The sequence below is a fragment of the Micromonospora sp. CNZ280 genome, from assembly GCF_011759515.1.
The window spans coordinates 57,408-115,078 of sequence record NZ_JAAOYP010000003.1; the positions used below are offsets into that span (position 1 = coordinate 57,408).

The 57,671-nt window shown below is 73.6% G+C and carries 45 protein-coding genes and 1 pseudogene (2 of these 46 cut by a window edge); 20 read left to right on the forward strand and 26 right to left on the reverse strand.

What is annotated here, in order from left to right; genetic code table 11:
- From FHX32_RS21985 to helR, 6 genes are all read left to right on the forward strand, one after another.
- Positions 1–1,850: the 3' portion of a nitrate reductase subunit alpha gene (locus FHX32_RS21985; RefSeq protein WP_167186543.1), read on the forward strand. Its footprint begins 1,816 nt before the window's first position; the window shows 1,850 of its 3,666 coding nt (coding positions 1,817–3,666); its start codon lies off the left edge, out of view; its stop codon occupies positions 1,848–1,850.
- Positions 1,850–3,574, forward strand: a complete 1,725-nt coding sequence (narH, locus tag FHX32_RS21990) for a nitrate reductase subunit beta (protein ID WP_167186546.1) — start codon at positions 1,850–1,852, stop codon at positions 3,572–3,574. The genes FHX32_RS21985 and narH overlap by 1 nt, the downstream gene beginning before the upstream one ends.
- A complete protein-coding gene (gene narJ, locus FHX32_RS21995) occupies positions 3,571–4,191 on the forward strand; it encodes a nitrate reductase molybdenum cofactor assembly chaperone (RefSeq protein ID WP_167186549.1) in 621 nt (206 codons plus the stop codon). The genes narH and narJ overlap by 4 nt, the downstream gene beginning before the upstream one ends.
- A gap of 114 nt (positions 4,192–4,305) precedes the next feature.
- Positions 4,306–5,067, forward strand: a complete 762-nt coding sequence (gene narI / locus FHX32_RS22000; protein ID WP_167186552.1) for a respiratory nitrate reductase subunit gamma — start codon at positions 4,306–4,308, stop codon at positions 5,065–5,067.
- 193 nt (positions 5,068–5,260) lie between these two features.
- Complete coding sequence (locus FHX32_RS22005; RefSeq protein WP_486481257.1) at positions 5,261–6,538, forward strand: MFS transporter; 1,278 nt, start codon at positions 5,261–5,263, stop codon at positions 6,536–6,538.
- A gap of 158 nt (positions 6,539–6,696) precedes the next feature.
- Positions 6,697–8,919 (forward strand): RNA polymerase recycling motor ATPase HelR, encoded by a 2,223-nt coding sequence (gene helR, locus FHX32_RS22010; protein WP_486481258.1) that lies wholly within the window; start codon positions 6,697–6,699, stop codon positions 8,917–8,919.
- Positions 8,920–8,981: 62 nt separating this feature from the next.
- On the opposite strand, the gene FHX32_RS22015 is transcribed toward helR, so the two are convergent.
- The 5 genes from FHX32_RS22015 to FHX32_RS22030 form a co-directional block, all read right to left on the reverse strand.
- Positions 8,982–9,635, reverse strand: a complete 654-nt coding sequence (locus FHX32_RS22015) for a M23 family metallopeptidase (RefSeq protein ID WP_486481259.1) — start codon at positions 9,633–9,635, stop codon at positions 8,982–8,984.
- A gap of 55 nt (positions 9,636–9,690) precedes the next feature.
- Positions 9,691–9,813: a hypothetical protein gene (locus tag FHX32_RS22020; RefSeq protein WP_486481260.1), complete on the reverse strand. Its 123-nt coding sequence runs from the start codon at positions 9,811–9,813 to the stop codon at positions 9,691–9,693.
- 193 nt (positions 9,814–10,006) lie between these two features.
- A complete protein-coding gene (locus FHX32_RS22025) occupies positions 10,007–10,399 on the reverse strand; it encodes a hypothetical protein (protein WP_167186555.1) in 393 nt (130 codons plus the stop codon).
- A gap of 5 nt (positions 10,400–10,404) precedes the next feature.
- On the reverse strand, positions 10,405–10,536 hold the full coding sequence (locus FHX32_RS35325; protein WP_486481261.1) for a hypothetical protein: 132 nt from the start codon (positions 10,534–10,536) through the stop codon (positions 10,405–10,407).
- A gap of 237 nt (positions 10,537–10,773) precedes the next feature.
- Positions 10,774–11,457 (reverse strand): TetR/AcrR family transcriptional regulator C-terminal domain-containing protein, encoded by a 684-nt coding sequence (locus FHX32_RS22030; protein WP_167186558.1) that lies wholly within the window; start codon positions 11,455–11,457, stop codon positions 10,774–10,776.
- A gap of 72 nt (positions 11,458–11,529) precedes the next feature.
- On the opposite strand from FHX32_RS22030, the gene FHX32_RS22035 reads away from it, so the two are divergent.
- Positions 11,530–12,342 carry an alpha/beta fold hydrolase gene (locus FHX32_RS22035; RefSeq protein WP_167186561.1) on the forward strand — a complete coding sequence of 271 codons (813 nt, stop codon included), beginning with the start codon at positions 11,530–11,532 and terminating at the stop codon, positions 12,340–12,342.
- A 246-nt stretch (positions 12,343–12,588) separates the two neighbouring features.
- On the opposite strand, the gene FHX32_RS22040 is transcribed toward FHX32_RS22035, so the two are convergent.
- Both FHX32_RS22040 and FHX32_RS22045 read right to left on the reverse strand, forming a co-directional pair.
- Positions 12,589–14,466, reverse strand: coding sequence for a Xaa-Pro dipeptidyl-peptidase (locus FHX32_RS22040; protein ID WP_486481262.1), 1,878 nt, complete (start codon positions 14,464–14,466; stop codon positions 12,589–12,591).
- Positions 14,467–14,611: 145 nt separating this feature from the next.
- The gene (locus FHX32_RS22045; protein ID WP_167186564.1) at positions 14,612–15,538 is read right to left on the reverse strand and encodes a hypothetical protein; all 927 of its coding nucleotides are present in this window, start codon (positions 15,536–15,538) and stop codon (positions 14,612–14,614) included.
- Between the two features lie 559 nt (positions 15,539–16,097).
- Between FHX32_RS22045 and FHX32_RS22050 the strand changes: the two genes are divergently transcribed.
- The 3 genes from FHX32_RS22050 (at position 16,098) to FHX32_RS22060 (ending at position 22,525) form a co-directional block, all read left to right on the forward strand.
- Positions 16,098–17,204, forward strand: a complete 1,107-nt coding sequence (locus tag FHX32_RS22050; RefSeq protein ID WP_167186567.1) for a PqqD family peptide modification chaperone — start codon at positions 16,098–16,100, stop codon at positions 17,202–17,204.
- A 16-nt stretch (positions 17,205–17,220) separates the two neighbouring features.
- On the forward strand, positions 17,221–18,519 hold the full coding sequence (locus tag FHX32_RS22055) for a hypothetical protein (protein WP_167186570.1): 1,299 nt from the start codon (positions 17,221–17,223) through the stop codon (positions 18,517–18,519).
- A gap of 157 nt (positions 18,520–18,676) precedes the next feature.
- The gene (locus tag FHX32_RS22060; protein ID WP_167186573.1) at positions 18,677–22,525 is read left to right on the forward strand and encodes an AfsR/SARP family transcriptional regulator; all 3,849 of its coding nucleotides are present in this window, start codon (positions 18,677–18,679) and stop codon (positions 22,523–22,525) included.
- Here FHX32_RS22060 and FHX32_RS22065 read toward each other — a convergent pair.
- The 6 genes from FHX32_RS22065 to FHX32_RS22090 all read right to left on the reverse strand — a co-directional run bounded on the left by FHX32_RS22065 (position 22,512) and on the right by FHX32_RS22090 (position 31,164).
- Positions 22,512–23,906, reverse strand: a complete 1,395-nt coding sequence (locus FHX32_RS22065; RefSeq protein ID WP_167186576.1) for an FAD-dependent monooxygenase family protein — start codon at positions 23,904–23,906, stop codon at positions 22,512–22,514. The genes FHX32_RS22060 and FHX32_RS22065 overlap by 14 nt on opposite strands.
- Positions 23,907–24,173: 267 nt before the next feature.
- On the reverse strand, positions 24,174–26,405 hold the full coding sequence (gene katG / locus FHX32_RS22070; protein WP_167189070.1) for a catalase/peroxidase HPI: 2,232 nt from the start codon (positions 26,403–26,405) through the stop codon (positions 24,174–24,176).
- A gap of 48 nt (positions 26,406–26,453) precedes the next feature.
- Positions 26,454–26,858: a Fur family transcriptional regulator gene (locus FHX32_RS22075; protein WP_208419223.1), complete on the reverse strand. Its 405-nt coding sequence runs from the start codon at positions 26,856–26,858 to the stop codon at positions 26,454–26,456.
- 185 nt (positions 26,859–27,043) lie between these two features.
- Positions 27,044–28,327 carry a multidrug effflux MFS transporter gene (locus tag FHX32_RS22080; RefSeq protein WP_486481263.1) on the reverse strand — a complete coding sequence of 428 codons (1,284 nt, stop codon included), beginning with the start codon at positions 28,325–28,327 and terminating at the stop codon, positions 27,044–27,046.
- Positions 28,328–28,503: 176 nt separating this feature from the next.
- Positions 28,504–30,165: a family 10 glycosylhydrolase gene (locus tag FHX32_RS22085; protein ID WP_167186583.1), complete on the reverse strand. Its 1,662-nt coding sequence runs from the start codon at positions 30,163–30,165 to the stop codon at positions 28,504–28,506.
- Between the two features lie 102 nt (positions 30,166–30,267).
- Positions 30,268–31,164 (reverse strand): bile acid:sodium symporter family protein, encoded by an 897-nt coding sequence (locus FHX32_RS22090; RefSeq protein WP_167186587.1) that lies wholly within the window; start codon positions 31,162–31,164, stop codon positions 30,268–30,270.
- Positions 31,165–31,320: 156 nt separating this feature from the next.
- Here FHX32_RS22090 and FHX32_RS22095 point away from each other — a divergent pair, with 156 nt between their 5' ends.
- Positions 31,321–32,661 carry a glycoside hydrolase family 18 protein gene (locus FHX32_RS22095; RefSeq protein ID WP_167186590.1) on the forward strand — a complete coding sequence of 447 codons (1,341 nt, stop codon included), beginning with the start codon at positions 31,321–31,323 and terminating at the stop codon, positions 32,659–32,661.
- A 22-nt stretch (positions 32,662–32,683) separates the two neighbouring features.
- Here the strand turns inward: FHX32_RS22095 and FHX32_RS22100 are convergent, their stop codons facing one another.
- The 3 genes from FHX32_RS22100 to FHX32_RS22110 form a co-directional block, all read right to left on the reverse strand.
- Positions 32,684–33,079, reverse strand: a complete 396-nt coding sequence (locus FHX32_RS22100; RefSeq protein WP_167186593.1) for an MmcQ/YjbR family DNA-binding protein — start codon at positions 33,077–33,079, stop codon at positions 32,684–32,686.
- Positions 33,080–33,163: 84 nt separating this feature from the next.
- Positions 33,164–33,598: a class I SAM-dependent methyltransferase gene (locus FHX32_RS22105; RefSeq protein ID WP_167186596.1), complete on the reverse strand. Its 435-nt coding sequence runs from the start codon at positions 33,596–33,598 to the stop codon at positions 33,164–33,166.
- A 101-nt stretch (positions 33,599–33,699) separates the two neighbouring features.
- On the reverse strand, positions 33,700–34,533 hold the full coding sequence (locus FHX32_RS22110; protein ID WP_167186600.1) for an NmrA family NAD(P)-binding protein: 834 nt from the start codon (positions 34,531–34,533) through the stop codon (positions 33,700–33,702).
- 81 nt (positions 34,534–34,614) lie between these two features.
- Here FHX32_RS22110 and FHX32_RS22115 point away from each other — a divergent pair, with 81 nt between their 5' ends.
- Together FHX32_RS22115 and FHX32_RS35330 are read left to right on the forward strand one after the other, a co-directional pair.
- Entirely contained in the window at positions 34,615–35,595 is a 981-nt protein-coding gene (locus FHX32_RS22115) for an AraC family transcriptional regulator (RefSeq protein WP_167186604.1), read from the forward strand.
- A gap of 223 nt (positions 35,596–35,818) precedes the next feature.
- Positions 35,819–35,953: a hypothetical protein gene (locus FHX32_RS35330; RefSeq protein ID WP_486481353.1), complete on the forward strand. Its 135-nt coding sequence runs from the start codon at positions 35,819–35,821 to the stop codon at positions 35,951–35,953.
- 5 nt (positions 35,954–35,958) lie between these two features.
- Here the strand turns inward: FHX32_RS35330 and FHX32_RS35335 are convergent.
- A pseudogene (locus FHX32_RS35335) lies at positions 35,959–36,108 on the reverse strand (hypothetical protein); the annotation flags it as partial.
- A gap of 30 nt (positions 36,109–36,138) precedes the next feature.
- Between FHX32_RS35335 and FHX32_RS22125 the strand changes: the two are divergent.
- Entirely contained in the window at positions 36,139–37,179 is a 1,041-nt protein-coding gene (locus FHX32_RS22125; RefSeq protein ID WP_167186607.1) for a cation transporter, read from the forward strand.
- Between the two features lie 87 nt (positions 37,180–37,266).
- Here the strand turns inward: FHX32_RS22125 and FHX32_RS22130 are convergent, their stop codons facing one another.
- Positions 37,267–38,511 carry an FAD-binding oxidoreductase gene (locus FHX32_RS22130; RefSeq protein WP_167186610.1) on the reverse strand — a complete coding sequence of 415 codons (1,245 nt, stop codon included), beginning with the start codon at positions 38,509–38,511 and terminating at the stop codon, positions 37,267–37,269.
- A 79-nt stretch (positions 38,512–38,590) separates the two neighbouring features.
- Between FHX32_RS22130 and FHX32_RS22135 the strand changes: the two genes are divergently transcribed.
- On the forward strand, positions 38,591–38,950 hold the full coding sequence (locus FHX32_RS22135; RefSeq protein WP_167186613.1) for an STAS domain-containing protein: 360 nt from the start codon (positions 38,591–38,593) through the stop codon (positions 38,948–38,950).
- Here FHX32_RS22135 and FHX32_RS22140 read toward each other — a convergent pair.
- Positions 38,864–39,841: a sigma-70 family RNA polymerase sigma factor gene (locus FHX32_RS22140; protein ID WP_167186616.1), complete on the reverse strand. Its 978-nt coding sequence runs from the start codon at positions 39,839–39,841 to the stop codon at positions 38,864–38,866. The genes FHX32_RS22135 and FHX32_RS22140 overlap by 87 nt on opposite strands.
- A 115-nt stretch (positions 39,842–39,956) precedes the next feature.
- On the opposite strand from FHX32_RS22140, the gene FHX32_RS22145 reads away from it, so the two are divergent.
- Positions 39,957–40,787 carry an alpha/beta fold hydrolase gene (locus FHX32_RS22145; RefSeq protein ID WP_167186619.1) on the forward strand — a complete coding sequence of 277 codons (831 nt, stop codon included), beginning with the start codon at positions 39,957–39,959 and terminating at the stop codon, positions 40,785–40,787.
- Between the two features lie 70 nt (positions 40,788–40,857).
- On the opposite strand, the gene FHX32_RS22150 is transcribed toward FHX32_RS22145, so the two are convergent.
- From FHX32_RS22150 to FHX32_RS22160, 3 genes are read right to left on the reverse strand one after another with little or no spacing between them, the layout of a single operon-like run.
- The gene (locus FHX32_RS22150; protein ID WP_167186622.1) at positions 40,858–41,967 is read right to left on the reverse strand and encodes an NAD(P)/FAD-dependent oxidoreductase; all 1,110 of its coding nucleotides are present in this window, start codon (positions 41,965–41,967) and stop codon (positions 40,858–40,860) included.
- A complete protein-coding gene (locus FHX32_RS22155; protein WP_167186624.1) occupies positions 41,964–42,773 on the reverse strand; it encodes a hypothetical protein in 810 nt (269 codons plus the stop codon). Before FHX32_RS22155 ends, FHX32_RS22150 begins: the two co-directional genes overlap by 4 nt.
- Positions 42,770–43,702, reverse strand: a complete 933-nt coding sequence (locus FHX32_RS22160; protein WP_167186627.1) for an ABC transporter ATP-binding protein — start codon at positions 43,700–43,702, stop codon at positions 42,770–42,772. The genes FHX32_RS22155 and FHX32_RS22160 overlap by 4 nt, the downstream gene beginning before the upstream one ends.
- Before the next feature lie 410 nt (positions 43,703–44,112).
- Here FHX32_RS22160 and FHX32_RS22165 point away from each other — a divergent pair, with 410 nt between their 5' ends.
- Both FHX32_RS22165 and FHX32_RS22170 read left to right on the forward strand, forming a co-directional pair.
- On the forward strand, positions 44,113–49,578 hold the full coding sequence (locus FHX32_RS22165) for an ATP-binding protein (protein ID WP_167186630.1): 5,466 nt from the start codon (positions 44,113–44,115) through the stop codon (positions 49,576–49,578).
- A gap of 174 nt (positions 49,579–49,752) precedes the next feature.
- Complete coding sequence (locus FHX32_RS22170; RefSeq protein ID WP_167186634.1) at positions 49,753–52,002, forward strand: hypothetical protein; 2,250 nt, start codon at positions 49,753–49,755, stop codon at positions 52,000–52,002.
- Between the two features lie 74 nt (positions 52,003–52,076).
- Here FHX32_RS22170 and FHX32_RS22175 read toward each other — a convergent pair whose 3' ends face one another.
- Positions 52,077–53,255 carry a low temperature requirement protein A gene (locus FHX32_RS22175; protein WP_167186637.1) on the reverse strand — a complete coding sequence of 393 codons (1,179 nt, stop codon included), beginning with the start codon at positions 53,253–53,255 and terminating at the stop codon, positions 52,077–52,079.
- Positions 53,256–53,372: 117 nt separating this feature from the next.
- Here FHX32_RS22175 and FHX32_RS22180 point away from each other — a divergent pair, with 117 nt between their 5' ends.
- Together FHX32_RS22180 and FHX32_RS22185 are read left to right on the forward strand one after the other, a co-directional pair.
- Positions 53,373–54,353, forward strand: coding sequence for a DUF2804 domain-containing protein (locus tag FHX32_RS22180; RefSeq protein ID WP_167186640.1), 981 nt, complete (start codon positions 53,373–53,375; stop codon positions 54,351–54,353).
- Between the two features lie 42 nt (positions 54,354–54,395).
- Positions 54,396–55,628 carry a MalY/PatB family protein gene (locus tag FHX32_RS22185; protein ID WP_167186644.1) on the forward strand — a complete coding sequence of 411 codons (1,233 nt, stop codon included), beginning with the start codon at positions 54,396–54,398 and terminating at the stop codon, positions 55,626–55,628.
- A 105-nt stretch (positions 55,629–55,733) separates the two neighbouring features.
- On the opposite strand, the gene FHX32_RS22190 is transcribed toward FHX32_RS22185, so the two are convergent.
- From FHX32_RS22190 to FHX32_RS22200, 3 genes are all read right to left on the reverse strand, one after another.
- A complete protein-coding gene (locus FHX32_RS22190; protein WP_167186647.1) occupies positions 55,734–56,564 on the reverse strand; it encodes a hypothetical protein in 831 nt (276 codons plus the stop codon).
- Between the two features lie 32 nt (positions 56,565–56,596).
- On the reverse strand, positions 56,597–57,259 hold the full coding sequence (locus FHX32_RS22195) for a response regulator transcription factor (RefSeq protein ID WP_167186650.1): 663 nt from the start codon (positions 57,257–57,259) through the stop codon (positions 56,597–56,599).
- 156 nt (positions 57,260–57,415) lie between these two features.
- A protein-coding gene (locus FHX32_RS22200; protein WP_167186653.1) for a sensor histidine kinase crosses the window boundary here: on the reverse strand, positions 57,416–57,671 show its final stretch. It continues 875 nt past the right edge of the window; the window shows 256 of its 1,131 coding nt (coding positions 876–1,131); the start codon falls outside the window, past its right edge; its stop codon occupies positions 57,416–57,418.

Here is a 57,671-nt window from a genome sequence, read left to right on the forward strand (position 1 = left end):
GGCGCTACGACACCTACTCCGCCGACGTGGTGGCCTCCCCCACCGGCACGGGCGCCTTCGCCGGGAAGCACACCATGGACCTGCTGGCCCAGTCGGCGCGCTCGGGCTGGATGCCGTCGATGCCGACCTTCGACCGCAGCCCGCTGGACCTGGCCGACGAGGCCCGGGCCGCCCGCCCCGACGACCCGGGCGGCTGGGTGGCCGAGCAGCTCGGCCAGGGTCACCTGAAGTTCGCCTGCACCGACCCGGACGCACCGGAGAACTGGCCGCGGGTGCTGACCGTGTGGCGGGCCAACCTGCTCGGCTCGTCCGCCAAGGGCAACGAGTACTTCCTGCGGCACCTGCTCGGCACCGACGCCAACCTGCGCGCCGACGAGGCCCCGCCGGAGCTACGGCCGAAGGACGTGACCTGGCGGGACGAGGCGCCGGAGGGCAAGCTCGATCTCCTGTTGAGTCTCGACTTCCGGATGACCTCGACGACGCTCTTCTCCGACATCGTGCTGCCGGCCGCCACCTGGTACGAGAAGCACGACCTGAGCAGCACCGACATGCACCCCTTCGTGCACGCGTTCACCCCGGCGATCAACCCGCCTTGGCAGACCCGCACCGACTTCGCCGCCTTCCACGGCATCGCCCGCGCGTTCTCCACGCTGGCGGCGGAGCACCTCGGCGTACGCAGGGACCTGGTCGCGGCGCCGCTGCTGCACGACACCCCGGACGCGATGGCCACGCCGCACGGCCGGGTGCGGGACTGGGCGGCCGAGGGCGAGCCGCCGGTGCCGGGCCGGACCATGCCGAAGCTGGTGGTGGTGGAGCGCGACTACGGCGCGGTCGCCGACCAGCTGGCCGCCCTCGGCCCGCTGATGGACACCCTCGGCACCACCGGCAAGGGCGTGAGCGTCGACGTCCGGCCCGAGGTGGCGTACCTGCGCCGCCGCAACGGTGAGATCCGCGGCGGTGTCGCGGACGGGCGGCCGTCGCTGGCGACGGACGTGCACGCCTGCGAGGCGATCCTGGCGCTGTCCGGCACCACCAACGGCCGGGTCGCCACGGCCGGCTTCCAGGACGTGGAGAAGCGCACCGGCGTACGCCTGGCCGACCTGGCCGCCGAGCACGAGGGCAAGCAGATCACCTTCGCCGACACCCAGTCCCGCCCGGTGCCGGTGATCACCAGTCCGGAGTGGTCCGGCAGCGAGCACGGCGGGCGGCGCTACTCGCCGTTCACCATCAACACCGAGCGGCTCAAGCCCTGGCACACCCTCACCGGCCGGCAGCACTTCTTTCTCGACCACGACTGGATGCACGAGGCCGGCGAGGCGCTGCCGATCTTCCGGCCGCCGCTGGACATGCACAAGCTGTTCGGCGAGCCGAGACTGGGCCGCAACGGCGAACTGGAGATCACCGTCCGGTACCTGACGCCGCACTCGAAGTGGTCGATCCACTCCGAGTACCAGGACAACCTGCTGATGCTGACGCTGTCCCGGGGCGGGCCGACGATGTGGATGAGCGAGGCCGACGCCGCGAAGATCGGCGTACGGGACAACGACTGGATCGAGGCGGTCAACCGCAACGGCGTGGTGGTCTGCCGGGCCGTGGTCAGCCACAAGATGCCCGAGGGCACCGTGTACATGTACCACGCCCAGGAGCGGGTCATCGACGTGCCGAAGGCCGAGGTGAACGGCCGACGAGGCGGCATCCACAACTCGCTGACCCGGCTGCTGGTCAAGCCCACCCACCTGATCGGCGGGTACGCGCAACTCTCGTTCGCCTTCAACTACCTCGGCCCCACCGGCAACCAGCGTGACGAGGTCACCGTGATCCGTCGCCGCTCGCAGGAGGTGCAGTACTGATGCGCGTGATGGCCCAGATGGCGATGGTGATGAACCTCGACAAGTGCATCGGTTGCCACACCTGTTCGGTGACCTGCAAGCAGGCGTGGACCAACCGGTCCGGGGTCGAGTACGTCTGGTTCAACAACGTGGAGACCCGGCCCGGCCAGGGCTACCCGCGCACCTACGAGGACCAGGAGCGCTGGCAGGGCGGCTGGGTCCGCACCCGCGCCGGCCGGCTCAAGCCCCGCTCCGGCGGCCGGGTGAAACGGCTGTTCAGCATCTTCGCCAACCCGAAGCTGCCGGCCATGCGGGACTACTACGAGCCCTGGACGTACGACTACGAGCACCTGCTCACCGCGCCGGCCGGCGAGGACACCCCGGTCGCCCGGCCGAAGTCGCTGCTCACCGGCGCGGACACGAAGATCACCTGGAGCGCCAACTGGGACGACTCGCTGGCCGGCGGCAACGAGATCGCCGCCGCCGACCCGGTGCTGGCGAAGGTCTCCGACCAGGTGAAGCAGGAGTTCGAGAAGACCTTCATGTTCTTCCTGCCGCGCATCTGCGAGCACTGCCTCAACCCGTCCTGTGCCGCGTCCTGCCCGTCCGGGGCGATCTACAAGCGGGCCGAGGACGGCATCGTGCTGGTCGACCAGGACCGCTGCCGGGGCTGGCGGATGTGCGTGACCGGCTGCCCGTACAAGAAGGTCTACTTCAACCACCGCACCGGCAAGGCGGAGAAGTGCACATTCTGCTTCCCGCGCATCGAGATCGGCCAGCCCACCATCTGCTCCGAGACCTGCGTCGGCCGGCTGCGCTACCTCGGGTTGATGCTCTACGACGCCGACCGGGTCGCCGAGGCCGCCGCGCTGGAGGACGAGCACGACCTGTACGACGCGCAACGCTCGGTCTTCCTCGACCCGCACGACCCGGGCGTGGTCGCCGCCGCCCGCGCGGCCGGCATCCCCGACGACTGGATCGAGGCCGCGCGGCGCTCCCCGGTCTGGGACCTGATCATGAAGTACGAGGTGGCGCTGCCGCTGCACCCGGAGTACCGGACCATGCCGATGGTCTGGTACATCCCGCCGCTGTCACCGGTGGTGGACGCGCTGCGGGAGACCGGCCACGACGGCGAGGCGGCGGGCAACCTGTTCGGCGCCATCGACGCCCTGCGCATCCCGGTGGAGTACCTCGCCGAACTCTTCACCGCCGGCGATCCCGGTCCGGTGCGCGGGGTGCTCGACCGGCTCGCCGCGATGCGCGCCTACCAGCGCCGGATCAACCTGGGCGAGGCGCCGGACGAGTCGATCGCCGCTGCCGTCGGCATGACCGGTGATCAGATGGACGAGATGTACCGGCTGCTGGCCATCGCCAAGTACGAGCAGCGCTACGTCATCCCGGCGGCGCACGCCGAGGACGCGCACCGGCTGGAGACGATCGCCACCGAGTGCAGCCTCGACTACGAGGGCGGCCCGGGCATGGGCGGCGGCGGTCCGTACGGGCAGGGACCGTTCGGCGAGTCTTCCGGGACGCCGGTGCCGGTGCAGGTGGAGACCTTCCACATGCTGCGCGACCGGCAGACCGCGGAGCGCTTCACCGACCCGGGCGACGAGCCGCGCCGGATCAACCTGCTCAACTGGGACGGCAAGGGCACTCCGAAGGGGCTCTTCCCGCCTCGGTCCCGGGAACCCGAGCCGGACCATGACGCCACGGCGCCCGGCACCGAGCAGGGCGGTGGACGATGAGCGGGCCGACCTGGCGGGCGGTGGCGGCCCGGGCCGCCTCGCTGCTGCTGCGCTACCCGGACGACGAGGTGCTGGCGGCGCTGCCGGTGCTGCGGTCCGCCCTGGACGAGCTGCCGGCCGCGCTGGCCGGGCCGCTGGGCGAGGTGGTTGAGCACCGCGAGCGCGCCCCGGCCGGTCAGCTCCGGGCAGCGTACGTGGAGTTGTTCGACTTCCGCCGTCGCTGCTGCCTGCACCTGACGTACTACACCTGCGGGGACACCCGGAAGCGGGGCGAGGCGCTGGTCGGCTTCTCCGCCGCGTACCGCCGGGCGGGCCTGGCGGTGGTCGGCGGCGAGCTGCCGGACTTCCTGCCCGCGGTGCTCGACCTGGCCGCCGTCGACGACGGCGGGTGGCGGCTGCTGCGCGACCACCGGGTCGGGCTCGACCTGCTGGTCGAGGCGCTCGGCCGGGAGCGGTCGGTCTACCGGCACGCGGTGGCCGCCGTCCGGGAGATGCTGCCGCCCGCCGGCCCGGCCGAGCTCGCCGCGGCGGCCCGGTTGGCCCGCACCGGCCCCCCGGTCGAGCAGGTCGGCCTGGAACCGTTCGGACTCGTCGACACCACGGGAGGTCGCCGGTGAGCGCGAGGAACGCAGCGCAGCGGAGTACCGCAGTCGCGAACGAAAGAGGGCACCGGTGAGCGCGAGGAACGCAGCGCAGCGGAGTACCGCAGTCGCGAACGAAGGAAGGCACCGATGACCACGCTGCTGTGGGTGGTGTACCCGTACCTGTCGCTGGCGGTCCTGGTCGGCGGCCTGATCTGGCGCTACCGGTACGACAAGTTCGGCTGGACCACCCGCTCCTCCCAGCTCTACGAGAGCAGCATCCTGCGCTGGGGCAGCCCGCTGTTCCACTTCGGGGTGCTGATGGTCCTCATCGGACACGTCGGCGGCCTGCTGGTGCCGAAGGCGTGGACCGAGGCGGTGGGCGTCACCGAGCACACCTACCACCTGATGGCCGTGTTCATCGGCACGGTGGCCGGCTTCTGCACCCTGATCGGGCTGGGCATCCTGATCGCCCGCCGGCGGCTCACCGGCCCGGTCTTCGCCGCCACCACCCGCAACGACAAGGCGATGTACGTGGTGCTCGCCGGGGTGATCGTGCTCGGCCTCTGGGCCACCGTCCGGGCCAACGTCTCCGGCCCCGGCTACGACTACCGGGAGACGATCTCCCCGTGGTTCCGGTCGCTGTTCTACCTCAGCCCGGACCCGGCGGTGATGGCCGGCGTCCCGGTGGCCTTCCAGATCCACATCCTGGCGGCGTTCGCGCTGTTCGCGTTCTGGCCGTTCACCCGCCTGGTGCACGCGTTCAGCGCCCCGGTCGGCTACGTCACCCGCCCGTACGTGGTGTACCGCAGCCGGGATGCGCGGCCCGGGCTGCGGCCGAGCCGGCGCGGCTGGGAGGGCCCGCCCCGGCTGCCCACTCCGCGCGGCGGCCGCAGCCGCTCGGCCCGGTGAACGCGGTGCGGGTCCGGCGCGGCCGCGCCGGCCGGACGACCGCCCGCGCGCCGGGGCGACGTCCCCGCCGAGGGGTGACCTCCGGCCCTGCCCGGAGCCGATCGGCGCGGCGAGGCTCGTAGCGGCAGGGAGCCGCACCGTCGCATCAGGACGGCGCCAGCCGGCAGTTACGACGACCCGACCGGGAGCAGCGATGACCACCGCCCGCAACGGACAGCCGACGGACACCGCCACGACGCCGGGCACCGCCCGCGTCGACCCACCCGGCACGCCGACGCCGGTTCCGTCCGGGCCGGCGGGCAGGTCCGGCGCCACGCTCCAACTCGCCCTGGCCACCCTCGGCTTCCTGGTCAACTTCTGGGCGTGGGCGCTGCTCGGGCCGCTCGGCCCCGGCATCAAGGAGCGCCTCGACCTCAGCTTCGCCGCGCAGTCCCTGCTGGTGGCCGTACCGGTGGTGGTGGGTTCGTTGGGACGGGTCCCGGTCGGCGCCCTCACCGACCGGTACGGGGCTCGGGTGGTCTTCCCGCTGGTCACGCTCGCCACCATCGTGCCGGTGCTGACCCTGAGCGTGGTCTCCTCCTACCCGGCGCTGATCGTGACCGGATTCTTCCTCGGCATCGGCGGTACCGCCTTCGCGGTCGGGGTGCCGCTGGTGTCCGGCTGGTACCCGCCCGCCCGGCGCGGCTTCGCCATCGGGGTGTTCGGCGTCGGCATGGGCGGCACCGCGATCGCGAACTTCACCACCGTCCGGCTCGCCGCCGCCTACGGTGACCGGGCGCCGTTCCTGCTCGTCGCCGCGATCCTGGCCGGTTACGCGGTGCTGTCGTTCCTGCTGCTGCGGGACGCGCCGGGCCGGGCGCGACCGGCCGGGTCGGCCTGGCGGCGGCTCGCCGTGGTCGGCCGGCTGACCGTCACCTGGCAGCTGTGCTTCCTGTACGCGGTGGGCTTCGGCGGGTTCGTCGCGTTCAGCGTCTACCTGCCCGCGTACCTGCGCACCGCGTACGGGCTGAGCCCCGGGGACGGCGCGTTGCGGACCGCCGGGTTCGTGGTGCTCGCCGTGCTCGCCCGCCCACTGGGCGGCTGGCTCTCCGACCGGCTGCACCCGGTGCCGGTGCTGGTCTGGTGCTTCGGCGGGGTGTCGGTCTTCGCCGTGGTGCAGGCCTTCCAGCCCCGGCTGATGCCGGTGGCGACCGTCGCGCTGCTCGGCATGGCGCTGCTGCTCGGCGCGGCCAGCGGCGCCGTGTTCGCCCTGGTCGGCAAGGTCGCCCCCGCCGACCAGGTCGGCGCGGTCACCGGCCTGGTCGGCGCCGCCGGTGGCCTCGGCGGGTTCGTCCCGCCGCTGGTGATGGGCTGGGTGTACGGCGTGCAGGGCTCGTACGCCATCGGCCTGATGCTGCTCTCCGACGTCGCTCTGGCCGCCGCGGTGTTCACCGCGGTGAAGATGGGCGGCCTGGCCCGGCGCGACACCTGACGGCACCGGATCCCCGAAGAGCGGGCAAGAAAAAAGGGGGAATTGCTCCCCTCCATTTTCAAGGTATAGCGGACCCGGGGGCTTGTGGCAAGACCCGGGTCGTGCCGCAGAATCGCTGGCCGAGGCCAGGATCTGGCGGAAATGGGGGGAGTTGCAACATGCGTACGTTCTTGTCAACGTATGGGGCGGGTGAGAACGGCGAGCCGGCGGCCGGTGCCGCCGCCGGCCGGGCACCCCTGAGCAGCACCAGCGTGTTCGATCTGCCCGACCGGCTCGCCGCCAAGGCCGACCCGGCGCTGATCGCCAGCGACGAGCAGCACTTCGCGGCCATGGCGGAGAGCCTGGAGCAACTGTCCGCCGACCTGTCCGACCGCCTCGACGCCGCCCGCAAGGCGCCCGGCGGCAAGGGCCGGCAGGCGGTGGACCGGGACCAGGAGGTCCGCCGGCTGAGCGCCCGCCTGCGCGCCTTGAGTCGCTACGGCCTGGACCTCTGCCTCGGGCACATGGTCAGCGCGGACGATCCCGAGCCGGTGTACATCGGACGACGCGGCCTCACCGACAGTGCCGGTCGTCGGCTGCTGCTCGACTGGCGCTCCCCCGCGGCCGAGCCGTTCTTCGGCGCCACCCACGCCAACCCGATGGGGCTGGCCAGCCGCCGCCGCTACCGCTGGACGAAGGGCCGGATCACCGACTACTGGGACGAGGTGTTCAGCCCGGACGGGTTCGCGGGGCACGCCGCCGCGCTAGACGACCAGTCCGCCTTCATCGCCAGCCTGGGCGGCAGCCGGTCGGACCGGATGCGGGACGTGCTCGGCACCATCCAGGCCGACCAGGACGCCATCATCCGGGCGGGATCGAACGGCGCGCTCGTGGTGGACGGCGGTCCGGGCACCGGGAAGACCGTCGTCGCGCTGCACCGCACCGCCTACCTGCTCTACGCCGACCCTCGCCTCGGCCACCGCCGGGGCGGGGTGCTGTTCGTCGGTCCGCACCAGCCGTACCTGGCCTACGTCTCCGACGTGCTGCCCAGCCTGGGCGAGGAGGACGTGCAGATCTGCACCCTGCGGGACCTCGTCCCCGAGGGCGCCGCGGCGGGCACGGAGACCGACCCGGAGGTGGCCCGGCTGAAGTCGTCCGCCGACCTGGTGCGGGCGATCGAGGCGGCCGTCAGGTTCTACGAGGAGCCGCCCACCAAGGGGATGACGGTCACCACCGACGACGCCGACATCCGGCTGAGCGCCGACGACTGGGCCGATGCGTTCGACGCGCCGGATCCCGGCACCCCGCACAACGAGGCGCGGGACGAGATCTGGGCGGAACTGCTCACGATCCTGCTCGACCGGTACGACGGCGACGAGCCGGAGGAACTGGTCCGCAGGTCGTTGCTGCGGAACCCGGAGCTGCGTACGGCCTTCAACCGGGCGTGGCCGGTGCTCGACCCGGCCGACCTCGTCGCAGATCTCTGGTCGGTCCCCGCCTACCTGCGCAAGTGCGCGCCCTGGCTGAGCGCCGACGACATCCGGAAGCTCCAGCGGGACGACGCCCGAGCGTGGACGCTGTCCGACCTGCCGCTGCTGGACGCGGCACGGCAGCGGACCGGCGACCCGGAGGCGTCCGCGCGCCGGCCCGACACCGCCACCGCCGTCGAACGCGAGCAGATGACCAGGGTCGTCGACGACCTGATCCAGGCCAACGCCTACGACGACGGCGAAGGCCTGCTGACGATGCTGCGCCAGCCGGACCTACGGGACGCCCTGATCGAGGGGAACGCCTCGCCCGACAGCGAACCGGACCGGCTCGCCGGGCCGTTCGCGCACATCGTCGTTGACGAGGCGCAGGAGCTGACCGACGCGGAGTGGCAGATGCTGCTGCTCCGCTGCCCGTCGCGGAGCTTCACCATCGTCGGAGACCGCGCCCAGGCCCGGCACGGGTTCACCGAGTCGTGGCGGGAACGGCTCGAACGGATCGGGCTCGACCGGATCAACCTGGCGTCCCTGACCATCAACTACCGGACGCCGAAGGAGATCATGACGGCAGCCGAGCCGGTCATCCGGGCCGCGCTCCCGGACGCCAACGTGCCGACCTCCATCCGCAGCGGCGGCGTCCCCGTCGGGCACGGAGCCGTCCCGGAGCTGGGTTCGATCCTCGACGCCTGGCTCGCCGCGCACGCCGAGGGGGTCGCCTGCGTCATCGGCGATCCCACCTTCCAGGGCACCTCCCGGGTCCGGTCGCTGACCCCGGGGCTGGCGAAGGGGCTCGAGTTCGACCTGGTCGTGCTCGTCGACCCCGAGACGTTCGGCGACGGCATCGAGGGGGCCGTCGACCGCTACGTCGCGATGACCCGGGCGACCCAGCAGCTCGTCATCCTCACCAGTTCCTGACCTCGACCGGTCGGCACGGTGTCTCGTCGTCCACGCCTGGCGGGGCACCGCGCCGACGGCCGCTACGGCTGCCCGGCGGCGCAGTTGTTGCTCTTCCGGGTGACCGTGTACTCGGCGTCGTCGTTCGTGATGCCCGACGGCTGGCCGTCGAAGTAGGTCTCCACCTTCTCCCAGCCGCGGCGCTGCTCGTAGTGCAGGTGCGGGGCGCCGGAGTTGCCGGTGCTGCCGACCCGGCCGATCTGCTCGCCCTGGGCGACCCGCTGACCCTCCCTGACCAGCGGCGGTTCGAGCAGGTGGAGGTACTGGGTTTCCCACCTGCCGCCATGGTCGATCTTCACCCAGTAACCCCCGCCCCGGCCGCGCGGGCCGTTCGGGTTGTCCGGGGTGCGCCCGCCCAGCGAGCCGTTGATCCCGGCCACGGTGACCGTGCCGGCGTACGACGCGAGCACCGGCCTCCCCCACGCCTCGCCGGTGGTGGGGAACAGGTCGACGTCGAAGTCGTCGTGGCCGGGGTAGGTGCCGAGCTGCCAGGTCTCGCCGCAGGCGACCGGAAGCTGGAAGAGCGGACGCGGACCCGGCGGTCGCAGCAGCGGCACCACGGCGACGGCGACGGCGGCGAGCGCCGCGGCCGCGGCGAGCGCGAGGACCCAGCGGACGGTGCGACTGCGGGCGTGGCGGTGGGCGCGGCGTGGGGCTGAGGGGTGGCCGGTCGTCACCGCTCGAAGCATGGCAGACGCGGGCAAGGCTCCGGTTCTGGGGTGGCGCGGTGGATCACTCTGTGAAGAAGCCCATGATCGCCAGCCCGGTGGCGAGCCCGGGGCGGTCCGGGAACCATTTGATCAGCGTGGAGACGGGGGAGATGTAGCCGATGCCGAGCCCGATGCCGCCGATCACGCCGTAGCCGAGGTAGAGCAGCCCACCGCGTCAGGACACGGCGGGGTACCCGGACAGCGCCGGTTGATCCCCGCCGGTGGGCGGTCGGGTCGGGGTGCGGGTGCGCGCGATGGTTGGCCGGCGGCAGGCGTCCGGCGGACCCCCGCCCGCCCGCGGGGACGTGCGAGCGGCGAGGTCCGCTGGCCAGGTGGCGTCAGGTGACGCGGCTCAGGCCGCGCCGGCTGTTGCCCCGGCGTACGTTCTCCGTCCGGCCGTCGGTGCCGAGCATCCGGCGGGCGGCGTCGAGCCCGGTCAGCGCCGCCCCGTAGGCGGCGACCTCGCGTTGGAAGTGCTCGACCTTGGCGTACCAGTACTTGAGCTCCGGGTTCATCGTCTTGGAGTTGATGTAGTTGACGATGTCCGTGTCCGGGTCGATGCCCCGGCGCGCGCAGCAGCGGTCGAAGCGGGCCTTGGTGCGGTCGTACTTCTCGGTCATCGCCGCCAGGCTCGCCTCGGCCTCCAGCAGCCGGGACTGCAGGTACGCCACGTATTCACGGGGAATCGCCGGGCTGGCGAACTCCAGCCGGGTGGTGGACAGCGCAGACACAGCCATCACCGCCCCGGACAGCCGGCGGGACCGTGCCGCCCGCGCGAGGTGACCAGCGCGTACGGCCGCCGGGCCGGCACGCCGGGCGTCCCGGGCAGCGCCGCCTGCCGGGCCACGGATCCATTCAGGAAGATCATGTTGACCGCCCTCCACTCGCTCGACGTCTGGTGCGCCGCCAGCGAGGTCGATGCGTTCGAGCCCTGACGTTAGGCCGGCCACGTTGCCGCCAGCCGCTGCCGGCGCAGTGACGTACTTCTACCCCTCGGGGCGGCCGACTATGCCGGCCGGGGACGGAACGCCCGGTGCTCAGCAAGTTTGGTAGGTGAGCGTCCGGACCCGGCGGAGGGTGAGCGCGGTCTCCCGGGCGGCGCCGGTCAGGCCGGGTCGGGCGCGAGCAGGCCGCACAGCAGGCTCCGCTGGGCCCGCTCGAAGAGGTCCGTGGCCGGGGGCGCGGTGGGCGGCTGGGTGAGGGCTGCCACCAGGTGCGGGTACGGGGTGACGTCGAGGCCGGCGAACGTGAGCGCCGCACCGGCCGTCCGCTTCCGGGCGAACAGGATGGAGATCCCGTTCATCACGCCGATCGCCTCGAACTTGGCGACCGGCGTCGCCGGGACCGGCGCCATGATCCGCAGGCAGGCGTCGAAGAACGCCAGCGCCTCCGGGCCGATCGCGGACGCCCGTTGGCTCAGCTCGGACAGCCAGGGGTGGCGCTCGTGCACGGCCCGCTGGGCGCGGGCCATCCGCAGCATCGCGTCCAGCCAGTCGCCGTCGGGCTCCGGATACGGCCGCAGCTCGGCGGCCACCCGGTCGGCCATCAGGTCGAGCAGGTCGTCCCGGGAGGAGAGGTACCGGTAGAGCGAGGCCGCCCCGGTCTCCAGTCGGTTGGCGACCGCCCGCATCGAGACCGCGGTCAGCCCGTCGGCGTCCGCGATCGCGATCGCCGCCGCCACGATGTCGTCCCGGCTGTGCGTGGGAGCCGGGCCCCGGGTGCCGCGTTCGGGTCGGTGCCAGATCGACTCGCGCTGGGAGTGGCCGGAATTCGGGGCTGCGTCGCGCACCGATCCACTGTAAACTGCAAACGTCGTTCGCAGTTTTTGTCGACGCGGAGACGCGGGGAAGGCGGAACGCCCATGGACCGGATCGTCGCGCCGGACGGCGAGAAGATCGTGCTGCACACCACCGGCACCGGCCCGGACGTCGTCGTGGTGCACGGCGGCGGGGTCACCATCGAGCAGTACCGGAGGCTGGCCACCGCCCTCGCCGAGCGCTGCACGGTGCACCTGTACAACCGGCGGGGTCGGGCGGACGCCCCCGCGCGCCGCGAGCCGTACACGGTGACGCAGGAGATCGAAGACCTGGGCGCGGTGCTCGCACACACCGGCGCCCGTACGGTCGTCGGGCACAGTTCGGGCGGCTTCATCGCGCTGCGCGCCGCGCTCACCCTGCCGATCGCCCGACTCGCGCTCTACGACCCGGCCGTCTCCGTCGACGGCATCCTCACCGGCGATTTCATCGCCTCGGCACGGGCGGCGATCCGCGCCGGTGATCCGGCCCGCGCGATGGCGATCGTCGGCGCCGCCGCCAACCCGCACCTCCCGGCGTCCCGACTGCCGCTCGGCGCGCAGACCGCGCTCTGCCGGCTCTTCCTGCGCACCCAGGTCGGGCGGCAGATGGGCGAACTGCTCGACATCACCCTCGACGAGAGCGCCCTGGTCGCGGCGCACGGCGGTGCGCCCGAGCAGTACACGGGGGTCCAGGCCGAGGTGCTGTTCGCCTACGGGCAGGCCGGGCCGCCGTACTACCCGAGGATCGCCGCCGCCCTGGCCACCGCACTGCCGCGGATGCGGGTGCTGCCGGTGCCACGCTGCGGCCACGACGGCATCAACCGGGCGCCGGCCCGACTGGTCGACCCGCTCGCGGCCTTCCTGACCGCGGCGGCGTGACGGTCCCGCGCGCGGGCCGGTTCCACGACAGTCGAGATCGACGGGTCCCACGCCGTGGCCGTCTCCCAACCCGGCCCCGTCGCGGACCTCATCGACACCGCCGCCCGCGCCACCAGCCGCCAGGCGGCCGCACCGGGACGGGCACCCACCACCGGGCTGCCACGATCGCGGGAAGGAAGGCAGGGGGGCGCACCGGCGGCACCGGTGCGTCCCCGTCCGGCCGGCGGCCCGCCGGCCCGGGCCGGCTCAGAACCCGAGTACGGCCCGGCCCCCGACCACCGGCAACCGCAGTTCGCTGTCGTCCGGGGCGACCCGCAGCCGGGTGCCGCCGAGCGGCAGCAGGGTGTACTCCTGGTCGGTGGAGAAGACGACCACGCCGATCCGGTGGCCGGCCGGGAAGACGTAGTCCTTCGGCTCCAGGGTCCACCGGTAGTCGTACAACTTGCCCTGCTTCACCGGCCGGGTGCGGGCCGGGTCCGTGCGGTTCTGCGGGTCCATCCAGCCCCGGGTCACCACCGTCGGCGCGGCGGTCGAGCCGGCCGGGCCGTAGTCCACCAGGTACACGGTGAGGTTGGCGTCCGGCTTGTTGTCGATCGCCATCCGCAGCCGCATCTCCGGACGGCCGGAGACGCGGACGTGCTGGCCCAGTGCCGCGGAGCGGTAGACGAGCCGGTTCGGGCTCGCCGCGTCCGGGGCGGCCACCAGGGTGTCCGGGTGGATCGTCCGGCCCTCGTCGACGAAGCCCTGCTCGACCTTCCCCTTCGGCCGCCTGCCCGTGGTGAGCGTGCCCGGGCCGGCCGCGTCGGTAGCGGCCAACTTCAGCGCGACCTCGCGGGCGCCCGGGTCGGGCCAGTTGGCGTACGTGGTGTAAACCCGGTTCTCCCGCTGCACCACCGCGGTCGGCTCGTCCGTGATCCCGTTGCGTACGCCCCAGAGCCAGTAGTCGAACCAGCGGTTCTCGGTCTGCTTGTAGGTCCAGGTCCGGCCGTCGGGCAGGGTCACCGACGCGTTGCTGCCCGGGCCGCCGTGCCCGCCCTGGTGCAGCCAGATCTTGCGCGGGACGTCCCGCCGGGCCAGCTCGTCCCACCAGCCGGCGAAGTGCTCGGTCTTCACGTTCCAGTCGTTGAGGCCGTGCACCACGAAGACGCTCGCCTCGACCCGCCGGGCGTCGAGGTGGTCACGCTCCCGCCAGAACCTCGTGTAGTCGCCGGTCACCCGGTCCTGCTCCGCGGTGAGCCGGGCGATCTCGTCGGCGCAGGGCCCCTCGGCCCGGGCCCGGCCGGCGGTGAACCGGGCCAGCACGTCGGTGTCCTCGCCCTGGAACGTCCCGGGCGCGACGACCAGACCGTTGGCCCGGTAGTAGTCGTACCAGCTGCTGATCGCGGCGACCGGCACGATCGTGCGGAGACCCTCGACCCCGGTGGTGGCCACCTGGTTGGGCAGCGTCCCGTTGTAGGAGACGCCGGTCATGCCGACCGCGCCGGTGGTCCAGCCGGCGCTGACCGGCGCGCCGTTCGCGTCGTACCCCGGCACGCGCCCGTTCAGCCAGTCGACGACCGCCCTGGTGCCAAGCGTCTCGGCCCGGTCGCCGCTGGTCGGACAGCCGTCGGAGTCGCCGGTGCCGACGCTCTGGCCGAGCACCACCGCGTAGCCGCGCGGCACGTAGTAGTCGTCCAGCGAGCCGGGCAGGTTGGCCTTCGCCCCGGCCCGCTGCGCGCCCAGGTCGAGCGCCCGCAGCCCGGAGCCGCGGGTCAGGCCGTTCTGCGGCAGCTCGTCCACCAGCACGCTCGGGTACGGCACGTCACCCCAGACGTCCTTGCGGTACGGGCTGTGCTCGAAGATGACCGGCACCTTGAGCCCCTGGGTGGCGGTCTCGCGGGGCCGGGAGATGTCGATCGCCACCCGGTCGAGTCGGCCGTCGTGGTCGGTGTCGACAATGGTCTGCACGTACACCCGCTCCTCGATCGCGTCGGCGAGCGAGAAGACCGGCTGGGTCATGCCGTCGACGACCACGATGCCGGGCGGGGTGGCGGCCGCGGGTCGGGCCGCCGCCGGGGCGGCGCTGAGCAGCAACGCGCCGGACACGCCGACGGCGAGTAGGGCCGGAGAGGGGGAACGACGCACGCGCGCCTCCCTTCGGTCGGGCTGGTGGCCACGCTCGGCCAGGGGTGTCCCGAAGATGTCACATGCCGGGCGTCGTGGGCACCCCCGTCGATCGATCGGACCGACGGTCGTCCACACCCGAGCGCGGCGGCGCGCGCACCGCCCGTCACTCGCCGGCCGCGTCCGGACCGCCGCGACGGACGGTACCGCCGCCGTCCCGGCCGGGCGCCGCGAGCGCCAGCAGGCCGATCGCGAGGACCGCCAGGAGCGCCAGCAGCGGCGCCGTGACCAGACCGGACGGCGGGGCGTCGACGACGGTTGCGGCGACGAACGCCTCGGAGCGGTATCCGGCCTCCAGGAACGCCTGCGGCTCGGTGACCGCGTCGGCCTCGGGCCAGACCATCGGCCGGGCCGGCCCCGCGGCCACCAGGTCGGCGTTGAGTACGGCGGTGGTCAGCAGCAACGCGCCCAGCCCGGCCGGCACGCCGGAGCGCCACCGTCGGCCGGCGGCCACCACGAGCACCGCCAGCGCGGCGGCGACCGCCACCATGGTCGGCACCCGAGCGGCGAGCGTTACCAGCCGCCGGGCCAGCGTCCCGCCGCCGAGGTCGACGAGCGGGACGGCCGCCACCACCGCGACGACGGCCCAGCCGATCCGGCGCGGCCACCGCGCGTCGGTCCGCGGCCGGCCGGCCAGCGTCACCACCGTGCCGGCGCAGATCAGCCAGGTGCCCAGCAACGTCGGCCAGTGCTCGGTGAGCTGCGCCGACAACGCCTCGCGCAGCCAGGCCAGGTCCGCGCCGGGGGAGTACGGAGCGGGAGTGCCCAGCGGCGCGTAGAACGGTGACAGGTACCTCGGCCCGCCCAGGTCCCGGGCCGTCACCACGGCGTCGACCGCGAGTACGGCGACACCGGCAGCGACGGCGATGCGGCCCCGCCCGCCGCCGATCAGCACGATAGCGGCAATGCCGGCGAGGGCCACTCCGGTCGCCTGCCCGGCGAGCACCGGCGCGTCCGACAGCGCGCCGAGGACGTGCACCACCGCCGCGCCGGCAACCACCGACCAGCACACCGTTCCCGCAGACAGCCGCACGGCGCACATCCAATCACGCCGATCCGGCCTGCGCTCCACCCCCGGTCGCGGCGGCGACCCGTCCGTCCGGCGCAGCGGCTGCCGGCCCGGGCCGTGTCGCGCCAGCGGCTCCGCCTTGTCACCGCGCGGCAGTTCGACTGCGGCATCACCGCGCCGCGCTACGTGCCGAAGCGCTGAGCGCACCCACCGGGACGGTCGCCGCCGGCCATTGATGATCGACTTGTGGTGAGCTGATGACGGCGGGCGACAGGGTGGGCTCACCTTCCGGGGTGACCGGGAGGTGAGCCCAACCGAGGAGGCACGTCATGGAGAAGACCAAGGTCGAGCAGACCGGCAAGAAGAAGCTCGCGCTCAAGGTCCGCAAGCTGGAGCGGCTGGAGACGACGGTCATCCGCGAGGGCAACGGCGCCTGACCTTCCGCAAGGCACTTCGGTCGCCACGTGACATCGGGGGTGGCGACCGAAGTGCCGTCTCCACCCGGGTTTCAGCCCGGCGCCGGCCCGTCCCGGCCGTCTCCGTCCCAGCTGTCCCTCTGAGCATTGTGAGGTGGCGGATGCGCATGCTCCGGCCGCGCGTCAAGAGTGTCCACGAGCCGTACGTCCTGCCGGGAAACCGACTGATCATCGGCCTGATGCAGTACGGCGTGGCCGCCGAGATCCAGGACGACGAGGACGGCACCATCGCCCGGATCCTGACGTTGCTGGACGGCACCCGGGACCTGGCCCAGGTCTGTGCCGACCTCGCCGCCACCCACCCGGATCTCGACGAGGAGAGCGTCCGCGAAGTGGTGGACCAACTGATCGAGCAGGGGTTCATCGAGGACGCGGCGGCGCCGCTGCCGGACGGCTTCACCGCCGAGGACGCCGCCCGCTACGACCGGGCGCGGCACTTCTACTCCTGGATCGACACGACCCCCCGCCGGTCCCCGTACGACGTGCAGGCGCGGATCGGGCGGGCCCGGGTGGGCCTGCTCGGCCTCGGTGGCACCGGTACCGCGGTGGCCGCCGGCCTGGTCGCCGGCGGGGTCGGCAGCCTGCACTGCGTCGACTTCGACGTCGTCGACGAGCCGAACCTGACCCGCCAGCTGCTGTATACCGAACGCGACGTCGGCCAGCCGAAGGTGAAGACCGCGGTGGAGCGGCTGCGGGCGATGAACTCCCGGGTCGAGGTGACCGGCGAGGAGTGCCAGGTGCGCTCGGTCGAGGACATCGTCCCCCTGATGGCCGGCTGCGACGCCTTCGTGCTCTGCGCCGACAAACCCGTCCAGTTCATCCAGAGCTGGACGAACGAGGCGGCGCTGCGTACCCGCACACCCTGGTTCATGTCCCTCTACACCGGTCCGATGACCGTCGTCGGCTCCTTCCTGCCGTACCGGACCGGCTGCTACACCTGTCTGTCCCGCCGGCCGGACAAGCACGAGTTCCAGACCGACGGCACGCCGCTGATCGGCCAGCCGCGACCCAACGCCGTCATCGCGGCCAGCGCCAACATCTCGGGTCACCTCTGCGCGCTGGAGGTCCTCTACCACCTTGCCGGGCTGCCGCAGCAGGTCGCCGGGCGGGTCTTCCATCACAGCATCGCCCGGTGGGAGCACCAGTACTTCATCGACGTCCCCCACGACCCCGGCTGCCCCTCGTGCGGGGCCGACGCCGGGAACCGGAGCTGAGGACGAGGAGGTGGCCGTGGCGGAGATGACGGAGACACCGCCGGCGGCGGACAGCCGGGTCCGGTTCCACCCGCTGCACGTCCGGCCGTCGGACGACGACCCCGACACGGTGGTGGTGGGTCGGCCCGACGTCGGCGAGTTCGTGGAGTTGCCGGCGATCGGTGCCCGGGCCGTCGAGCTGCTCGACGCCGGGATGTCGATCGGGGCGGCCGAGCGCCGGCTCGCCACCGAGCACGACGTCGACGTCGACCTGGTGGACCTGGTGGAGGCGCTGCGCGAGGCGGGCATGGTCGCCGAGGTCGACGGCCATCCGGTCGTCGACCCGCACCACCAACTCCGGCCGCACCTGCCCGGGCTGCGAGCCCGGCACGTGAGCTGGCTCTTCGGCCCGATGGCGAAGCTGGGCTACCTGGCGCTGGTCGCGGCGACCCTGGTCACCGTCGTGCGCGACCCCGACCTGCTGCCGTCGTACCGGGACTTCTTCTGGACCGACTACGTCGGCCTCGCCGTGCTCGTCAACACCGCGCTCTTCTCGATCACGGCGATCTTCCACGAGCTGAGCCATCTGGTCGCGGCGCGCTCGCTGGGCGCGCCGGCACGGATCCGGTTCGCGACCCGGCTGCACCACCTGGTGCTGGAGACCGACGTGACGGCGATCTGGTCGGTGCCGCGCCGGAACCGGTACCGGGTCTACCTGAGCGGGTTGCTCTGGGATCTCGCCGTCGTCTGCGGCGCGCTGCTGGTGATCGGGTACGCCCGGCCACATCCGCTGGTCGAAGGGTTGCTGGCCGCCGTCGTGCTCGTGATCGTCATGTCGATGGCGCTGCAACTGCACGTCTACATGCGCACCGACCTCTACTTCGTCCTGCTGGACCTGCTGCGGTGCCGCAACCTGTTCCACGACGGTCTCGCGTACGCCCGCCACCTGCTGCGCCGGTGCGGCCACGCGGCGCTGCCCGGCCGGGTGGCGGCGGCCGGACCGGATCCGAGCGTGGGCCTGCCGGCCCACGAGCGCCGCGCGGTGCGGCTCTACTCGGCGGCGGTCGTCCTCGGCAGCCTGGTCGCGCTGACCAGCTTCGTCGGCTTCGGGATCCCGATCATCCTGCACGGGGCCGTCCAGGCCGGCTCGGCGGTGATCGCCGGCGCGACCGGCGGCAGCCTGCTCGCGGCCGTGGACGGGGCGCTCGTCCTCGTGGTCGAAGGCGCCCTGCAGGCGATCTTCCTCGGCACGCTCTACCGGCGGCACGCCCGTCGCCACCGGCCGCCGTCCACCGCCGGCGACGTGCCCCGCCCCGAGCCGATGCCCGCCGGCTGACCGGGCGGGGCGGCCCGCTCGGCCGGCCGCCACCCCACCCGGGACACCACGTTGCCGATTTCCCGCCCTCGCCTACTGTCGAGCCTGACACGGCGACCGCGAGCCACCGATCACGGTCGCCCTGACCGGCGCTTCGGAGGGCGAACAGGTGCCAGCGGTGACGTTCCGGCTGCTCGGTCCGGTCGAGGTGCGCGTCGACGACCGGCCGGTACCCGTGGGCGGCCCGCGCAGCCAGGCCATGCTGGCCGCGCTGCTGCTGGAAGCCAACCGCCTGGTACCGGTCTCCCGGCTGGTGGACGCCGCCTGGGGCGACCATCCCCCGGCGAGCGCCGAGGTGCAGGCCCGCAACCGGGTGGCCGCCGCGCGGCGGGCGATGCGCGAGGCCGGGCTCCCCGCCGACGTCATCGGCACCCAGGGTTCCGGCTATCTGCTGACGGTCGCCGACGGCCAGCTCGACCTGGACGTCTTCGAGGCGCGGGTCCGCCAGTCCGACCGGCACCTCGACCAGGGCGCGCCGGAGGTCGCGGTGGCCGCCCTCCGGGAGGCGCTGGCGCTGTGGCACGGCCCGGCGCTGGACGGCCTGCGTACGCCGGCGCTGACCGCCGCCGCCCAACGCCTCGACGAGCGCCGGATGACCGTGGTCGAGCGGTGCCTCGATCTCGAACTGAGCCTGGGCCGGTACGACGAGGTGATCGGCCGGCTGCTGGAACTCGTCGAGGCGTACCCGTGGCGCGAACCGTTGGTCGGCCGGCTCATGCGCGCGCTGTACCTGACCAACCGGCCGGGCGAGGCGCTGGACCGCTTCGACCAGTTCCGCCGCCGCCTGGCCGAGGAGCTCGGCGTCGACCCGACCCCGGAGCTGGCCCGACTGCGCGACCTGATCCTGCGCAACGACCCCAGCCTCCAGGTCGTACCCGAGCCGGTGTTGAAGGACCTCCACCAGGAGCCCCTCCGCGGTGCGCCGCGGCCGGCCGCCGACGCCCGGGCCAGGAGCACGTCGGCGGAGCGACGGGCGGCGCCGGCCGGCGAGGTGCTGTGGTTCGGGTTGCTCGGCCCGCTGCGGGTGGAACGGGACGGCTCGGCGCTGCCGGCCCTCCCGCCCCGCTCCCGCATCGTGCTGGCCTGCCTGCTGGTGCGGGCCGGTGACCCCGTCGATCTCGACACCCTGGCGGAGGAGATCTGGGGCATGGACCCGCCCGCGGCGGCCCACGCCGAGCTGGGCGAACTCGTCGACGGCATCCGGCACCACCTCGGCCCGACCGGTCGGGACCTGCTGGTGCCCGCCCGGAGCGGCTACGTCATGCACCTGGCGCCGGACCAGCTCGACGCGCAGACCTTCCGGCAGCTGACCGGCGCCGCCCGGGCCGCCCGCACCGCCAACGCCCAGGACCAGGCGTTGTCCCTGCTGGATCAGGCGTTCGCCCTGCGCCGCGGGGTGACGCTCGCCGACGTGCGAACCGGACCGCTGCTCAGCTGGTACACGGCGCAACTCGACGCGGAGTTCACCTACGCCGTGGAGGAGCAGGCCGCCCTGCTGTTGCGCCTGGATCGGGCGAAGGACGCGGTGCCGCTGCTGCGCCGGCACGTCGCCGCCAACCCGACCCGGGAACGGGCGCACGCCCTGCTGATGAACGGGCTCAGCCAGGCCGGCGATCCGGCGGGCGCGCTGGCGGCGTACGAACATGCCCGGTTGGCCCTGCGTGAGCAGCTCGGCATCGAACCGGGGCCGGATCTGCGGCAGGCCCACCGTGCGGTGCTGACGCATGACCGGACGCTCTGGGCACCCGGCGATCCGGTCACCGGCCCGGTGCCGTCGGCGGAACCGGCCAAAGTCCGACCGCGGCAGCTGCCGCCCGCACCCGCCGTACTGGTCGGCCGGGTCCGGGAACGCACCGCCCTGCGGCTCGCCGCCGGTGCGTCCCGCACCCGGGCGCGTCCCGCCGTGCTCGCCCTCAACGGCCCGGCCGGCTCCGGGAAGTCGACCCTGGCGGTGTGGCTGGCGCACACGTTCGCCGACCGGTTCCCGGACGGCCAGCTCTACCTCGACCTGCAGGGTTCCACCCCGGCGCTCACTCCGCTCACGCCGCTCGCGGCGCTGACCCGCCTGCTGACCGGCCTGGGCCTGCCCGCCTCGGCGGTCAGTGGAGACCACGCGGAGGCGGTCGCCCAGTTCCGGTCCCTGTCGGCCAGCCGCAAGGTGCTGATCCTGCTCGACAACGCCATCGACGCGCACCAGGTCGCCACGCTGTTGCCCGCGTCGGCGGACTGCCTGGTGCTGGTGACCAGCCGGATGATGCTCAACTCGCTGGACGGCGCGACGCACGTGCCGGTCGGCCCGCTGTCCCCCGCGGAGTCCGTTCGGATGCTAGCCGAGCTGATCGGCGCGGAACGGGTGGCCGCGGAGCCGGAGCAGGCCGCCCGGCTCGGCCGGCTGTGCGAGCACCTTCCGTTGCCGCTGCGGGTGGTCGGTGCCCGGTTGGCCGCTCACCCGGCGCTGTCGCTCCAGCGGCTGGCGGACCGGCTGACCGACGAGCGCAACCGACTGGACCTGCTCGAACTTCCGCAGTTCAGCGTCCGGGCCTGCCTGCGCTCCGGTTATCAGCAGCTGCACGAATCCGGAACCCTGGTGGACCAGCAGGCGGCCCAGGCCTTCCGCCTGCTGGCGGAACTCGCCGTGCAGCCGTTCGACGCCGCCGCCGTCGCCGCGCTGTTGGACGTACCGGCGGCCCGAGCGGACGCCGTCGTGGAACGCCTGGTCGAACTGCAGCTGCTGGAGCTGCTCGAGTCCGACCGGTACCGCCTGCACGACCTGCTGCGGCTCACCGGTCAGGAACTGATCGACGGCGACGACGGCGGGCACGAGACGCGGGCCGCCGCCGAGCGCATCATCGCCTACTACGTGGCGACCGCCTGGCGGGCGGCCAACATCGTCCGGCCGGGACCGTTCGACCGCGGGCCGGTCGAGTCGCCGCACGCCGTGACCTTCCCCGACCCGACGGCCGCCAACGGCTGGCTGGAGCGCGAACTGCCCACGCTGCTGGCGGTCGCCCGCCGTCATCCCGCCGCGGCCGCGCTGGATCTGTTGCGGGCGATCGGCCCCTATCTGGCGCCCCGGTCCCGTTGGGCGGAGCTCGGCGAGCTCGCGGCGCTCGCCCGGGACGCCGCCGCCGGCGATCCGGCGGGTGAGTCGCTGGCGCTGACCTCGCTGGGGCTGGCCCGGCACCGACTCGGTCATCCGCGGGAAGCGCTGGCGCAGCTCGAGGCCGCGCTGGCGATCCGGAAGCGTACCGGTGACCCGTTGCAGGCGACGACGCTGCAGATCATCGGTTTGATCTACTACGAGATCGGGCGCCCCGCCGACGCCGTCTCCTGTTTCGTCCAGGCGTACCGGCTGTACCGCCAGGCGGGCAACGGCTTCAACATGGCGGTCAGCCTGCACAACCTCGGCGAGGCGTACGACGTCCTGGGCCGCCCGGCGGCGGCGGAGCGCTTCGCCCGCCGCGCGCTGGAGGCCCGGCAGGCGCTGGGCGACCGGTTCCTGGCGATGTCCCGGGTGTCGGTCGGCCGGGCCCTGGTCCGGCAGGGCCGGGCCGCGGAGGCCGGCCGGTGGCTGGACCGCGGTATCGCCGAGGCCCGGGAGGTGGGGTACGGCGAGGCGGAGTGGCACGGCCTGATCGTCCGGTCCGAAGTCGCGGTGCGCCGCGGCGAGGCCGAGGCCGCCCTTGCCGACCTGCACCGCGCCGGTCACCTCGCCGAGGGCCTGGGTCGCCCCTTCCTGTACGGCATCGTGCTGCGGCAGTCCGCCCGGGCGCACCAGATGACCGGCGACGTCGGTCTCGCCGAGTCGAGCCGTGCCGCCGCGCGGGAGATCCTGGACAACTGCGTGACCGGCCGCGATCCGGGGATCGAGAGATTCCTGGCCGACAGCGACCTCGGCGGTGCTGACGCGTCCGCGGCGGCGAACGGAGCTGGCCGGGCCGACACCGTCGGCGTCACCCGGCGGTGACCTGCTCCGCGGAGCGCAGGTTGGCGCGCAGGGCGCCGAGGACCACGCCGGGGTTGGCCAGCGACCGTGGGTGCGCCCGCATGGAGACGACGTCGTTGAAGCGCCGCGCGGTCGGCACGTCCGTGACGGTCGCCGTGACGATCTGCCGGCTGATCCAACTGGAGAGCCGGTAGCCGCGCGGGTAGGGCCCGTCGACGTGCGGCAGCGCCAGGTCGGCGGAGGTCGACATCGACCAGGCGGCGTCGACCACCACCTTCTGCAGGGCGAGGAACCGGCGCGCGGGCGCCCGCAGGTCCGGCCCGGACCGCAGGTACGTCGACAGGCAGGCCGCGTGCAGCGCCGCCGCCGTCATGCCCTGCCCGTACACCGGGTTGAACGACGCCACCGCGTCGCCGACGCTGACCAGCCCGGCCGGGAACCGCTTCAGCGCGGCGAACTCCCGCCGCCGGCTGTCGGCGTGGTGGTAGGTCCGCACGTCGCCGAGCGGCTCGCTGCCGGCGATCTCGCCGAACTCCGGGGGGAACTGCTCCCGCAGCCGGCGGACGAAGTCCTCGGCGGTACGCCCCGGCCGGTGGTCGCCGTAGCCGGCCATCATGGCCATCCACCGGCCGTCCTCGATGGCGAAGAACGCGGCCCCGGCCACGTCGGACGACACCCTCGGAGTGTGCAGCGCCATGACGACCGTCAGGTCCGGGTGCGCCTGCCGGCGGCGGAACAGGGCCGTCGCGTAGTTGAGGTGCACGGTCATCCGCCGGGTGACCGGCCGCTCCCAGCCGGCCTGTTCCAGCCAGTCGGACAGCCGGCTCGACCGGCCCATGGCGTCCACCACGAGGTCACCGCTTTCGATGCCGGACATCCCGTCGACGTCGAAGCGCACTCCGGTGGTCACGCCGCCGTCGACCACCAGGCCGGTGGCGCGGGCGGTGACCGTCTTGACGTTGGGCAGGCGCAGCACCTGCTGGCGGATCAGCCCCTCCAGCAGCGGCCGGCTGCCCGCCAGGCTGTCGGCGTCGTCGGGTACGACGACCTTCCGCCGGCCGTCGAGGTAGCTCCGGCGGGCCGCCGGCGGGGCCTCGACCGCCCCCTGGGCCAGGGCCTGCTCGCGGAATCCGGGAAACAGCTGCTCGAGCTGGAGGAAGCCGCCGGGCAGCAGCGCGTGCAGCTGCGTCCCCTGTGGCACGCCGGGCCGTCCGCCGGGCAGGTGCAGGTCGTCCCGGTCGAGGATGACGACGCTCTCCGCGTGGTCGGAGAGCACCCGCGCGGCCAGCAGCCCCGCGACGCTGCCGCCGACCACCACGGCCTTGCCCAGCACCGGCCACGACCGCGCGGGGGGTCGCACCGCGTTCAGCGCCGCGAAGACCCGAGCCGGGGAGAGGGACATGGTGCTCTCCAAGGGGTGCGAGGTGTGGCCGCTGCTCGCCTGCCTGCCCGCCTGCGGTCGTGCGTGGGCGGGCCGGCGGACGAGCCGCCCGACGATCGTCGCACGACCACGGGCCACCGGCCCGGACGGGTTTCCGACAAATCAGGCGTCGTACCGCCACCTCCGGTCCTGCCCCGGCCGCCCGGCGGCACAGCTGTCGGGCGGCCGACAGCCGGATCGACGACGGGCGGGCCGGCCGGCGTGCGCCGGCCGGCCCGCAGGGCGGGATCAGGCGAGGTCGAACCGGTCCAGGTTCATCACCTTGACCCACGCCGCGACGAAGTCCACGACGAACTTCTCCCGCGCGTCGTCACTCGCGTAGACCTCGGCGAGCGCGCGCAGCTCCGAGTTGGACCCGAAGACCAGGTCGGCGCGGCTGCCGGTCCACCGGACCTCACCCGTGGCGGCGTCGAGACCCTCGAAGGTGTTCGCGTCCTCGGACGTCGCCCGCCACGTGGTGCCCAGGTCGAGCAGGTTGACGAAGAAGTCGTTGGTCAGCGAGCCCGGGGCGGTGGTGAGGACGCCCAGCGGCGACTGCTGGTAGTTGGCGCCCAGGACGCGCAGACCACCGACGAGGACGGTCATCTCGGGCGCGGTCAGGGTCAGTAGGTTCGCCTTGTCGACCAGGAGGAACTCGGCCGGCAGGCGGTTGCCCTTGCCGAGGTAGTTGCGGAACCCGTCAGCGGTCGGCTCCATCGCCGCGAACGACTCCACGTCGGTCTGCTCCTGGGTCGCGTCGGTGCGTCCCGGGGCGAAGGGCACCTCGACGTCGAACCCGGCGTTCCGCGCGGCCTGCTCGACGCCGACGCCGCCGGCGAGCACGATCAGGTCGGCGAGCGAGACCTTCTTGCCGCCGGTCTGGGCGGCGTTGAACGCCTCCTGGATGCCCTCCAGGGTGCGCAGTACCCGCGCCAGCTCGTCGGGGTTGTTGACCTCCCAGCTGTTCTGCGGCTCGAGGCGGATGCGCGCGCCGTTGGCGCCGCCGCGCTTGTCGCCGCCGCGGAACGTCGACGCCGACGCCCACGCGGTGGAGACCAGCTGGGGCACCGACAGGCCGGCGGCGAGGATCTGCGCCTTGAGGGCAGCGACGTCGTCGGCGTCGACCAGCTCGTGGTCCACCGCCGGAACCGGGTCCTGCCAGACCAGGACCTCGGTGGGGACCTCGGGGCCGAGGTAGCGCTGGATCGGGCCCATGTCGCGGTGGGTCAGCTTGAACCAGGCGCGGGCGAAGGCGTCCGCGAACTCCTCCGGGTGCTCGTGGAAGCGCCGGGAGATCTGCTCGTAGACGGGGTCGAACCGGAGGGCGAGGTCGCTGGTCAGCATCCGCGGCTCGCGACGCCTGGTCGGGTCGTGCGCCTCCGGCACCATGTCGCTGCCCGCGCCGTTCTTCGGACGCCACTGGTTGGCGCCCGCCGGCGACTTCACCAGTTCCCACTCGTAGGCGAACAGGATGTGGAAGAACTCGTTGTCCCACCGGGTCGGGTGGTAGGTCCAGGTCACCTCGAGACCGCTGGTGATCGTGTCCGCGCCCTTGCCGGTGCCGAAGGTGCTCTTCCAGCCCAGGCCCTGCTGCTCGATCGGGGCGGCCTCCGGCTCGGGGCCGACGTGGTCCGCCGGGCCGGCGCCGTGGGTCTTGCCGAAGGTGTGGCCGCCGGCGATCAGCGCGACGGTCTCCTCGTCGTTCATCCCCATCCGGCGGAACGTCTCGCGGATGTCCCGGGCCGAGGCGACCGGATCCGGGTTGCCGTTCGGGCCCTCGGGGTTGACGTAGATGAGGCCCATCTGCACCGCGGCGAGCGGGTTCTCCAGTTCCCGGTCGCCGCTGTAGCGCTGGTCACCCAGCCAGGTGGTCTCGGGGCCCCAGTAGACGTCCTCCTCCGGCTCCCAGACGTCGGCCCGGCCGCCGGCGAAGCCGAAGGTCTTGAAGCCCATCGACTCCAGGGCCACGTTGCCGGCGAGGATCATCAGGTCGGCCCAGGAGATCTTCTGGCCGTACTTCTTCTTGACCGGCCACAGCAGGCGGCGGGCCTTGTCCAGGTTGCCGTTGTCCGGCCAGCTGTTGAGCGGCGCGAAGCGCTGCATGCCGGCGCCGGCGCCGCCCCGGCCGTCGCTGATCCGGTAGGTGCCGGCGCTGTGCCACGCCATCCGGATCATGAGCGGGCCGTAGTGGCCGAAGTCGGCCGGCCACCAGTCCTGCGAGGTGGTCAGCACCTCGGCGATGTCGCGCTTGACGGCGGCCAGGTCGAGGCTCTGGAACGCCGCGGCGTAGTCGAACTCCTCGCCGAGGGGGTTCCGCACCGCGGGGTTCTTGGCGAGGATCTTGAGGTTGATGCTCTCCGGCCACCAGGCGCGGTTGCCGCCGCCCTGCGTCGGGTGGGGGGCGCGGCCGTGCGCGACCGGGCAGCGGGACTCGCTGCCCGCCTCCGCGTCGTGGACGACGGCCTCGTGGTGCTCGGACATCGGGTTCTCGGACAACGCATTCCTTCCGTGGTGGGCGGAACAGTGGGATCAGGAGTTGCCAGCGGTGGAGCAGTCGGGGCAGCGGCCCCGGTAGACGACCTCGGCCTCGTCGATCGAGAAGCCGTGGTCGTCGGACGCGGTCAGGCAGGGCGCCTCGCCGACGGCGCAGTCGACGTCGGCGATCTGGCCGCAGGACCGGCACACCACGTGGTGGTGGTTGTCCCCGGTCCGCGCCTCGTAGCGGGCCACGCTGCCGGGCGGCTCGATGCGCCGCACCAGGCCCGCGGCGGTCAGCGCGCGCAGCACGTCGTACACCGCCTGGCGGGACACCTCGGGAAGGTTCCGGCGTACGGCACCGATGATCGAGTCGGTGTCGGCGTGCGGATGCGCGTGCACCGCGTTCAGCACGGCCACCCGGGGACGGGTCACGCGCAACGCGGCCCCGCGCAGCATCTGCTGGAAGTCCAGAGCCGTGGCCACGCCCGGAAGTCTGGCCCGTTTTCTGGAATGAGTCAAGAAAAAATCTCAGACGTCACCTCGGATCCAGCCGGGGCCGTCCGCCCCACCCACGACGACCTCGTCCGCGGCAACCCCACCGGGTCGAACGCCCCTGACCGCGCGGGCCGGCGCGACGGTCGTCAGTGCGCCGCCACGACCACCACGTCCGAGCCCAGCTCGACCAGCCGGGCCGGCCGCACGACCACGAGCAGCACGGCCGTCGCGGCCACCATGCCACCGGCGACCAGCACGGCCATCGCCACCGCGCCGGTCCCCAGCACACCCACCAGCGGCGCGGCCAGCGCGCCGACGCCGAACTGCACGGCCCCGAGCAGCGCGGAGGCGGTTCCGGCCGCCTCCCCGTGCCGGGACAGCGCCAGGGCCGGCGCGTTCGGCATGGCGAGGCCCGCGGCGGCGAGAACCACCCACAGCGACACCAGCAGGCTAGGCAGTCCGCCGAGCCCGGTCGCCGCGAAGCCGAGCATCGCCAGCCCCGCCGCGGTCCCCACGCCCAGCGCCACGACGAGGATCCGCTGCGGCGGATAGCGGCGCAGCAGCCGTACGTTGAACTGGGTCGCCGCGATCAGCCCGACCGCACCGGCGCCGAAGGCCAGCCCGAACTGCTGCTCGTCCAGCCCGTACTGCTCCTGGAGCACGAACGACGACCCGGCCACGTACGCGAACAGGGCCGCCATGGCCAGTCCGGCGACCAGCACCAAGCCCACGAACGTCCGGTCCCGCAGCAGCGAGCCGTACACGCTCAACGTCGCGGCCAACCCGAGGGGCCGGCGCCGGTCGGCCGGCAGCGTCTCACGGAGGCCGAGGACGGCGACCACGACGAGCAGCACACCGAACGCGGCCAGGGCCACGAACACGCCGCGCCAGGCCGTCCAGCGCAGCAGCCCGCCGCCGAGGGTCGGCGCGAGGATCGGCGCGGCGCCCATGACCAGCAGCAGCCGGGAGAGCAGCCGGGCGAAGGCCGCGCCGCTGAACAGGTCGCGGACCACGGCCATCGCGACCACCGAGGCGGCCGCGACGCCGAGGCCCTGCACCACCCGCAGGGCACCGAGCACCGCGATGTTCGGTGCGACGACGCAGAGCAGTGACGCGACGACGTGCAGCGCGATGCCGGCGATCAGCGGTACGCGCCGGCCGACCGCGTCGGACAGCGGGCCGATCAGCAACTGACCGAGGGCGAGGCCGGCCAGCGTGCCGGTGAGGGTCAACTGGACCGCCGCGGACGTGGTGTGGAAGTCGGCCACGAGCGCGGGGAGCGCGGGCAGGTACATGTCGATCGTCAGCGGGCCGACCGCGATCAGCGACCCGAGCACGAGGACCAGCCGCAGGCGCTGCCGGGCGCTCATCAGGTCACCCGGCGTCAGCGGGGCCGCCGGAGCCTCCGGGGCGTCGACGGCGGCGGTCATCGGGTCGACTCCGACCGGTCGTCGGGCAGTCGGGCGGGAAACAGGTCAGGAGTCACACCTGACTCCAAATCCGGATCCGATGATCTGATTCCCGGTCCGGCCCGAGGTAACGCAGGTCACAGGCGAGGTCCGCCCCGGGAGCAGCCGGCCGGGACCGCGCCGGTGCGGCCGTCAGGTCAGCCGGCGACCGGCACCGGCGCGCTGAGCCCGCCGGAGTTCCCGCTGCGGTCCAGGCCGGACACGCAGTAGGTGAGCGGGCCCTCGGCCGGGGCGGTGCGGTCGACCCAGCCGGCGCCCCGGGTGGTGCCGACGAGCCGGGCGGTGTCGCCGTCCAGCCGGTAGACGGCGAAGCTGGTCGCGCCGTCCCCGCGCCAGCCCAGCGCGACGCCGCCACCGTCCGCGCGCCGCGCCTCGGTGACCGTGGGGGCGGCCGGGGGCGCTGCCGGTAGCTGCGTCATCGTGGGCAGCAGCGCCGGGCCGGCGTAGTGCGCCGCGCGGTAGCGGCTGACCGCCCCGAGCTTGTCGGCGCGCACCTGCCGGGCACTGAAGTGCACGCTGCCGCTCACCCCGTGCCGCCGGTTGAGGGCGAGCTGGCGGTCCAGCTCGGCCGGGTCCCGCCAAGCGCCGCGCTCGCCCACCCGGTAGTCGGCCTGGCCGATGTAGAGCTGTACCCGGGTGCCCTTCACCGTGGCCGTCCACCACGGCAGCAGCTTGGCGTAGTCGGCCTTGTCGAACCCGATGTGCCAGTAGAGCTGCGGCACCACGTAGTCCAGCCACTGTTCCCGTACCCACAGCCGGGTGTCGGCGTAGATGGCGTCGTAGCTCTGCAACCCGGCGGTCGCCGAGCCGGCCGGGTCGGTGCGCTTGTTGCGCCAGATGCCGAACGGGCTGATGCCGAACTTCACCCACGGCTTGATCTCCTTGATCCGCTCGCTCATCTCCCGGACCAGCGTGTTCACGTTGTGCCGGCGCCAGGCGTGCTTGTCCGGGAAGCCCCGGCCGTACCGAGCGAACGCCGCGTCGTCCGGGAAGTCCTGCCCGGCCTCCGGGTACGGGTAGAAGAAGTCGTCGAAGTGCACCCCGTCGACGTCGTACCGGCGGACCGCCTCCAGCATCGAGTCCTCGACGAACCTGCGCGCCTCGGGGATGCCCGGGTTGAAGTAGAGGCGGCTGCCGCGCTGGTCGGCGCTGGGGTAGGTCACCACCCAGTCACGGTGCCGCCGCAGCGGATGTGTCGGCGCCAACTGGTCCAGCCGGGGGCCCGGTCCGCCCACGGTGGCCGGCTGCCCGCCCCGGTACGGGTTGAACCAGGCGTGGAACTCCAGGTTGCGGACGTGCGCCTCGGCGACCATGAACGCCATCGGGTCCCAGCCGGGGTCGCGGCCGTCGCGGCGTCCGGTCAGCCACTCCGACCAGGGTGCGTAGCTGGACGGCCAGAGTGCGTCCCCGCTCGGCCGCACGTGCACGAAGACCGCGTTGTGGTTGTTCCGGACGGCCAGGTCCAGCCAGGCCCGGAACTCCGCCTGCACCGTCTCGGTCGGCAGCCCGCGCCGGCTCGGCCAGTCGATGTTGTTCACCGTCGTGATCCACATGCCACGCAGCTCGCGGGGCGCCTGGACGGGCCGCCCGGCGCAGTCGGGGGCACCGCCCGCCGGGGCGGCGTCCTGGGCGGCGTCGACGGCGGCCGCGTCCCCCGCGGCCCGCGTACCGCCGTCGACCCGGTCGCGCAACGACCAGGCGCCGGCCCCGATCGCCACGGCGAGCGCGACGACCACGGCGAGCGGGGCCCTGGTACGACGGCGGTGGGTGGCGGGAGCGGACGGGTCGGCGGCGGACATCGCCCCAGTCTGCCCAGCCCGGCCCGCCGGATGAACAGCCGGGCCGATTACTTAACGATCAGCTAAGCCGCCGGCGGGCCGCACCACACGCCGGTCATCGCCTCACGCGGGCGCGGAGCCGGTCGGCGTGGCGGCGGGCCGGGCGCCCAGGCGGGTCACCAGGTAGCCGAAGCCCGCCGCGGTGAAGAACATGACGATGCCGTAGACAGCCCCCGGGATCGCCATCCGGGTGCTGTCCAGCAACGCCGGGCTGAGTGCGATCGTGATGGCCAGGGTGCTGTTGTGGATGCCGATCTCGAAGCCGGCCGCCGTCGCGGCCCGCCGGTCGACCCCGGCCAGCCGCGGCACCCCGTAGCCGATCGCGAGACTCAACAGGTTGAACGCGAGCACGGCCAGGCCGACCGAGACGAAGTAGTCGGCGATGTTCTCCCGTTCGCCGAGCACCGCCCCGGCGATCACCGCGACCAGCACGACGACCGACAGGATCCGGACCGGACGGTTCAGCCGCTCGGCGACGCGCGGCACCCGGGCCCGGATCAGCATGCCGATCGCGACCGGGACGAGCACGATGGCGAACACCTGCAGCACCTTGTCGAACTGCAGGCCGATGCTCCGTCCGTCGGTTAGGAAGTATCCCGCCGCCAGGTTGACCACGACCGGCAGGGTGAACACGGCGAGCACCGAGTTGATGGCGGTCAGGGTGATGTTCAGGGCCACGTGCCCACCGAACAGGTGGCTGTAGAGGTTGGCCGTCGTGCCGCCCGGGGAGGCGGCCAGCAGCATCATCCCCACGGCCAGTTCCGGCGCCAGGTCGAAGGCGAGCACCAGGGCGAAGCAGAGCGCCGGCAGCAGCAGCACCTGGCACACCAGCGCGATGACGGCGGCCCTGGGATGGCGGGCCACCCGGCGGAAGTCGTCGACGGTCAGCCCGAGACCCAGGCCGAGCATGATGATGCCGAGGGCGACGGGCAAGCCGATCAGGGTCAACGCCGAGTCCATGACACGACATGGTGACCGCCCGGTAACCCCCTCACAATCCCCCGTGCGGCCGGCCGCCGACGACCCGAGGGCTCTTGACCGCCGGCCCTGATCCGCTTAGCTTCATCGATCAGAAAGGTGTCTTAACTAATTTCGCTCCATCGTCCGGGAGTGCCGATGCGACCGTTCCGTCACCGCCGCCTCACCGCCCTCGCCGCCCTGGTGACCGTGCTGGTCGCCGCCGCGCCGCCGGCCGCCGCGAGCGCGGGCGACGGCGGGAGACCGGCCGGTTACCACCGGGTCGGCTACTTCACCCAGTGGGGCATCTACGGCCGGGCCTTCCCGGTCAAGAAGCTCGACACCTCCGGTGCGGCCAGCCGGCTCACCCACGTCAACTACGCCTTCGGCAACGTCAGCGAGGACGGGCGCTGCCATGTGGACGGTGGGCCGGGAGAGGGCGACGCCTGGGCCGACTACCAGCGTCCGGTCCCGGCGGAGGAGAGCGTCGACGGCGTCGCCGACGCCTGGGGCGAGCCGCTCAACGGCAACTTCGGCCAACTGGCCAAGCTGAAGGCCAGGCACCCCGACCTGAAGGTGATGATCTCGCTGGGCGGCTGGAGCTGGTCGACGTACTTCTCGAACGCCGCCCGCACCGACGCCTCCCGCAAGGCGTTCGTCGCCTCCTGCATCGACCTCTACCTGAAGGGCAACCTCCCGATCCTCGACGGCGGCAGCGGCGGCCCCGGTTCCGCCGCGGGGGTGTTCGACGGCATCGACCTGGACTGGGAGTGGCCGAACTGGCCGGGCGAGCCGGGCAACGTGGTCCGCCCGGAGGACCGGGAGAACTTCACCAAGCTGCTCGCCGAGTTCCGCCGGCAACTCGACGCGTACGGCCGGCAGACCCGCAAGCACTACCCGCTGACCGCCTTCCTGCCGGCGAACCCGGCGGCGATGGACGCCGGTTACGAGGGCAGCAAGATCTTCCGGTACCTGGACTTCGCCACCGTGCAGGGGTACGACTTCCACGGCACCTGGGAGACGGTGACCAACCAGCAGTCGGCGCTGCGGGTGCCGGCGGGAGCGCCGGACAACCCGGACTTCTCCGTCGAGGTGGCGATCGACGGCTGGATCGCCCGCGGCGCCCCGCGCGGCAAGCTGGTCCTCGGCATCCCGTACTACGGCCAGGGCTGGACCGGCGTCACCGGCGGCGGCAACGGCCTGTTCCAGCCCGCCGCCGGGCCCGCGCCGGCCACCCACGCCGCCGGGTTCGAGGACTACAAGCAGCTCAAGACCCTGCCGGGCAAGGGCTACACCGTCCACCGCGACCTGCGCGCCGGGCACGCCTGGCTGTTCGACGGTACGACGTTCTGGACGTACGACGATCCGGCGGTCGTGCTGCAGAAGACGCTGTACATCCGGCGGGCCGGCCTGGCCGGGGCGATGATCTGGTCGTTGGACGGCGACGACGACAACGCCACGCTGACCAGGACGATCAGCCTCGGGCTCGCGACCTGGTAGCCGCGCTTCACCGGCGGCCCGCTCAGGCCGAAGTCGCGCTCGACGGGTCGGCGCGCTCGTCGAGGTCGCCGTGGAGCGCGTCGGGGGCGCGCATCCGCCACGCGTCGGTGACGAGTTCGTGCAGGCGTGCCACGCTCACCTGCGCCAGCCGCACCATGACCAGCGGCAACCCGTCGTAGCCGGGCGTGGTGAAGAACAGCTCCGGCTCGCCGAGCAGGAGGGCCTGCTTCTCCGCCTCGTCGCCCACGTACAGCACCGCGATGTCGGTCCGGATGACGCGCGGCCGACCCGGCCGGCGCTCCGGGTAGGACCAGACGAAACCCTTGTCGGCCACCCGGAAGTCGAAGCCGTCGCTGTCGATCTCGACCACGTGCGGCAGGGCGAGGGCCAGGCGACGGACGTCGTCCGCGTCAGCCATCGCCGTCGCCGCCGGATGTCGCAACCCGCATGCGCACAGGTTAGCCGCCGCCCCGGCCACGTCGGTCCGGCATCCGTCGCCGGCTCAGGCCCGCGGAATGTCCAGCACGCGCAGCGGATCGCCGCCGTCGACGAAGAGCCGGGCATCCGCGGTGGTCGCCATCGCGATCCGCCGCAGCGCCCGGCGACCGGCCTCGGGGTGCCGCCCGTCCAAGGCGCCGACCCGGACGGCGAACACGATGTCGTACGGCTCCTCCCCCGGCTCCAGCACGAGGTCCTCTGCCGCTACCTGCCGGACGCTCATCCGGCCCGACCCGATCTCGGCCGCCGCCGCGGCCCGCGCCTGGGCGACGGCGCTGGCGGACCGGTCGATGGCCAGGATGTGACCGGTGGTGAGCCGGGCGGCGACCGCTCGTGCGGCCGCACCGGGGCCGCATCCGATCTCCAGGACGCGGGAGTGCGCCCGCACCGGAAGCGCGTCCACGATCGCGGCCAGACGGGGTGACAGGCGTGCCGGCACGGCGACAGGATAGGCGATCCGCTCGCGGTGGGAAGCCCGCCGACGGCCTGCCGGTGCAACCCGGCGCCGGCGGCGGGCACCTGCCCCGCGGGGGTGCCGGCTCAGCGCCACGCCCCCGCCGCCACCGCCGCGGCGACATACGACTCGAAGTCCGTCGGCTCCCGGTTCAGCACCTGCCGGACGCCGTCCACCGGCTCGGCCAGGATCCCTTCCCGGGTGACCTCGAACAGCGAGCTGAGCAGCCCGATCCACGGGTCCTCGACACCGCTGGCCCGCAGCTCCGCCTCGTACTGCGCCGGCGTCAGTTCCACGAAGCGCATCTGCCGGCCACTGGCGCGAGCGATCATGTCGACCGCCTCGGCGTAGCCGAGGGCGCGCGGCCCGGACAGCTCGTACGTCCGGCCGGCGTGCCCGTCCTCGGTCAGCAGCACCGCCGCGACCTCCGCCAGGTCGTCGGCGTCGACGAAGGGTTCCGGGACGCCACCCGTCGGCAGCGCCAGTCGCCCGGCCAGCAGCGGCGCGTGGTACAGGTCCTCGCTGAAGTTCTGGGCGAAGTTGTTCGCGCGCATGATCGCCCATTCGGCGCCGGAGTCGCGCACCGCCTGCTCCGTGGCGATCATGCTCTGGTCGGCACCCTCGCGCTGCGCCCACACGTCCACGCCGCGCCCGGAGAGCGCCACGAACCGCTCGACCCCGGCCGCCGTCGCGGTCTTGACGAACTCCCCGGCCAGGTCGGGGTCCTCCGGCGCCACCAGGTACGCCGCCCGTACGTCGCGCAGCACGGCGGGCCAGGTCGCGCGGTCGTTCCAGTCGAAGCGCGTCTCACCGGAGCGGGACGCCGCGCGGGTCGGGACACCCCGCGACCTGAGCGCACGCACCACCCGACGTCCGGTCTTGCCGGTGCTTCCCAATACCAAGGTCAATCCTGCGGTCATGGGTCCAGTCAACCGAGCGCCGTCCGGGCGGACCATACGTCAGCGGCTCCGACGCATGTCCGTCCGGCTACCGTGAAACCCGTGGATGTGCTGGGAGATCTGTTGCGCGGGGTACGCAGCAACGGGGCGGTGCTGGGCGAGACGGTGCTGTCCGCGCCGTGGTCGCTCCGGTTCGCCGACGGGGCGGACCTGACGCTGTGCGTGATGACGCGCGGCTCAGGGTGGCTGGTGCCCGCGTCCGGCGAACCGCGGCGGCTGCGGGCCGGCGACATCGCGGTGGTTCGCGGGCCGGAACCGTTCCTGTTCGCCGACGGCCCGGCGCCGCGCGTCGCACCGACCGACGTGCGCTGCCTGGATCCGGCAGCCTGCGACGCGGTCCGGCCCGAGATCTGCGCCGGCGACGGCGCCACCGCGCTGGCCGTCGGCGTGTACCGGAACGACCGGGACACCGGGCACCGGCTGCTCGGCGCGCTGCCGCCGGCGCTCGTCGTGCCGGGGACCTGCGACGACAGCCTCCTGCGCCTGATCAGCGCCGAGATCACCGAGGATCGCGCCGGGCAGACCGTGGTGCTGGACCGGCTGCTCGACTGGCTGCTGGTCTGCACCCTGCGGGCCTGGTTCGACGGTCCGGACGCGGCGCCGCCCGCCTGGTACCGGGCGCTCGCCGACCCGGTCGTCGGCCCGGCGCTGCGCGCGATGCACGAGGACCCGGCCCGGCCGTGGACGACCGCCGCGCTGGCGGCGCACACCTCGGTGTCCCGCGCGGCGCTGGGCAAGCGGTTCACCGCGCTGGTCGGCGAGCCGCCGCTGACCTACCTGACCTCGTGGCGGATGGCGCTGGCCGCGGAGTTGCTGGCCGACGACGCGGTGACCCTCGCCGCCGTGGCCCGGCGGGTCGGCTACGCCAGTGAATTCGCCTTCAGCGCCGCCTTCAAGCGGGTCCGCGGCATCAGCCCCAGCCAGCACCGCCGCCTCAGCCGCGGCGGCGAGCGGACGGCCAAGCCGGCCCCTGCCGGCGCCGCCCGCGCACCGAGCCTCGTCGCCCTCCACCCGAGCGGGTGACGAGGCCCGACCCGCGGTCAGCAGTACAGGTTCGCTCCGCGGCGGGGCAGCCGTACGGCTGGCTGTAGTCGCAGTAGTGCGGGTAGTTCACGCTGTTCTGCTCCACGATGTGCACGAGCCCGCCGGTCTCGTGGTGCACGTTCGCCAGGAACGCGGCGGCCTCCTGGCGCTGGACGGTGGCGCTGCCGGTCCTGGTGAACGCCGGGTAGGCGCTGAGCGCGAGGTGACCACGAAGCCGCCGGGGTTGGTGGGTGGCGGGCTGCTGGTGGGCGGGGTGCCGCCGCACGCGCCGAGGTCCTGCCGGACGCCGGTGGTGCCCGCCGGGGCCTCGTTCTGGGTCCACCACTTCGCCTGGTAGTTGCGCGCGTTGTGGGAGACCTGGGCGCCGCCGGTGTAGACGGCCGAGGACTGCCAGGGGGCCGCGCAGGCCGCGGCCGACGCGGCGGTCGACGGGACCTTCTGTTCACAAACCTTACTATTGTTCGGACGACCCGTTCGCGCGCGCCGGTGCATCACCGGCGCGGTTCGGGGAACCACCGGCCGGTGCCGGACGTGACCGCTCTGCCCTGGCCCCTGCCCTGGAGTGCCGCCGTGTTCGTCCTGGCCGGGGTCGTCACCGTCGCGGGGAGCATCCGCCTGGCCGGCCTCGGTGACGCCCTGGCCGACCGCACGGGCTGGGGCGAGGCCCTGTTCGGCGTGGTGTTCTTCGGCATCGTCACCGGCCTGTCCGGCATCGTCATGACCATCGTCGCCGCCGGCAGCGGAGAGGCCAGCCTCGGCTACAGCAACGCCGTGGGCGGGATCGCCGCGCAGACCACGGCGGTCGCCGTCGCCGATGCCTTCCATCGCCGGGTGAACCTCGAACACGCCGCCGCATCGCTGTCGAACCTGCTCTCCGGCTGCCTGCTCATCGCGCTGCTCGCGCTCGCGCTGCTGGCCAGCTACGTCCCGGAGACCACCATCGCCGGCGTCGACCCGATGTCCGCCGTCCTCGTCGCCGCCTACGTCGGCGGGCTGGTGCTCATCCGCCGCGCCGGGGCACAACCGATGTGGCAGGCGATCGCCACCGCGGAGACCCGACCCGACATCCCGCACAACGAGAATCCCCTGAACCGCCGACCACCGGGCTGGCTGTGGAGCCGCTTCGCCCTCGTCGGGCTGCTGGTCGCCGCCGGCGGCTGGGTCGTGGCGCTGGCCGCCGAGAGCATCGTCGACCTCACCGGCCTCACCGCCGGGTTCGTCGGGGCGGTGCTCATGGGCATCATCAACGCGCTACCGGAGACCGTCACCGCCATCGCCGCCGTGCGACGGGGCGCGGTCACCCTCGCCATCGCCGCCGTGCTCGGCGGCAACATCCTCGACGTGCTCACTCTCGTCGCCGGCGACCTGGCCTACCGGCAGGGGTCGATCTACCACAGCGCGGGCGCCCCCGAACTGCTCGCCACGACCACCAGTCTCTTCATGACCGCCACGCTGCTCGGTGGCCTGCTCATCCGCCAGACCTGCGGATGGGGCCGGCTCGGCTTCGAGGGGATCCTGCTGCTGGTGAGCTACGCCGCCATGATCCTCGTCCTCGCGCTCTGACAGCGGATCAGCAGCCGCGGCGCGAGGACGGCGGACCGGCGGCCGCGGCGCGGGAACGGCGGGCCGGTGCCGAGCGGGCAGCGCACCCTAGGCTGCGGTCAGCACGGCGGGCGGGACGGCGAGGCCGGCGCCGAAGACGTTGTCCGGGTCGTGGGCCGCCTTGATCCGGCGCAGCGCCGCCCAGTTCCCGGCGGTGAACGCCGACGGCATCCGGGACGGGTCGTGGAGGAAGTTGAGGAAGCTGCTGCCGAGCCCGCGGCGGCTCAGCGCCGCCGCGGTCCGCGGTGACGCCACGGTGTCGAGAACGATCGACAGCGGCGCATCCCGATGAGCGGCGGCGCCGCAGTCGCGGGCGATCCGACCGCCCCAGTGGCGGATCTCGACCGTGGCGTCCGGCTCGTCCACCAGTGCGGCGAGGAGGTCGTCGTCGAGGGTACGGACCTGGTCGAAGGTACGCGCGAAGGTCCCGCCCATCGCCGCGTGGGCGTAGTCGACGACCCGCATGCCGTCGTCGAGGACCGGTCCGGCGACCTTGCGCAGCGGTTCCAGCAGCGCGCGGCCCCGGTCGGGGTCACCGGCGTACATGGCCTTCAGCACCAGCGACCCGTCGCGGGTGAGCAGCACCGCGGAGCTGAGCGCGTCGGGCACCCGCTCGATCCACTGCCGGTAGCCGGCGAGCGTCTCGGCGGCCCGGTCCCGCCCGAAGGTGAGCGCGCCGGCGTACACCCGGGTGACCGGGTAGAGGCGGAACTCGAGCGCGGTGACCACGCCGAACGAGCCGCCGCCACCACACAACGCCCAGAACAGGTCGGGGTCGCGGTCGGGGCTGACCGTCCGCGGCGTGCCGTCGGCCGTGACGATCTGTGCGCGCAGCACGCTGTCGGCAGCCAGGCCGTGCGCCCGGGCCAGCCAGCCCAGGCCGCCGCCCAGGGTGTAGCCGGTCACCCCCACGTCGGGCGAGGAACCGGACAGCGGCGCGAGCCCGAACGGCGCGGCGGCTCGCAGCACGTCGCCCCAGCGGGCGCCGGGGCCGACGCGGGCGATCCGGCGGTCCGGGTCGACCACCACCGCCGCCATCGCGCCGGTGTGGAGCAGTAGCGCGCCGTCGTGCGCCACGTGCGTCCCGTGGCCGGTGGCCTGGACCGCGAAGGGCAACGCGTGGTGCCGCGCGGCCAGCACCGCCCGGCGTACGTCGGCGGTGCCGGCGGCGCGCACCACGACGGCGGGCCGTGGGTCGAGCGCCGGATTGAGCGCCCTGCGGTGGTCGTCGTAGCCGGGGTCGCCGGGAAGGAAGACGCGGCCGTCGATGCGGAGTGTCTGCTGAATCGTCATGCCCGGCAGACCGGGCGGTCGCGCCGGACTCATCGGTGCGGCGCCGATGACTTTCCCGGCGTACGGCAGTCCTACCCGGGTGACGACCTCCACGATCCGCTTCGCCGTCGGTGGCACGTTGACCCGCGCGGACCTCGCCGTCCTCTGCACCGACCTGGCCGACGTGCTGCGGGGCCGGGATCGTGGCGTGGTGATCTGCGACGTGGCCGGCGTGGCCCGCCCCGACGTGGTCACCATCGAGGCGCTGGCCCGGCTGCAGGTGACCGCGCGGCGGCACGGTTGGCGACTCGTGGTCAGCGGCGCCGGCGCGGGCCTACGCGAGCTCGCCGGCCTGCTCGGCCTGACCGACGCGCTATTCGAGCCGGTCCGGCAGGCCGAACAGCGGGAACAGGCGGGCGGTGTCGAGGAAGTTGTTGACCCCGGCGATCCGCCCGGCTGAGAGTTCCAGCACGATCAGCGCCCAGGGGTCGTGCCCCGCGCCGTCGAGGCTGGGCCGGTACTGCCCGAACGCCGGCATGCCGTTCGCCACCACCGGCACCAGGCGGGACCCGCGGCAGCCACAGCCGGTGCCGGTCATCCAGGCGAGGATGTCGTCGTGGCCGCGCAGCCACAGCGGCAGCGGCGGCATCGACAGCGTCGCGTCCTCGTGCAGCAGCGAGGTGAGGGCTTCCAGGTCGTACGCTTCGAAGGCCCGCACGTACCGGGTGAGCAGCGACCGCTGCTCGTCGTCCATCGGCCGGTAGACGTCGGCGGTGACGTCGGCGGTCGCGAGGGTGGCTCGGGCCCGCTGGAGGGCGCTGTTGACGCTCGCCACCGAGGTGTCGAGCAGGGTGGCCACCTCCTGGGCCGACCAGGCCAGCACCTCGCGCAGGATCAGCACGGCCCGTTGCCGCGGCGGCAGGTGCTGCAGCGCCGCGACGAACGCCAACCGGACCGCCTCCCGCCCGGCGACCACCTCCGCCGGGTCGCTGCCCTCGGGCAGGACCCGACCGTCCGGCACCGGGCCCACCCAGATCTCGTCGGGGCGCGGCTCCCCCGGGTCGGTGGCCGCACCCGACCCGGCGGGACCGAGATCCATCGGCCGGACCCGACGCTGGGCGCTGGAGAGCATGGTCAGGCAGACGTTCGTCGCGATCCGGTACAGCCAGGTGCGCAGCGCCGCCCGCCCCTCGAAGCGGTCGAAGCCGCGCCAGGCCCGGACGAAGGTGTCCTGCACGGCGTCCTCGGCCTCGAAGGCGGAGCCCAGCATCCGGTAGCAGTAGCCGGTCAACTCCGACCGGTACTCCTCCAGGTGCGATCCGATCCCTGCGCTCGTCGCCACATCGCCCACCCGGACAACCTAGCGCCCCGCCGACAAATTCATCTCCCCCGCGCCGATGAGTCCGCGGTCCCGGCCCGGTCTACCGGGCGTAACTTCACCACGGACACCAGATGAGGAGAACGTCATGACCACCACGAAGTGGAGCGCCGAGACCACCACCGACGGCCAGTACGCCGACGTCAACGGGATCAACCTGTACTACGAGACGCACGGCACGGGACGCCCGATGATCCTGCTGCACGGCGGCCTCGGCTCGGGTGAGATGTTCGGGCCCATCCTGCCCACGCTGGCCGAGCGGCACCAGGTCATCGCGGTCGACCTGCAGGGGCACGGCCGTACCGCGGACATCGACCGGCCGCTGGACGTGACGCTGATGGCCGACGACGTCGCCGCCCTCATCGACCACCTCGGGCTGGAGAAGCCGGACGTCGTCGGCTACTCGCTCGGCGGCGGCGTGGCGCTGCAGGTCGCGATCCGCCATCCGGAGAAGGTGGGCCGGCTGGTCTCGGCGTCGGCGAACATCCGCCGCAGCGCCATCTACCCGGAGATGCTCCAGCAGCAGGGCCAGGTCACCGGGGCGGCCGCCGAGTTCATGAAGGACACCCCGATGTACGAGCTGTACCAGCGGGTCGCGCCGCGCCCCGAGGACTTCCCGCGCCTGCTGGACAAGATCGGTGAGGCGATGGCGAAGGACTTCGACTTCACCGAGGAGGTGCGCGGCCTGCGGGTGCCGACGCTGGTGGTCGCCGCCGACGCGGACATGGCGCCGCCGAGCCACTACGTCGAGGTGTTCAACCTGCTCGACGGCGGGCTGCGCGACGGCGGCTGGGCGGGCGAGGGCCGGCCGAAGGGCGGGCACGCACTGGCCATCCTGCCCGGGCTCACGCACTACGACATCTTCCTGTCCCCGCTCTTCGCCGCCGTGACGCTCGCCTTCCTGGACACGGCGAACTGAGACACCGACACAGTCGCCACGCCCGGCGGTCGCCTGGTCGACCTCCGGGCCGTCGGCGTTGCGCACGGAGTCAGGGGTCGGGAAAGGAGCCGTCGCCGAAGAGGATGCGGCCGGCGGCGGCCCGCCCGAGGGGCGTCCGCAGCAGCGTGAACGCCGCCGCCGCGACGGCGGGTGTACGCACCTGGGCCAGGCCCCGGCGCAGCGTCAGCCGGCCGCGGAAGCGGGCCCGCAGCGCGGCGCCGTCGTAGCGGGTCAACACGTCCGGCCGGCCGGTACGCAGGGCCTCGTCGAGGATGGCCGCCGCGAGTTCGGACAACCGCAGGCACGGGTCGAGGCCGCCGGCGGTGAGCGGCGAGACGGCACCCGCGGCGTCCCCCACCAGCAGCCCGTCGGCGCAGCTGATCCGGCGCAGCACGCCGCCGACCGGGATCGGGCCGCCGCGCCGCTCGACCTGCTCGGGGCGGTCGACGCCGGGCAGTCCGGGCGCCCCGGCCCGGAACCGCTGAAGGGCCCGCCGGAGACCGTCCGGGAAGCGGTCGGGGTAGCCGGCCACGCCGACGTGGGCGTGCCGGCCGTCGTTGACCACCCAGGCCAGATAACCGGGCGCGAGCGACGGGTCGAGCACGCAGTGGAATGCCGGTGGCTCGGCGCCGGCGGGGATCGCGAACACCTCCTCGGCACCGACCAGCAGGTGGTGGTTGCGGTCCAGGGCGAGGTCCCGGGCCACCCGGGAGCGGGCACCGTCGGCACCGACGACGAACCGCGCCCGGACCCGGGTCGGACCGTCCGGACCGACCAGCAGAACGGAGTCGCCCCGCCGTCCGGCGTACCGGGTACCGAGCACGATCCGCACGCCGGCGTCAGCGGCGGCGCGGGCCGCCGCCACGTACAGCGCGGCCATGTCGGCCACCCGGTACTCGTCGCGGGCACTGACCAGGGTCACCGGCCGACGCAGCCCCGGCGGGTAGAGCACCACGCGCCGGATGGGTGGCCCGAGGCACCCGGGCGGCAGCGCGAAGTCGTCGAGCGTACGCCGGACGAAGATCCCGGTCGTACGGATCGCGCCGGTGAGCGTGGATCGCCGTTCGACGAGCAGCACCTCGTGGCCGCTGCGGGCGAGCAGGGTGGCCGTGTGCAGCCCGGCCAGCCCGGCCCCGACCACCAGCACGTCCACGGTCATCGGTTCGCGTCGTCGCGCATCAGCCGCAGCCAACCGAGCAGCAGCACGCCGGCGGCCCAGGCCAGCAGGACGAGCACCGAGGACGTCGTCGTCATCCCCGGCACCCCGCGGAGCAGGAGGAACGCCGCGCCCCTCCCGGGCAGGACGTCGGCCAGCGCGGACATCCACTGGTAGCCGAACTGCGGCAGCAGCAGCGGCAGCACCAGCATCAGCAGGAACACCGCGACCAGGGCGCCGGCCGTGTTGCGCAGCAGGAAGCCGAGCCCGACGGCGAGGACGGTGCCGGCCGCGAGGACGAAGGCGACGGTGGCGAGCACCTCGACGCCGTCACCGACCGGCAGGCGGAGTACGGGCCGGGCGGCGGCGAAGGCGGCCAGGGCGGCGGCGAGCCCCAGCAGCACCCCGGCCCCGGTGGCCGCGCCGGCCGTGACGACGGTGCGGGCGAGGAAGAGGACGCCACGGCGGGGCGTCCACTGCAGGGTCGGCACGATCCCGCCGGTGGCGTACTCCGACGTGACAGCGGTCAGGGTGAGCGCGAGCAGGGCGAACTGGGCCGGCATGGCGGTGATCGCCGAAATGGTCCAGGCGGGATCCCCCTGCGGCGGATCGGGGCTCGCGGCGGCCTCCAAGCCGGCGATGGTGGCGATCCCGACCATCGGGGCGGCGGCCGCGGCCAGGAACCACCAGGTGGCCTTGACCGTCCACAGCCGGGTCCACTCGGCGGCGCAGGTACGCGCGAACAGGCGTCCGGTGGCGGGCTCGGCGGCCGCACCGCGCCGGACGGGAATGGTCGACGAAGCGGTCACCGCTCCCCCTCCGTGGCCGCCGTCGGCTGGCGGCCGTGGTACTCGACGTGGTTGCCGGTGAGTTCGAGGTAGGCGTGTTCGAGGGACTGCTGGACCTCGGCGAGGTGGTGCAGCGGGATGTGGCAGGAGTTGGCGAGCTTGCCGATCTCCACCGCGGTGCCGCCCTCGACCCGTAGCTCGTCCGGGTCGACCCGGTGGGCGGTGAGGCCGCGTTCGCGGAGCCGGGCGAGCAGCGCGTCCGACTGCGTGCTGCGGACGCGTACCTGGTGTTGTCCCAGGCCGCGCAGGATGTCCTCGGTGGTCGCGTCGGCGATCAGGCGACCGCGGCCGATGACGATCAGGCGGTCGGCGGTCTGCTGCATCTCGCTCAACAGGTGGCTGGAGACCAGCACGGTGCGCTGCTGGTCGGCGAGCTCGCGGAGCAGCCCGCGGACCCAGCGGATGCCGTCCAGGTCCAACCCGTTCATCGGCTCGTCGAACAGCAGCACGCGGGGGTCGGCGAGGAGCGCCGCGGCGATCCCGAGTCGCTGACGCATGCCCAGCGAGTAGCCCTTGATCCGCCGGCGGGCCGCGCCACCGAGGCCGACCTGCTCGATCACCTCCGCCACCCGGCGCTCCGGGATGCCGTTCGCCCGCGCGGCCACCCGGAGATGGTTGCGCCCGGTACGACCGGGGTGCACGGCGCCGGGGTCGAGGAGCGCACCGACCTCCCGCAGCGGTTCGCCGAGGGTCGCGAACACCCGGCCGTTCACGCGGGCCTCTCCGGAGGTGGGTCGGTCGAGGCCGAGCACCATCCGCATCGTGGTGGACTTCCCCGCACCGTTCGGGCCGAGGAACCCGGTGACCCTTCCCGGCTCGACCACGAAGCTCAGGTCGTCGACGGCCAGGACGTCGCCGTAGCGCTTCGTGAGCCCACGAACCTCGATCATCGGCGGCCTCCCCGCGAGGCCCGCGGGACCACTGCGGTGACGCCACCCTGCACTGCGATCATGCATCGACTATCACGTGCTACCTATCGAAAGTCAATAGATATCGGCCGCGAGTCAGGCGATTGGGCCGCGGGCCGCCCCGGCTCGACCGAGCGGGACGGCCGCTCGCACAGCCCGCCCCGCCAGCCGATGCCGCCCCGCCGGCGGCGCACGCTGGTCGTCGCCATTAGCACCAGTACGAGCCCGAAGTGTGGGCGCCAAAAAGTTTTGTTCGGTTCCTACAAACGGCGCCGCGCAGGGTTCGGTGGTTACGACATGGCGCGGCCCGCCGGCAGGCGGAAAGGTGACCAGTGCCGGGGGCCGGGGTCTCGCGGCGCGTACATCGTGGGTCTACCGGAGGGGTCGGTCGGGTGTTCAGCCGTGTCGCCATCGTCAACCGTGGTGAGGCCGCGATGCGGCTCATCCACGCCGTCCGGGAGCTGGCCGCGGAGACCGGGGACCGGATCGAGACGGTCGCCCTGTACACCGACGTCGACCGCACCGCCACGTTCGTGCGGGAGGCCGACATCGCCTACGACCTCGGTCCCGCGTCCACCCGCCCCTACCTGGACCTGAAGGTGCTGGAGCGCGCGCTGGTGGAGACCGGGGCCGACGCCGCGTGGGTCGGCTGGGGCTTCGTCGCGGAGGACCCGGCGTTCGCGGAGCTGTGCGAGAAGGTAGGGGTCACCTTCGTCGGGCCCAGCCCGGATGCGATGCGCAGGCTCGGTGACAAGATCGGCGCGAAGCTGATCGCCGAGGAGGTCGGCGTGCCGGTCGCGCCGTGGAGCCGCGGCGCGGTCGAGACCCTGGACGCCGCGCTGGCGGCGGCCGACGAGATCGGCTACCCGCTGATGCTCAAGGCGACCGCCGGCGGCGGCGGGCGTGGCATCCGCGTGGTCAGCAACTCCGCCGAGCTGGCCGACGCGTACGAGCGCACCAGCCAGGAGGCGGCGCGGGCGTTCGGCAGCGGCGTCGTGTTCCTGGAGCGCCTGGTCACCGGCGCCCGGCACGTCGAGGTGCAGGTCATCGCGGACGGCCAGGGCACGGCGTGGGCGCTCGGGGTCCGCGACTGCTCGGTGCAGCGGCGCAATCAGAAGGTCATCGAGGAGTCGGCGTCGCCGGTGCTCAGCCCGGCGCAGGCCGCCGAGCTCAAGGCGTCGGCCGAGCGGCTGGCCGTCGCGGTCGGCTACCGGGGCGCGGCGACCGTCGAGTTCCTCTACCACCCGGGCGACCGGCTGTTCGCGTTCCTCGAGGTCAACACCCGGCTCCAGGTCGAGCACCCGATCACCGAGGCGACCACCGGGTTCGACCTGGTCAAGGCGCAGCTGCAGGTGGCCGCGGGCGGACGGCTGGTGGGCGAGCCGCCGGCGGAGCGCGGGCACGCCATCGAGGCCCGGCTGAACGCCGAGGACCCGGACCGTGACTTCGCCCCCTCGCCGGGCCGGATCGCCCGGCTGGACCTGCCCGCCGGGCCGGGCATCCGGGTGGACACCGGCGTCAGCGAGGGCGACACCATCCCCGCCGACTTCGACTCGATGATCGCGAAGATCATCGCCTACGGCCGCGACCGCGACGAGGCGCTCGGCCGACTGCGCCGGGCGATGGCGAACACCACGGTGATCATCGAGGGTGGCGCGACGAACAAGAGCTTCGTGCTCGACCTGCTCGACCAGCCCGAGGTCATCGACGCGAGCGCGGACACCGGCTGGATCGACCGGGTCCGCGGCGCCGGCCGGCTCGTCGCGCACCGGCACTCCGCCGTCGCGCTGGCGGCCGCCGCCATCGAGGCGTACGAGGAGGAGGAACGCGTCGAGCGGCAGCGCCTGCTGTCGACGGCGTCCGGCGGGCGCCCGCAGGTGCGGCACGCCAGTGGCCCACCGCTCGACCTCAAGCTGCGAGGTGTCGGCTACCGGATGCGCGTGGCGCGGGTCGGCGCGCACCGGTTCCGGGTCGGCATCGAGGTGGGCGGGACCGTCCGCACCGCCGACGTCGAGCTCGACCGCTTCGACCGGCACACCGGTCAGATCGCGGTCAACGGCGCCCGGTACCGCCTGCTCACCGGGACGCACGGGCCGATCCACCTGGTCGAGGTGGACGGCGTGACGCACCGGGTCAGCCGGGACGAGGGCGGTGTGCTCCGCTCGCCCATGCCGGCGCTGGTCGTCGCCACCCCGCTGGAGGTCGGCACCGAGGTCGAGGCGGGCGCGCCGGTGCTCGTGCTCGAGGCCATGAAGATGGAGACGGTGCTGCGGGCGCCGTTCAAGGCGCGGCTGAAGGAGTGCGCCGTCTCCGTGGGCAGCCAGGTGGAGGCCGGCGCGCCGCTGCTGCGGCTGGAGCCGCTGGCCGAGGCGGCCGACGAGGCCCCGGACACCCCGGCCGTCGCGTCCGTCGAACTGGACCTGCCCGTCGCGAACGGTGCGGTGCCGGCGCGGCAGCGTGCCGCCCGGGGCCGGGAGGACCTGCGCGGGCTGCTGCTCGGCTTCGACGTCGACCCGCACGACGACCGTCGGGTGCTCGACGACTACCTCGCCGCCCGACAGGCGGAGATGGCGGACGGCCACCGCCCGCTGGCCGAGGAACTCGACCTCGTCGCCGCCTTCGTCGACCTCGCCGAGCTGAGCCGCAACCGGTCCACGGGCGAGGACGGCGGCGGGGAGGCCCACGTGCACAGCGCCCGCGAGTACTTCCACACCTACCTGCAGAGCCTCGACGTCGAGCGGGCCGGACTGCCGAGTTCCTTCCAGTCCAGGCTCGCCAAGGCGCTCGGGCACTACGGTGTCACCGACCTGGAGCGCTCCCCCGAGCTGGAAGCCGCCGTGTTCCGGATCTTCCTCGCCCAGCAGCGCGCGTCCGCCGACGCCACGGTCGTCGCGGCGCTGCTGCGGGCGTGGTTGCGGGAGTCGCCGCCGGACGAGACGCTGCGCGAGCCGGCGGGCCTCGCGCTGGAGCGGCTGGTCGCCGCCACGCAGGTCCGTTTCCCCGTGGTCGCCGACCTGGCCCGCGGCGTGGTGTTCGCCTGGTTCGCCCAGCCGCTGCTGCGCCGCAACCGGGCCCGCGTCTACGCCCAGGTCCGCGGGCACCTGCGGCACCTGGACGCGCACCCGGACACGCCGGACCGCGCCGAGCGGGTCGCCGAGATGGTCCGCAGCACCGAGCCGCTGGTGCGGCTGCTCGGCCAGCGACTGGTACGCGACCACCTCGACAACGCGGTGATGCTCGAGGTGCTGACCCGGCGCTACTACGGCAACAAGGGGCTGACCAGCGTCGACACCCATCGGGTCGCCGGCTGCACGTTCGTGGTCGCCGAGCGCGCCGACTCGTGCGTGGTCTCCGCCGCGGTGCGCTTCGACGCGCTCGGCGGCGCGCTGCGCGGGCTCGCCGAGTTGGCCGACGGCAGGGACGCCGTGGACGCCGACATCTACCTCGCCTGGGAGAGCCAGCCCGAGGACTTCGACGCGACGGTGGCCGCGCTGCTCGAGGTCATCAACGCGCACCCGCTGCCGCCGCGGGTCCGCCGGCTCACCACCACCGTCGCGGGCCGGGACGGGGCGGTGATGCACCACCACTTCACGTTCCGCCCGTCGGCCGCCGGGATGGCCGAGGAGCGGCTGATCCGCGGCCTGCACCCGTACATCGCCCAGCGGATGCAGCTGGAGCGGCTGCACAAGTTCGACCTGACCCGGCTGCCGTCCGCGGACGAGGAGGTCTACCTCTTCCGGTGCGTGGCGCGGGAGAACCCGTCCGACGAGCGGCTCATCGCGTTCGCGCAGGTGCGCGACCTGACCGAGCTGCGCGAGCACGACGGCCGGCTGGTCGCGCTGCCGACGACCGAGGACACCGTCGCCGCCTGCCTCGACTCGATCCGCCGCGCGCAGTCGCGACGGTCGTCGAAGACGCGGTTCAACACGAACCGGATCGTGATCTACGTCTGGCCGCCGAGCGAGCTCACCCGCGAGGAGATGGAGATGATCGCCGGGCGGGTGCGCCCGACGACCGCGGGCGCCGGCCTGGAGGAGATCCTGTTCGTCGCGCGCCAGCGCGACCGGACGACCGGCGAGCTGACCAAGGTCGCCGTACGGATCTCCTTCGACGCCACCGGCGGCGCCTCGCTGACCATCGGCGAGCCGCCGGTCGAGCCGATCGAGCCGATCGACGACTACCGGCTGAAGGTGCTGCGGGCGGCCAGCCGCAACACGGTGTACCCGTACGAGCTGACCAGCCTGCTCGGCGACTTCGTCGAGCACGACCTCGACGACCACCACGCGCTGGTGCCGGTCGACCGGCCCCGGGGGCGCAACACGGCGGCGATCGTCGCCGGCGTGGTCACCACGCCGACCCCGCGGCACCCGCAGGGCGTCACCCGCGTCGTGCTGCTCGGCGACCCGACGAAGTCGCTGGGCGCGCTCTCGGAGCCGGAGTGCCGCCGGGTGATCGCCGCGCTGGACCTGGCCGAGCGGATGCGGGTGCCGCTGGAGTGGTACGCGCTCTCCGCCGGCGCCCGGATCTCGATGACGTCCGGCACGGAGAACATGGACTGGGTGGCCGCGGCGCTCAAGCGGATCGTCGAGTTCACCCAGGACGGCGGCGAGATCAACATCGTGGTCGCGGGCATCAACGTCGGCGCGCAGCCGTACTGGAACGCCGAGGCGACGATGCTCATGCACACCAGGGGCATCCTGGTGATGACGCCGGACTCGGCGATGGTGCTCACCGGCAAGCAGTCGCTGGACTTCTCCGGTGGCGTCTCGGCCGAGGACAACTTCGGCATCGGCGGCTACGACCGGGTGATGGGCCCCAACGGGCAGGCGCAGTACTGGGCGCCGAGCCTGCCCGCCGCGCGGGACGTGCTGATGGCGCACTACGACCACACGTACGTCGCGCCCGGCGAGGACGCGCCGCGGCGGGCGACCACCACCGACCCCACCGACCGGGACATCTCCGACTTCCCGCATGCCGTGGCCGGCAGTGACTTCACCACCGTCGGCGAGATCTTCTCCGCCACCGCCAACCCGGACCGCAAGAAGCCGTTCGACATCCGGACCGTGATGCGGGCGCTCGCCGACCAGGACCACCCGGTGCTGGAACGCTGGGCCGGCATGGCCGACGCGGAGACCGCGGTGGTGCAGGACGTGCACCTCGGCGGCATCCCGGTGTGCCTGCTCGGCATCGAGTCGCGGTCGGTGCCCCGGCGGGGCTTCCCGCCCACCGACGGCCCGGACACCTACACCGCCGGCACGCTGTTTCCGCGCTCGTCGAAGAAGGCCGCTCGGGCGATCAACGCGGCCAGCGGCAACCGGCCGCTGGTGGTGCTGGCGAACCTGTCGGGCTTCGACGGCTCGCCGGAGTCGATGCGCAAGCTGCAACTGGAGTACGGCGCCGAGATCGGTCGCGCGATCGTGAACTTCCGCGGGCCCATCGTGTTCTGCGTGATCTCGCGGTACCACGGCGGGGCGTTTGTGGTGTTCTCGAAGGCGCTGAACCCGAACATGACCGTGCTGGCCCTGGAGGGCTCGTTCGCGTCGGTGCTCGGCGGCGCGCCCGCCGCCGCTGTGGTGTTCTCCGGCGACGTCGACGCCCGTACCGCGGCCGACCCGCGGGTGCGGGACCTGGAGGCCCGCGCCGCGGCCGCCATCGGGGCCGACCGGGCCGCGCTGACCGCCGAGCTCGACGAGCTCCGGGCGTCGGTGCGGGCGGAGAAGCTCGGCGAGGTGGCCACCGAGTTCGACCGGGTGCACAGCATCCAGCGCGCGGTCGAGGTCGGCTCCGTCGACGCGGTCATCCGGGCGGCCGAACTCCGTCCGCGCGTCATCGAGGCCATCGAGGCGCACCTGCGGTAGCCCGCCGGGCGGCGGACGTCGGGCGGGCCCGCTCCCCCGGCCACCGGCCGGGCGGCAGCCGTCCCGGTGTCCGACGGTTGAGCCCGGCCGGGTGGGGTAGACCGCCGCGACTGGCGGGGCGGTCCCCGGCCGGGTTCGCCCGGTTCGTGACCGCCGGGACGGCGCGGGGGGCCGATGTCGGACGGGTCAGCGCGGTGGGGCGGGGCGGGGACGCCCGACGACGTGGTGGAGTTGCGGGTGCACGGGGCCGCCAGCGCCAGCGCCGGCGAGGTGCTGGACCTGCCGCGGATCGCGCAGGTCGCGGGCGACCGCAGCGGGGGCTTCTACCGGATTCGCCGGTGTTCGGGCAGCGACGACGGTTGGCCGGTGACGCTGGAGGCGTACCGCTGGGGTGATCTGCCCTCGGGGACCATGGCGCGCTCCCTGTCGCTGGTGTTTCTGCTGCCGTTCATGCTGGTCAACGTGGCGATCTGGATGCGTCCGGCGCATCCGGGCTCGGACGCGGTGGTCCGGTCGCTGTGCCGGCTGCTGGCGCTCACCCTCACCGCGCTGTACGTGCTGGCCGCCGCCGGCGTCGCGCTGGACCTGATCGGGTGGAAGTGCCTGGCCTCGGCGCCCTGCGTGGCCGGGCGCGGTTGGCTGTCCTGGTTGGGTGGGCGTCCGGTCGGGCTGCGACTGGCGGTGCTCACGCTGGTTCCGGTCGCCGCGATCGGCCTGCTCTGGCGGGCCAGTACCCGCCCGGGGCGGGTGTTTGAGGCGTTCCGCGCACCCGAGCCGCAGGTCTCCCGGCACCGGCTCAGCGCGGTCGGCCAGTGGGACGCCGAGCCGCTGGTGGGCCGGCTGCGCTCCATCCACGTCGCGGCGGCGTTCGCGACACTGGACGTCACCCTGCTCGCCGCCCGGGTCTCGGCCGGGGCGTCGGCCGGCACGGTCGCGCTGACGGTCGCCGCCGGGACGGTCCTGGCCGCGTGCGCGGTCCTGCTCTGCACGCCCCCGCTGATCGACCGGGCCGCCACGGACCGGCGGTTGGACCGGGTCACCCGCACCTTGCGGACGATCGCCCTCGTCCTCACCGTCGTGGTGACGGCCCACGTCCTGGCCAGCCCGGCGCGCTGGCCCGCGGGGGGTGTCCTACCGGGCTACGACTCGATCCTCACCGCCCTGTTCGTCACCCAGACGACCCTGCTGTCCGCGCTCGGCGCCGTGCTGCTCCGGGGCCGGGTACGCCAGCCGGCGGGCACGCCGCTGTACGGGCTGGGGGCGCTGGCGGTCGGAGCCACGGCGATCAGCCTGGCGGTGGCGTACTCCGCCGAGCTGGTCTACCGGGTTGCGGACTTCCTGGACCGCGACGCGCCGACCGGGGCGGGCATCGCCAGCGGCCCGCCGCGGGCGTACACCTGGGCGATCTACGGTCTGTTCCGGGCGGTACTGGTCACGCTGGTGGTCGCGGCCCTGGTGGTGCTGATCTCGCGGCGCGGCCGCCACCGCGCCGCGACGGCGATCGTCGCGCACGACTACCCGGACCCGCCGGCGGAGGCAGCGCCGCGCCTGCACCAGGTACGCGCGGCGGTGGCCCAGGCCCGGTTCACCGAACTGCTGATCCCGCTGGCCGTGGTCTACGCCTGCCTCGCCGGGCTCGGCACGGCCACCACCACCATGGGTCTGCTGGAGCTGTATCCGGCCGGCGCCCTGGAGCGCTACGTGGGGGTGCCGGCCGACCTGATCACCTTCGCCATCGCGTTCGGGAGCTGGGTGATCGCGGCGATCATCCTGGCCCTGGTGGTCGGCGGCATCTTCGCCTACCGGACCGTCGAATTCCGGCGCCACATCGGCGTCCTGTGGGACCTGGGCACGTTCTGGCCGCGGGCCGCCCACCCGTTCGCGCCGCCCTGCTACGCCGAACGCGCCGTGCCGGAGCTGACCCGGCGGATCACGTACCTGGTCGGACGCGGCAACGCGGTGCTGCTCACCGGGCACAGCTACGGTTCGGTGCTGGCCGCCGCGACGGTGCTCCAGCTGCCGCCCCGGGTCAGCAGCCGGGTCGCCCTGCTCACCCACGCGTCACCGCTGCGCCGGATCCACGGTCGGATCTTCCCCGCCTACATCGACGATGACGTGCTGCACGAGGTCGGCGCCCGGGTCGGCTGGCGGTGGGTGAACCTGTGGCGCGACACCGACCCGATCGGCGGCTGGATCTTCTCCGCGCACCGGCCCGCCGCGCCGGCCCTCGTCGGCCCGGCGGCGACCGTGGACCGCCGGCTCCGGGATCCCGCCGACGTGGTGACGCCACCGGGTGACAGCGTCCCACCGCCGATCCAGGGACACCGGGCCTGCGAGTCCGACCAGCGCTTCGTCGAGGCGGTGCGGGAGCTCGTCGAGCGCCTGCGCACGCGGACGGAGCCAGGGCCGCCGCGGGCCGACTAGCGGGTCCGCCGTCCGGTCTGCCGGGTCGGGCACGCCGCTGGCCCGCCCCTTCCCACCGCCGCCGGTGGTCGCGGTCAGGTTGGTGGCGACGGCACCTCTGGTGGGCGGCCCCGGGCGCGGGCCACGTCGGCGACGGCCACGCCGGCGAGTACGACGGTGGCCGCGACGGCGGACGGCAACGGCGGCAGGTGGCGCATCGCCGGGATCAGCGCGACCGCCGCGAGCAGCCCGATCAACCGCCCGCGGGACAGGCGGGCGAAGACGGTGTACTCGAAGGCGGCCCGCCCGGCGAGGAACAGCGCGGGACCGCCGAGCAGCACGGCGACCCAGGCCGGCTCGCCGTGTCCGAGTGGGTGGGCGATGACGAGTTCCGCGCCGACCGCGGTGAACACGGTGCCGGCCACCATGGCCAGGTGGGTGTACGACACCGACCGGGCGAGGCGGGCACGGTCCGGGGCCGCGTCGATGGCGGCGGAGAGCAGCTCCCCCGCGCGGTGGATGTAGATCCGCCACAGCAGCACGGTGGTGGTGATCGACACGAGGAAGGCGACGGTGCCGTAGGCGGTGAAGCCGGTGCCGCGCAGCGTCAGTCCGGTCACCAGGATCAACTCGCCGAGCGCGATGATGAAGAACTGCCGGTACCGTTCGGCCAGGTGCTCGGCCACGCTCGGGAGCTGCGCGATGGGCGTGCGGCCGATTCCGGGGGTGGGATGGCGAAGGGCGTACGCGGCGTAGTCCAGGCCCACCGCCGACGTCCACAGGATCCCCCGTGCCGTACCGGGCGCCAGTGCCCCCGCGAGCCACGGCAGCGCGGACACGCCGAACCAGAACAGCCCGCGCAGGGCCGTACGCCGCAGCTCGTGACCCCGCAGCACGACCACGAGGAAGAGCTCGCGGCCGATGTGGATGGCCACGTACGCGCCCGCGAAGACCAGACCCTGCCCGCCGAACGCGTCCGGCAGCGCGACCGCCATCGCCAGGACGCCGATCATGATCGCGATGGCCAGCGCCTGGATCTCCGGCCGCTGCGGGTCGAACAACTCGGTGACCCAGGCCGTGGTGAACCAGACCCACCACGTGGCCAGCAGCAGCACCAGTGTGTGGAGGGCACCGCTGAAGGAGAGGTCCGTCAGCAGCGCGTACGACAGTTGCGCGAGGGCGAAGACGAACGCCAGATCGAAGAAGAGTTCCAGGTAGGTGGCCCGGGGATCCCCATGCCCGCGCAACAGCCCGCCCACCCTGCCGGTCGTCATAGGCTCGCCTGTTCTGCCGGACTTGTACCAGCTGAAGCAGTCATATCACGCCTGACCACCTCCCCACGCCGAGCGGAAGGAACGGGAGGGCCCGGCCAGCCGGATACCCTCGCCGTCGTGACGCACGAAAGGGAGATCACCGAGCCGGTCGACCTGTGCCTGCCGAACGGACGGCTCAATCCCGCCGCGGTGGGCTGGAGCCGCCGCCCGGTGCACCGGGCGAACCTGCGTGGCTGGGGCCGCACCAAGCGCTGGGAGTACTGGGGCATCGTCACCCCGAGCCACATCGTCGGCCTGGTCGCCTCGTCGCTGGACTACGCCGGCGTGCACGGCCTCTACGTGCTCGACCGGGCCACCAAGGTCGAGATCGACCGGAACGCGGTGGTCCCCTTTGCCCGGGGCACGCACTTCCCGCCGGTCAGCGGGGCGGGCGCGGTACGGGCCGGCGGCGGAGGGCTCTCCGTCGACATCGACCAGGAGGCGTCGGGCACCACGCTCCGCGCCACCGCCCCCGGTCTGGAGGTCGATCTGGTGGTGCCGCTGCCGCCGGGGCACGAGTCGCTCGCCGTGGTGGTGCCCTGGAGCACCCGCCGGTTCCAGTACACCGTCAAGGACGTCGGCCGCCCGGTACGCGGCACGCTGCGGGTGGACGGGGTGGACCATCCGGTCGCCGAGGCGGACTCCTTCGCCGTGCTCGACCACGGCCGCGGCCGGTGGCCGTACGCGATCCGGTGGAACTGGGCCGCCGGCAGCGCCCCGGGGCGGGCGATCCAGCTCGGCGGCAAGTGGACCGACGGCACCGGCTCGACCGAGAACGGCCTCTTCGTCGACGGCCGGCTGCACAAGATCGGCGACGAGCTGCGCTGGGAGTACGACCGCACCGACTGGCTGCGGCCGTGGCGGATCAGCGGCGAGCGGGTGGCGGTGGAGTTCCACCCGTTCCACGAGAAGATCGCCCGGACCAACCTCGGAGTGCTCGCCAACGAGACGCACCAGTGCTTCGGGCACTTCAGCGGCTGGGCGGCGACCGACGACGGCGAGCGGGTCGACCTGGCCGGCCTGGTCGGCTGGGCCGAGGAGGCGCGCAACCGCTGGTAGCGTCCGGCACCGGCGGTCGGCACAGGGCCTAGGGTGGGCGGCATGGCAAGCCCCCTCGACGGCGCCCCGGCGCAGAATCCGCTCACCGTGCTGACGCTGGCGGAACTCCGGCAGCGCACCAGCGTGAAATGGCGCATGCACCCGCCGGACGTCCTTCCGCTCTGGGTGGCCGAGATGGACGTGCCGCTCGCTCCCGTGGTGGCGGACGCGCTGCGCAGGGCGATCGACCTCGGCGACACCGGCTACCCGCACGGGACCGGGTACGCCGAGGCGCTCGGCGAGTTCGCCGCCGAGCGCTGGGGCTGGCACGACTTCCGGGTCGACCGCACCACTGTCGTCCCGGACGTGATGATGGGCATCGTCGAGGTGTTCCGGCTGGTCACCGGCCCGGGCGACGCGGTGGTGGTCTGCTCCCCCGTCTACCCGCCCTTCTACGCGTTCGTCGGCCACGCCGACCGGCGGGTGATCGAGGCCCCGCTCGGACCGGACCTGCGGCTGGACCTCGCCGCCCTCGACGAGGCGTTCCGCCGCGCGCGGACGTACGGTCGCCGGCCGGCGTTCCTGCTGTGCAACCCGCACAACCCGACCGGCGTGGTGCACCGCCGGGACGAACTCGAAGCCGTCGCCGACCTGGCCGACCGGCACGGCGTACGGGTGATCTCCGACGAGATCCACGCTCCGCTGGTGCTGTCCGGGGCGCGGTTCACCCCGTACCTCACGGTGGCCGGCGCCGAGAACGCGTTCGCCCTGACCTCCGCCTCGAAGGCGTGGAACCTCGCCGGCCTCAAGGCGGCGCTCGCGGTCGCCGGGCCGCGGGCCGCCGCCGACCTGGACCGGATGCCGGAGGAGGTCGGCCACGGCCCCAGCCACCTCGGCATCCTCGCGCACACCGCCGCGTTCCGCGACGGCGGCCGGTGGCTCGACCTCCTGCTGGACGGCCTCGACGCCAACCGGACGCTGCTGGAGACGCTGCTGGCGAAGCACCTGCCGTCCGTCGGCTACCGCCGCCCCGAGGGCACCTACCTCGCCTGGCTCGACTGCACCGGCCTGGGCATCGCCACCGAGCGGCCGGCCGGCGAACCCGGGGTGGCCAGCGACCTCGCCGGGCCGGCGCGGATGTTCCTCGACCGGGCCCGGGTCGCGCTCAGTTCCGGGCACGTCTTCGGCACCGGCGGCACCGGGTTCGTCCGGCTCAACTTCGCCACCTCACCCGCGGTGCTCACCGAGGCGGTCACCCGCCTGGGCCGGGCCGTCGGCGCCCAGCAGGCGCCGTAGCGGAGTGGCCCGTGTCGACCGGTCATCCGGGCCCGCGGGCGGCGGCAGCCCCGACGCCGCGCACACCGCGCACACCGCGCGACCGTGCACCGGCGGCCCGGACGCTCAAGCCGGCGGCAGGAGTTCCCCCGCGCCGGAGCCCGGCAGGTGGGTGCAGTACGCGACCGTGGCGTCGTCCGGCGCATCGGGGCCGGCGGCGGCCCGGGCCTCGGCCCGGCGGACCCGGCGGACGACCTCGGCCGGCCCGCCGACGCGGAGCAGTTCCAGTACGCCGGGCCAGTCCGTCAGGCGGTACGGGCTGACGATGCGGCTGGCGCCGTTGCTGAGCAGGGCCACACCGGCCAGCTCGGCGAGGGGCCGGCTGCCGGTCACCGCCTCCTCGGCCGCGCGGGGATCGTCCTTGGCGATCCAGTAGCCGCCCGGCTGGTTCCGGCGGGCCCGCAGCGCCTGCCGGCAGCAGTCGAGGATGCGGTCGTACTCCGGTGTTCCGCCCGGAACGCCGTCCAGGGGCGCCGCGCAGACGCGCCTGGCGGTTACCTCGCGCTCGTCGGTGAGGACCTGCGGGCCCCCACGGACCGGGTCGAGGACGAGGAAGGTGTCCGCGAGCAGCAGATGGTCCAGCCGGCCCCGGTGGGCGCGGACGATCGCCACGGTCGCCTGCGGGCTGCTCGGGTCGGAGAGGTCGCAGGTGTGCCGGTGATCCTCGGCCGTCTCGGCGATCGCCGCGGCGAGGATCGTCGTGAGAGTCCCCCCGTCGTCCCGCGACAGCCGGCCGAGCAGCGCGCCGCCGAGGCGGTGGGTGTACCAGGCGACCCCGTGGCGGCAGATCGACTCGGTGCCCGGGATGCCGGCACCGTCCAGCAGCACGACAGCGCCGGGGACGGCGCCGACGAAGTCCTCGTTCGGTCGGCCGGCCCTACCGGCGCCGGTCGCCATGCTGACGCGCACTGTCGCCCCCACGGGTCGCGTCACCGGCGGCGGGGCGTGATCAGCCCCGACTCGTACGCCCAGACGACCAGCTGGGCACGGTCGCGGCAGTGCAGCTTGGTCATCGCCCGGTTGACGTGGGTCTTGGCGGTCAACGGACTGATCACCATGCGCTCGGCGATCTCGTCGTTGCTCAGCCCCCGGGCGACCAGCTCGACGATCTCCTGCTCCCGGGCGGTCAGCACGTCGCGCCCGGCCGCCGGGTCGGCCGGCGGTGGGCCGGCGACGAACTCGCTGATGAGGGTACGCGTGACCGCCGGGGCGAGCAGCGCGTCGCCGCGCGCCACGACGTCGATGGCCTGCAACAGGTCGGCGGGGTCGGCGTCCTTGAGGAGGAACCCGCTGGCGCCCGCGCGGAGCGCGGCGAAGACGTACGAGTCGAGCCCGTAGTTGGTGAGGATCAGGACGCGGACCGCGGCGAGGTCGGGAGCGGCGGCGATCCGCCGGGTGGCCTCGATGCCGTCGAGTCCCGGCATCTGCACGTCCATCAGCACCACGTCCGGCCGCAGGCGTCGGGACAGCTCGACGGCCGCGGCGCCGTCCGCGGCCTCGCCGACGACCTCCAGGTCGTCCTCCGCGTCGAGCAGCGCCCGGAATCCGGCCCGCATCAGCGCCTGGTCGTCGACCAGCAGCACCCGGATCATGCCGGCTCCTCCCTCCGGTCGGAGCCGCCACGATCCGTGACGGACTGAGCTGGCCAGACCTCACGCAAGCGCTCGGTCATGCCGGCTCCTCCCTCCGGTCGGAGCCGCCACGACCCGTGACGGACCGAGCTGGCCAGACCTCACGCAAGCGCTCGGTCATGCCGGACCGTCCAGCGGGAAGGTGGCCCGTACCGCGAACCCACCGCCGTCGCGGGCGGCGGCCCGCAGCGTGCCGCCCAGCCCGGTGACCCGTTCCCGCATGCCGCGCAGGCCCACCCCCGGGGCCACCGGGCGGTCCGGCGACGCCTGACCGTCGTCGTCCACCGCCACGGTCAGCTGGGCCGGGGCGTACTCGATGTGGACCTGGGCGGTGGCGGGGCCGGCGTGGCGGGCCACGTTGGTCAGCGCCTCC

Coding starts and splice junctions, on each gene's coding strand:
- narH (WP_167186546.1), top strand. CDS start 1,850: ATGCGCGTGATGGCCCAGATGGCGATGGTGATGAACCTCGACAAGTGC.
- narJ (WP_167186549.1), top strand. CDS start 3,571: ATGAGCGGGCCGACCTGGCGGGCGGTGGCGGCCCGGGCCGCCTCGCTG.
- narI (WP_167186552.1), top strand. CDS start 4,306: ATGACCACGCTGCTGTGGGTGGTGTACCCGTACCTGTCGCTGGCGGTC.
- FHX32_RS22005 (WP_486481257.1), top strand. CDS start 5,261: ATGACCACCGCCCGCAACGGACAGCCGACGGACACCGCCACGACGCCG.
- helR (WP_486481258.1), top strand. CDS start 6,697: ATGCGTACGTTCTTGTCAACGTATGGGGCGGGTGAGAACGGCGAGCCG.
- FHX32_RS35325 (WP_486481261.1), bottom strand. CDS start 10,536: ATGATCTTCCTGAATGGATCCGTGGCCCGGCAGGCGGCGCTGCCCGGG.
- FHX32_RS22035 (WP_167186561.1), top strand. CDS start 11,530: ATGGACCGGATCGTCGCGCCGGACGGCGAGAAGATCGTGCTGCACACC.
- FHX32_RS22050 (WP_167186567.1), top strand. CDS start 16,098: ATGCTCCGGCCGCGCGTCAAGAGTGTCCACGAGCCGTACGTCCTGCCG.
- FHX32_RS22065 (WP_167186576.1), bottom strand. CDS start 23,906: ATGTCCCTCTCCCCGGCTCGGGTCTTCGCGGCGCTGAACGCGGTGCGA.
- katG (WP_167189070.1), bottom strand. CDS start 26,405: ATGTCCGAGCACCACGAGGCCGTCGTCCACGACGCGGAGGCGGGCAGC.
- FHX32_RS22075 (WP_208419223.1), bottom strand. CDS start 26,858: ATGCTGCGCGGGGCCGCGTTGCGCGTGACCCGTCCCCGGGTGGCCGTG.
- FHX32_RS22080 (WP_486481263.1), bottom strand. CDS start 28,327: ATGACCGCCGCCGTCGACGCCCCGGAGGCTCCGGCGGCCCCGCTGACG.
- FHX32_RS22085 (WP_167186583.1), bottom strand. CDS start 30,165: ATGTCCGCCGCCGACCCGTCCGCTCCCGCCACCCACCGCCGTCGTACC.
- FHX32_RS22090 (WP_167186587.1), bottom strand. CDS start 31,164: ATGGACTCGGCGTTGACCCTGATCGGCTTGCCCGTCGCCCTCGGCATC.
- FHX32_RS22095 (WP_167186590.1), top strand. CDS start 31,321: ATGCGACCGTTCCGTCACCGCCGCCTCACCGCCCTCGCCGCCCTGGTG.
- FHX32_RS22100 (WP_167186593.1), bottom strand. CDS start 33,079: ATGGCTGACGCGGACGACGTCCGTCGCCTGGCCCTCGCCCTGCCGCAC.
- FHX32_RS22110 (WP_167186600.1), bottom strand. CDS start 34,533: ATGACCGCAGGATTGACCTTGGTATTGGGAAGCACCGGCAAGACCGGA.
- FHX32_RS22130 (WP_167186610.1), bottom strand. CDS start 38,511: ATGACGATTCAGCAGACACTCCGCATCGACGGCCGCGTCTTCCTTCCC.
- FHX32_RS22145 (WP_167186619.1), top strand. CDS start 39,957: ATGACCACCACGAAGTGGAGCGCCGAGACCACCACCGACGGCCAGTAC.
- FHX32_RS22150 (WP_167186622.1), bottom strand. CDS start 41,967: ATGACCGTGGACGTGCTGGTGGTCGGGGCCGGGCTGGCCGGGCTGCAC.
- FHX32_RS22160 (WP_167186627.1), bottom strand. CDS start 43,702: ATGATCGAGGTTCGTGGGCTCACGAAGCGCTACGGCGACGTCCTGGCC.
- FHX32_RS22170 (WP_167186634.1), top strand. CDS start 49,753: ATGTCGGACGGGTCAGCGCGGTGGGGCGGGGCGGGGACGCCCGACGAC.
- FHX32_RS22175 (WP_167186637.1), bottom strand. CDS start 53,255: ATGACGACCGGCAGGGTGGGCGGGCTGTTGCGCGGGCATGGGGATCCC.
- FHX32_RS22185 (WP_167186644.1), top strand. CDS start 54,396: ATGGCAAGCCCCCTCGACGGCGCCCCGGCGCAGAATCCGCTCACCGTG.
- FHX32_RS22190 (WP_167186647.1), bottom strand. CDS start 56,564: ATGGCGACCGGCGCCGGTAGGGCCGGCCGACCGAACGAGGACTTCGTC.
- FHX32_RS22195 (WP_167186650.1), bottom strand. CDS start 57,259: ATGATCCGGGTGCTGCTGGTCGACGACCAGGCGCTGATGCGGGCCGGA.